This window comes from Novosphingobium sp., from assembly GCF_037133355.1.
GTDB lineage: Bacteria > Pseudomonadota > Alphaproteobacteria > Sphingomonadales > Sphingomonadaceae > Novosphingobium.
Genome location: NZ_JBAXOI010000001.1, coordinates 163653 through 221323, shown reverse-complemented (window position 1 = coordinate 221323; position 57671 = coordinate 163653). Strand labels below are relative to the sequence as shown.

Here is a 57671-nt window from a genome sequence, read left to right as displayed (position 1 = left end):
GCTGAGCCTCGATCCTTCGCGGATCGAGGCCATGGCAGCTGCGGTCGAACAGGTTGCAGCACTCGATGACCCCGTTGGCCAGATTATCGACGAAACTGCCCGGCCCAATGGTATGGTGATGCGGCGCGTCCGTGTGCCCATCGGTCTGATCGGCATCATTTACGAAAGCCGGCCGAACGTGACCGCCGATGCCGCAGCGCTTTGCGTGCGGTCCGGCAATGCCGCGTTGCTTCGTGGCGGCAGCGAGGCGGTGCGGTCCAACCGGGCCATCCACGCCGCCCTGGCTGAAGGTCTCGCTGCTGGCGGCGTTCCGGCAGCAGCAGTCCAGTTGGTGCCGACCCAGGATCGCGCTGCGGTGGGCGCGATGCTTGCCGCCAGCGGACTGATCGACATGATTGTGCCGCGCGGCGGCAAGAACCTTGTCGCGCGCGTGCAGGCCGATGCGCGGGTGCCGGTGCTCGCCCATCTCGACGGGATCAACCACACTTATGTGGACCGGGCGGCGGACCCCCAGATGGCAAAGGCAATAGCTTTCAATGCCAAGCTGAGGCGAACCGGGGTTTGCGGCTCGATGGAGACCTTGCTGATCGACGCCCTGTTTCCCGATCCGCACGGACTGCTCGAGCCGCTGCTTGCAGCCGGCTGCGAACTGCGCGGCGATGCACGAGCCTGCGCCATAGATCCGCGAATCACTCCGGCCGACGCAAAGGACTGGGACACCGAGTATCTCGACTCCATTCTGTCAGTAGCTGTGGTCGATGGCCTTGATGCCGCGCTCGCACATATCGCGCGCCATGCTTCCGGGCATACCGATGCCATCGTGACTGCCGATCAGGCTGCAGCAGCCCGCTTCCTTGCCGAAGTGGACAGCGCGATCGTAATGCACAACGCGTCCAGCCAGTTTGCCGATGGCGGCGAGTTCGGCCTTGGTGCGGAGATCGGCATCGCCACCGGGCGCCTGCATGCGCGCGGGCCGGTGGCTCTGGAGGGGCTTACCACCTACAAGTGGCTGGTGCTGGGCTCCGGGCAGATCCGCCTCTGAGACAGCAGCTTACCGGACTGCTTGGTGGCAGTTTCAATCCGGCGCATGGGGCGCATCGCCGGATCAGCCTGTTTGCGATTGATGCTTTGGACCTCGACGAGGTCTGGTGGTTGGTCTCGCCCGGCAATGTCCTGAAGCCGGCTGCGGGCATGGCCCCGCTGGCCGCACGGTTCGCCTCGGCGCGGGAAGTTGCATGCGGCGCGCGGATCAAAGTGACAGCAATCGAGGCAGATTTGGGCACACGCTATACCCGCGATACATTGCGTGCGCTGAAGCGCCGTTATCCGCGCCGCCGTTTCGTGTGGCTCATGGGTATGGACAATCTGGCTCAGTTTCATCGCTGGCGAGGCTGGCGGGAAATCGCACGCGAGTTGCCGATTGCTGTTCTCGTCCGACCGGGGTATGAAGCAAATGCTTTGGCGAGTCCGGCCATGGCATGGCTGCGCCGCTGGCGCCGGCGGCACGGTCAGGATTTGAATGGCGCGAAACGGAGCGCCCCGGCGCTGGCCATCTTGCGTTTCGATCCCGATACCCGCTCGGCCACGGCCATCCGCGCCGCCGATCCGGAATGGTTTCGCCGTTTTGACCGAGCCGCGCAGCGCGACATGCTGACTCATCGGCCGATCGCAGTTTCCGGGATAGGCCCGCTTTGAGTCGTTGCCCGCCCTTTACACCCCCGCCCTTTACACCCCCGCTATGTCAATCGATCGCGGAACCTGCCCGGTTGCCCCCGCGGGCAAACGGCGGATCGAGGCCTTTCAACCCAGTGTCATTGAACAGTCAGCCACGGAGACCATCACCACTACCATGACAAGCTTACAACCCCTGCCGGTCGATGCCGGCATCACCCCCAACCCCGCCACCGCTTCTGCCTCCGGGCCGCTCGCGGCTGCTCCCGGCTCGCTGCTCGAACTGGTGCTGCGCTCGCTCGACGACGACCAGGCTCAGGAAGTCATCACGATCCCGCTCGAGGGCAAGAGTTCGGTTGCCGATCACATGGTGATCGCGTCGGGCCGCTCGACACGCCAGGTCGCGGCCATGGCGCAAAAGCTGGCCGAGCGGATCAAGCATGGCGGCTTCGGCCATGTCCGGATCGAAGGATTGCCGGCAGCGGACTGGGTGCTGATCGACGCAGGCGATATCGTCGTCCACCTGTTCCGCCCGGAAGTGCGCAGCTTTTACAACCTCGAGCGCATGTGGGCATTCGGCGACCAAGGCGCGGCCTGAGCGCGCGCTTTTCGGTCCACAGGCCTGGGTTGACAGGGATTCATTGCTTGTCCGTTCTGGGCTAGGGCGGTTCCATGCTGCTGCACGTGATCGCCCGTGGAAAGATTGGCCGCTCTCCCGAAGCCGAGATGGTCGAGCGCTATGCCCGGCGCATCACCTGGGGATTGAAGGTGACCGAGCTGCCCGATCGTGGCGGCACGATACCTCCGGCTTCGGCCACGCCTGTGCGAACAGTGGCGTTGGACGAGCGCGGCGAGCAACTGACCTCGAGCGCGTTTGCCGCCCTACTTGGGCGATGGCGCGATGACGGGGTGCGAGAGGCCCGTTTCCTGATCGGTGCGGCAGACGGCCATGATGCAGCGTTGCGCGGGGGAGCCGACCTGCTCCTCGCTTTCGGTGCGGCGACATGGCCCCACATGCTGGCCCGCGCCATGCTCGCTGAACAGCTCTGGCGCGCGACCAGCATTCTCTCCGGCCACCCCTATCACCGTGAGGGCTAAGCGCGCGTCATGACGTCACGCAAAGTCTTTGTGGCCATGACCTTGATGCTGGCGCTCGTGGCGGGCTGGCAAGGTATTGCGCAAGACGCGCCCTTCGAGAATGCGGACCAGGCCGGCGACGCGCTTCGCGAGGCGACGCGCGCGCTCGCCGAAGCTCGCAAGCGCGGCGACCAGCTTGAGGCCGAGGCGCAGCGCGCGACGGCAGCCGCGGACAGAACCGCCAGTGAGGCTGCCGCCGTAGCCGCCCGAATCCAGCAATCCGAGGCCGAGATCGCTCTGGCGCAGGCCAACGTTGCGGCGATCGACCGACAGCGCGCGGCCCTGCGTCTGCGCATCGCCGCGCGGCAGGAGCCGGTGGTGCGGCTTACTGCGGCCATGCAGCTCATGGCCCGTCGCCCGCTGGTGTTCAGCCTGATGCGTGCGGACAGCTTGCGCGAGACGGTCTACCTGCGCGCGGTGCTCGAGACCATGCTGCCCGAAGTCCAGCGCCGCACCGCCGGTCTTCGCTCGGAAATCGTGCGCGGACGTCAGCTGCAGGACCGGGCGCGCCGCGCAGCAGCCACACTCAAAGCCAGCGAGGAGGCGCTCACCGTCCGGCGCCAGCAATTGGCCGCAGTGGAGAGCCGCCAGCGGATCGCCTCGCGCAGCGCGCAAGGCGTTGCCAGTCGGGAGGCCGACCGCGCGCTGACATTGGCCGAGGATACTCGTGACATCGCCGCGCTAATGGAGCGGCTGCGCACGGACGGCGCGCTGCGCAGCGAACTCGCCGCCCTGCCCGGACCCGTGCCGCGGCCAGAGCGGCCAGGCTCGATGCTGGTGGTCGATGAAGCTGCACCAACCCGCGAGACGGGCGGTGGTCTCGCATGGATCCTGCCGGTGAGCGGCCGGATCATTACCGGTTTCGGTGACGCCGGTGCAGGCGCGCGCTCGGTTGGCGTCACGTTGGCGCCCGCTGCCGGCGCACAAGTTGTGGCGCCGGCTGCCGGCCGGATCGCTTTTGCAGGGGATTATCGCGGCTATGGTCGCATCGTGATCATAGATCATGCCGGTGGCTGGACTTCGCTTATCACGAATCTCGGGCGGCTCGATGTCACGGTGGCGGCGCGGGTTGTTCAGGGCTCGCCGCTCGGGCTTGCCGGGCCGGGCCGGCCGACGGTGACGATCGAGCTTCGCAAGGATGGCGCACCAGTCAATCCGCTTGCCCTGATCGGGCGCTGATTGCCCTTTCGGCATGCCGCAGGCCCATCTGGCGTTAATCGTTCCGCCCCTATAGAAGCACCACTCAAGGCTTGCACTCACTGCCGAAAGACAATCATGGCGTTCCAGTTTGCCCCCCTCCTTCGTGCTGCCGCACTTGTCAGCGCGGTCGCACTCATTCCGGCGGCCACTGCCGGACTTGCCGCGGTCGATGCCCGCTCCGGCCCGGAGTTCAGCAAGCTCATGGCCGTCTACGAACGGATCAAGACGAGCTACGTCGAGCCGGTTGACGACGACAAATTGATCAAGGGCGCCATCAACGGCATGCTTGCCGCGCTTGATCCGCATAGTTCCTATCTTGATGCCCGCGATTTCGAGAATCTGCGCACCCAGACCGACGGCTCGTATGGTGGCCTCGGCCTCTCGGTCACGATGGACGACGGCGCAGTCAAGGTGATCGCGCCGACCAAGGGCAGCCCGGCCGACACCGCAGGGGTCAAGGCGGGCGACTACATCACCCATATCAATGGCAAGCTGATCTATGGCGGCGCCCTCGACGAGGCGGTTGACCAGATGCGCGGGACTCCGGGAACCTCAATCGAGCTGACCCTCTTCCGCTCAGGCCGCGACGAGCCGATCAACGTCAAGATCACCCGCCAGATCATCGAGCTACGGCCTGTCGACTGGAAGCTCGAGGGCAACATCGGCGTGATTTCGGTCTCGAGTTTCAGCGCGAATGTCGGCAGCGAGGTGCTCGATGCGTTCAGGCAGATCAAGACCAAGGCTGGCGGGCGCGTCGCAGGTCTCGTCCTCGATCTGCGCGGCAATCCTGGTGGCCTGCTTGACCAAGCGGTCGCGCTCTCTGACCTGTTTCTTGACCACGGCGTAATCGTCTCGCAGCGCGGCCGCTATGCGCGTGACAACGAGACGTATAATGCCGAATCGATGACGCCGGGCGACATCGCCAAGGGAATTCCGCTGGTCGTGCTGATCAACGAAGGCTCGGCCTCCGCGTCAGAAATCGTGGCCGGTGCGCTGCAGGACCAGCACCGCGCGGTGCTCATGGGCCAGCGCAGCTTCGGCAAGGGCAGCGTGCAAACGCTGATGCCGCTGACGCGCGATACCGCGCTCAAGCTCACGACTGCGCGCTATTATACGCCCTCGGGCCGGTCGGTGCAGGAAGGCGGCATCGATCCCGATATTGCCGTGCCGCAGATTTCCGATCCCGACCTCAGGAAGCGGGCCCAGCGCTTCTACCGCGAAAGCGATCTGCGCGGGCATCTGATCAACGAGATCAAGGACGACAAGGATCTTGAACGCGACAAGACGCCCGATCCGCGCTTCAAGATGACGCCTGAGGACCTCAAGGCGAAGGGCATCGACGACTTCCAGCTTTACTATGCGCTGCAGACGCTCGGGCGGACCGCGCCCCAGGCGCTGGCTGCGCGCAGGCACTGATCCGATGGCGAGGCTTGCGGCAAGCCCCGAGCGGGGGGCCTATCTGTTGGCGCTTGCGGTGCCGGGCGCGCTGATTGTGGCGGTCTACGTCGCGCAGTATGGCTTCGGCCTCGCGCCGTGCGACATGTGCTGGTGGCAACGCTATCCCCACTTTGCCGCGATCGGGTTTGCTCTAGGTGCTTTGGCAACGCGGGGAACTCAGCAGGGCGAAGTACTGGTGCGGATGGCCGCGCTCGCCATTGCGATCAGCGGGCTGATCGGTGCATTCCATGCGGGCGTCGAATACGGCTGGTGGCAGGGGCCGACTGCCTGCTCCTCGACCAGCCTTGGCGATGATCCGCTGGCCTCGATCATGAGCGCCCCACTGATCCGCTGCGACACCCCGGCGTGGACCCTGTTCGGAATCAGCCTCGCCGGCTTCAATTTTCTGATTTCGGTGGCCAGTGCCCTGCTTGTAGTGGTGTTGCTGGGCCGCCGCACCAAGGAATCCGGACTATGAGCGAAACGCGTGAAGCCATGCTGCGGGTCAACCAGGCGGGGGAGTTCGGTGCGATCCGGATTTATGCCGGGCAGCTCGCGGTAATGGGTGACCGCGCGCCCGGCTCGGGCGAAATCGCGGCCATGGCGCAGCAGGAAGCCGCGCACCGCGAGCGTTTCGACGCGTTGCTGGTCAAGCGCGGGGTCCGGCCCACGGCTTTGCAACCCTTGTGGTCGGCCGCAGGATTTGCGCTCGGTGCGGCGACCGCGCTGATCGGCCCTGAGGCAGCCATGGCCTGCACCGCCGCGATCGAGACCGAGATCGACCGGCATTATACCGAGCAGCTCGAGCAGTTGGGCGATGAGGATCCCGAGCTATCAGGGATGATCCGCGAGTTTCGCGAGGATGAGCGCGAGCACCGCGATACTGCGCTGGCCAGCGGGGCGGAGCGTGCGCCCGCCTATCCTCTGCTGTTCAATGCGATCCGCATGGGTTGCCGGGTGGCTATTGCCGTATCGAAGCGGATCTGACTGTTTCCGCTTGATCCACCGCCCGCTTGATCCACCGCAAGGCGCGGACTTCAGCTATCGTTCACAGGCGAGAGGCCTTATACCCCCGGCATGAACCAAGCTGGAGCCCCTGCGATGAAGCGCCGTACTGCTGCCGTTGCCTTTGTTCTGGCCGCACTGTTCGCCGGGCCACTGCCCGCGGCGGCGCAGGAGGCCTCAAGCGAGAAGGTGAACCAGCTCATCGTTTATGGCGATGATCCCTGCCCCGCTTCGAACGATGGTTCGATCACTGTCTGTGCGCGCAAGGACGAATCCGAACGATTCCGCATTCCAGCCCCGCTGCGCGACAATCCCAACGCCTCGGTCAACCAGGGCTGGACGCAGCGCGTGAAGGCCTATGAAACGGTGGGCGCGTTCGGCGTCAATTCCTGCTCGCCGGTCGGCGCGGGCGGCGCAAGCGGCTGCATGAGCCAGCTGATCAACAGCGCCTATGCCGAAAAGAAGCAGGCCAGCGACGTGCAGTTCGGCAAGCTTATCGAAGCCGAACGCGCCAAGCGGACGCAGACGATCGATGCCGATACCGCTGCCGAGCAGGCCCGGGTGGAAGTGCTCGAAAAGGAATATGAGGCCAAGCTCAAGCGTGAGCGTGACGGTGAGACCCAGCCGGGCGTGTCTGCGGCACCGGCCCCTGCCGCTCCGCTAGCCGCTCCGCCCCCGCCCTGATCCCACCTGTAGGACTCAACCCAGGGCGATATCGGGCGCGTCTTCCTGCTTCATGCCCACGGTGTGGTAACCGGCATCGACGTGGTGCACTTCGCCCGTGACGCCCGAGGCAAGGTCCGAGAGCAGATAGAGCCCTGCCCCGCCGACATCTTCGATGGTCACATTGCGGCGGAGCGGTGCATTCAGCTCGTTCCACTTGAGGATATAACGGAAATCGCCGATTCCACTCGCTGCCAGTGTCTTGATCGGCCCGGCCGACAGTGCGTTGACGCGGATGCCCTGTGGCCCGCAATCGTTGGCGAGATAGCGTACGCTGGCCTCAAGCGCGGCCTTGGCCACGCCCATCACGTTGTAATGCGGGACGACCTTCTCAGCGCCGTAGTAGGTCAGAGTCAGGATCGAGCCTCCACCACTCTTCGCGCCGTCCTCTCCCTCAACCACCGGCATCATCGCCGCAGCGCGGCGCGTGACCGCGACCATGCTGTAGACCGAGATGTTCATGGTCATGAGGAAGTTTTCGAGCGAGGTGTCCATGAACTTGCCCCGCAGTTCGGTCTTGTCCGAAAAGCCGATGGCGTGGACCAGGAAGTCGATGGTCGGCCAGCGCGCGGCCAGCGCGTCGAACGCGGTGTCGAGCGCAGCCATGTCCGACACGTCGCATTCGATCAGGAAATCGCTGCCAAGGCTTGCGGCCAGCGGCCGCACACGCTTCTCCAGCGCCTCGCCCTGATAGGAAAAGGCGAGCTCGGCGCCCTGTTCATGCAGCTTGCGGGCAATCCCCCATGCGAGCGACTTGTCATTGGCGAGGCCCATGATCAGGCCGCGCTTTCCTTCCATTAGTCCCGTCATGCGACCTCTTGCTTCACTGGTCCCGTTGTGTCTGCGCGGCCGCGTGCGCTCTTTCCGCGCGCGCCCGATTGTCGGCCTGGCCCAGCATGTCCTGCTCTTCGGGCGTTTCGGCCAGAGCAGCGTTGAGTTCGGCGCCAACAACCATCCCTAGGCCAATCAGCCAAAAAAAGAAAAGCGCGATCATCACGCCGGCAAGGCTGCCATATGTCAGATCGTACAGGAACAGGTGGCGCAAGGCCTTGGGCAGCATGGTGGTGACGATCAGCCACCATAGCGTCACCACCAGCGCGCCGGGCCATTTGGGATAGATCCGCGCTCGGTAGGTGCCCGGGGTGAGCGAGATGAACAGCAGCCACAAGGCGCCGAACAGGATCAGCGCCGGGATTATGCGCGATAGCGCAAGTGCGCCGATCAGGCCGGTTGCCTGCGGCAGCCAGGTCGTTACCGCCTCCATCACCGTGCCGATCACAACTTGCGCGGCAATCGACAGCAAGATCAGTATGACCGAACCAATGATGAGGCCTGTCGACATGAGCCGGTAACGCCAGAACGCATGGACCAGCCGCGTACCATAGGCGCGGCGCAGGATATCACGGATCGTCTCGACCAGGCTGCCCACCGTCCACAGACCCACGACACCGCCAATCCACAAGAGGCCGCCGGTACGGGCCTCGATCACGCCGTGCGCGACGGGTGAGAGCACGTTGGAGACAACCGGCGGCAGGGCCATCAGCACGGTATTTACCGCAGCGGTGCGGTCGTCCGCCTCCCCGACCAGCGAAAACAGCGCCGCGCCGGTGATGAAGAACGGGAACAGCGCGATCAGCACCATGTAGGCAAAGTTGCCCGCATGGATCGTGCCGTCATGGATGACCCCGGTCCATACACGCCGCAACACCACCAGCGCCCGTTTGCCCAAGGCGCGGCGGGCGCCCACGCCGGCAAGCCCGGGGCGGTGCTGCAGTGCCGCCCGCCGACGGGCCTCGGGCGAAAGATCGGCAACAGGAAGGCACGGTTCCACTTCACCCGGCGGCAGTCCAGCCTCGCCGGCGCTGCGGTCCATGGGGTCAGACAGCGAACTTGCCGCGCAGGTCGCGCAGATCGCGCCAACCTTCGAGGCGGGCCTTGAGGTCGGCGTCCTCGGCGGGAATGTCGATAAGCAACGTGACCAACTGGTCGGCGCGTTCGCCGTTCTTGCGCATGAAACCCCGGCCCTTCAGCCGTAGCGTCTTGCCGCTGGTGCTGCCGGGCGCGACTGTCATCATCACCGGCCCTTCGACCGTGGGGATGCGAACCTTGGCGCCGCCGATCGCCTCATCGAGCGTGACCGGCACCTCGAGCCGGATATTGTCGCCATCGCGTGTGAAATGGGGGCTCGGCTGGATCTCGATGGTAACGATGGCATCGCCGAATCCGCCAGGCCCAGGTTCGCCCTTGCCGCCAAGGCGGACCTGCTGGCCGTCTACCAGACCGGCAGGAAGTTTGAGATCAATCGTCTTGCCGTCGGCCAAGGTCACGCGCTGGGGCTCGCGGCGGGCGGCCTCGTCGAAGGGAACCTTGAGTGTATAGGTGACATTGGCGCCGCGCGGAGCCGGACGGCGGCGCGCGCCAGGCCCGCCGGCGCCACTTGGGCCTCCCATGCCGCCCCGCCCGCCGAACAGGCCCTCGAAAATGTCACCGAGATCAATGCCTTCGCCGCCGCCCTGGTCGAAACCTTCAAACCCGTCGTGGCGATAACCGCGCTGCGCTCCGGCGAAGCCACCGCCTGGCCCACCACCACCAAAGCCGAATGGACCGGCTGGATTGCCTTCGGAATCGATCTCGCCGCGGTCGAAGCGGGCCCGCTTGTCCTTGTCCGACAGGAGGTCGTAGGCGCGCGTCACCTCGGCAAACCGTTCGGCCGCGTTGGGCTTTCCCGCATTGCGGTCTGGATGCAGCTCCTTGGCCAGCGTCCGATAGGCGGACTTGATGTCCTTCTCGCTTGCCGTGCGTGCCACGCCGAGGATGGTATAGGGATCTGCCATAATACCTTAGCTAGGGTTGCTCCCCCTTACCCGCAAGGCTCGCTTTGCACTGGGGGTGTCATGGTCTAGTGCGTGCCGCATAGGCGCTCGCCTGTGATTGACCCCGATCAAGCCGCATGGCGGCTCAATGATAGGACCTCATCCGTGTCCACCAAACCTGACCACGAAGCCATCTCCGGGAGCGATCCTTTCGCGATCTTCGAGGCCTGGTTCGCCGAGGCCCGGGCCAGCGAACCCAATGATCCCAACGCAATGGCGCTTGCCACCGCGACTCCCGGCGCAGCACCTTCAGTCCGCATGGTGCTGCTCAAGGGTCACGGTCCCGACGGCTTTGTGTTTTTCACCAACTTCGAAAGCCGCAAGGGCGGCGAACTTGCAGCAAACCCGCAGGTCGCGCTCCTCTTTCACTGGAAGAGCTTGCGCCGACAGGTGCGGATCGAGGGTACGATCAAGGAAGTGACATCCGCAGAAGCAGACGCCTACTTCGCCAGCCGTCACCCTGAGTCGCGCCTTGGCTCTGCCGCATCGGACCAATCGCGCCCGATGCCCTCGCGGGAAGTCTATTTGGAGCGGGTCGAAGCGCTCAGGGCGCAATTTCCCGATGGTGCGATCCCGCGCCCGCCGCATTGGTCCGGATACCGCGTGACGCCGCACGCCATCGAGTTCTGGCAGGACCGCGAGTACCGGCTTCATGAACGTCGCCGTTTCACTCGGCAATCGGGCGCAGACTGGACCAGCGCACTGCTCTATCCCTGAGCGCGCGACAGGAAACCGGCCGATGGACATGACCCGAACCCCCGACCACGGCGATCTCAATCGCCGCGCGGCTTATGCCAGCATCACCGTCGCGGCGCTGCTTCTGGCGATGAAGGCCTATGCGGCCGTCACCACCGGTTCGACCGCGATGCTCGGCAGCCTTGCCGATACCGGGCTCGATCTCGTGGCCAGTCTTGCCACCCTGCTCGGTGTGTGGATTGGCGCGCAGCCCGCCGATGCCAACCACCGCTTCGGCCACGGCAAGGCAGAAGCGCTGGCGGCAATGTTTCAGGTCGTGCTGATCTCGCTCTCGGCGCTGGGCCTTGCCTGGCGTGCGGTGGACGAGTTCCTCCACGGCGGGCGACCGGCAGAAGCAGAGGCGGGCATGCTCGTTTCGCTCGTCGCCATCGGCGCGACCGTTCTGCTTCTTGGCTATCAGCGGCGCATCATCCGCGCCACCGGCAGTCTCGCCATTTCCACCGACAACCTGCACTATTCCTCCGACCTGGTGCTCAATCTTGCGGTGATCGCGGCGCTCGCTCTCGATCACTGGCTGGGCATTGCGGGGGCGGACGCGGCCTTTGCCTTCGGCATTGCACTGTGGCTGGGTTGGGGGGCGTGGGGCGCTTCGCAGGCGGCGATCGAGCAGCTCATGGACCATGAATGGCCCCTCGAAAAGCGCGAGCGTTTTCTTCAGGTCGTGGCTGAACACCCCGAGCTCAAGGGCTTGCACGACCTGCGCACCCGTACCAGCGGCAACCGTGATTTCGTGCAGTTCCACGTCTGGGTCGATGGCCGCATGACCGTTACCGAAGCGCACCGCGTGATGGACGAGATCGAGGCCAAGCTGCTTGAAGCTTTCCCGGGTGTCGAAATCCTCATTCATCCCGATCCGGACGGCCACGTTGACGAGGCTGACTTCGGCGCGCACGATTTGCTTTCGCCTGGGGCCGACGGAACAAGCCCAGCCCTCCTGGTGCAGGGCGCGCCGCCCGTGCGCTGAGGGCGTCAGTCTTCAGGTCCGAACAGTGCTACAAGATCACCCAGCCGAGCGGTCAACGGGTCGAGCCGGTCTTCCTGCGTCTTGCCGAGCCGCACAACAACCAGCTTCCTGGACGGCGAAACCAGCACATATTGCCCGAGATGGCCCAGGCACGCGAACAGATCGCGCGGTCCCTTTTCAGGAAAGAGCGATGATCTGCCACTAGTAGGGGAGCGGTTGAGCCAGATCTGCGCGCCATATTGCGCTTCGCGCGGGGAGGGGGTGACCATGAAGTCGATCCACTGTCGCGGTACGAGCTGTGCCCCCGCCACTGCGCCGCGGTTGCGAAGGAACTCGCCGAAGTGGGCCCAGTCGCGCGCGGTGCCATGGATCAGGCTGCCGCCGATCAAGGTGCCTGACGTATCGAATTCGGGCAGCATCGAGCGCATGCCAACGGGTTCGAAGAGGCGGGTACGCAGATAGTCCGCGACCGCGCGGCGGCGGCTTTCGGGATCGGGCGCCGGGGCGAGTACGCGCGCTGCGAGGTCGGCCAGGATCACGCTGGTCGCGGTCGAATAGACCCACTTGCGGCCCGGCTCGTATTGCAGGGGCTGGTCCTCGGCATAGCGCGCCATGGCATCGCGCCCATCAAGGAACAGCATGCGTACCTCGTCCGATTCGTAAGGTGGCGATATCGCCTCGGCGTGGCGCAGGCCCGAACGCATCTGGAGGAGTTGGCGCAGCGTGATCTCGCCGCGCGGATCGCCCGGGCGTTGCCATGCGGGGATCGGTGCGGGCTCGTCGAGCCGCAGCCGTCCGTCCGAGATCAGCATGCCGATCATCACACCGGTGATCGACTTGGCCATCGACCAGCTCACGAACCGGGTGTTCTCGTGATAGCCGGGCCCATATCGCTGTGCGATCACGCGCCCGCCTTGCATCACGATCACCGCACGCGTTTCCTGAGCTGCGAGATCGCTGAACAGCGCATCGACCCGGCGCGCAAGCTCCATGCGCGGCACGCCCGGATTGGCAGCGACCGCCGCCAGCGCCTCGGCAGAAACCGGAGGGGGTGCGGGCGGTGCGACTTGGCTGCAGCCGATGAGGGCTGGCACAAGCGCAAGCGGGGCGATAAGGGCAAGGAGGTTGCGGGCCATCAGGCGGCCAGCTTTTCTCCAGATCGACCCGGCATGGCAATGGCCAAACCTCCTCCTCCCCAGAAACCGGTTTCCGCACCGATCCAGCCACGCCGGCGGCGCTGGCGCTGGGTGCTCGTCTTTCTCTTGTTGCTGGCGAGTGGCGGGGTGTTCGTCTGGCCGCAGCTTCATGGCTACGCCGTGACCGGCGCGTCTTACGGGGCGCGGGTCGCATGTTCGTGCCGCTTCGTGGGCGGCCGCGCGCTTGGCGATTGTCGCAAGGACTTCGAGCCGGGGATGGACCTCATCACGCTCTCGGAAGACACGGCTGCGCGTAGCGTTACCGCGCGCTTCCCCCTCCTTGCGCGCCAGACCGCGACTTACCGCGAAGGCTGGGGCTGCGTTTTGCAGCCGTGGAGCGAATGACCCGGGCGGGTTCCCCGCTCAGCCTGCCGCCCAGGGCTCGGTCCGCTCGATCCAGCCTCCGCCCACCACTCGCTCTCCGGCATAAAGCACCGCAGCTTGCCCGGGGGCAACACCATACTCGGGCTGCAGGAAGCGGATGAAGCATTCCGCGCCGCCGCCCAGCGGCCCATCCACAGTTACCGGCACAGGCTTTGCCAGCGAACGGACCTTGGCGGTCAGCACCGCACCTTCTGGAAATGGGCCGATCCGATTGGTCTCCGCCAGCCGTGCAGCGCTGACCGCCAGCATGGCCTTGGGTCCTACCATCACGCGCCGGGCGGGGGCGTCCAGCGCGATGACATAGAGCGGCTCGACCTGTCCGCCGATCTCGAGCCCGCGCCGCTGTCCGACCGTATAATGAATCACCCCTCGGTGCATGCCGAGCACTCCGCCGGTTGCGGCGTGGACGATCTCGCCGGGTGCAGCACCCTGAGGCCGGACTTTCCGGACGATCGCGGCATAGTCGCCATCGGGCACGAAGCAGATGTCCTGGCTGTCCGGCTTGGCCGCAACGGCCAGTCCCAGCGCGGCGGCCATTGCGCGCACGTCGCGCTTGGGCAGGCCGCCCAACGGGTAGCGCAGAAAAGCCAGCTGCTCATCGGTCGTGCCATAAAGAAAATACGACTGGTCGCGCGCCGGATCGACCGCGCGATGAAGTTCGGGGCCATGGGCCCCGACCAGGCGCCGCACGTAGTGCCCCGTCGCGAGGCAATCGGCGCCAAGATCACGCGCCATGGCGAGAAGATCGGTGAATTTGGGCCCCATGTTGCACCGGATGCAAGGAATCGGGGTACGCCCCGCGAGATAGTCGTCGGCAAAGCGATCAACCACCTCTTCTCGGAAGCGCGATTCGTGATCGAAAACATAGTGGGCAATTCCCAGGCGGTCGGCCACGGCGCGGGCATCGCGGATATCGTCGCCCGCGCAGCACGCGCCCTTGCGCCCGGTGGCGGCGCCATAATCGTAAAGCTGCAAGGTCACGCCAATCACCTCGGCGCCGCTCGCTGCGGCCAGTCCGGCCACCACCGAACTGTCGACCCCGCCCGACATGGCCACAACGATTCGCCGCCGCCCCGCACCGGGGGCAAGCGAAAAAAGTTCGGCGGCGGCGGCCTCGCCAAGTGGCAGGCCTTGGTGCGGACTGGTGGCGGCGGCGCAAACGCCGACCTTGCCTGAAACCTCGTACATCCGGGCCCCATAGGGGTTTTTGTGTCTCGGCGGCAGGGCAAAAAGTTGTGGCGCCCTGACCGGCCTGCCCTGCCAAAACCTAACTCTTGGTGAAGGCAGGCTTTACCGTCCTTTATAGAGGGGCGGGTTAGAGGCGTCCTCATGGAAATGAGGTTCACCGATTCACGGCCCCAGATGCCGCCCGATTCGAGCCACGGGCTGCGCCCGCTTGGCTGGAGCGAGCTTTGCGCCCGGCTGGTGGCGGCGCACGACACGCGCGGGGCGCTCGCGGGATCGTCTACTGGCCTGGCAAACTCGGTGAGCCCGGGATCTGATGGCGGCACGGCTCGGTCACGCGCCGGATCGGGGTTCAGCTTCCATGACTCGGCCGCAGCGTTGCTGCGAAGCGTCGAAGTGCAGACTGAAGAGCTTGTTAACCCCTCCTCTTCAGCGATTGGAAATGACGCGGAAGGCACAGAGGGTGCAGTCCCAAACGCCGCCCGGAAGCGTCGGCCAGACGAGAATTGCCATGATTGAAAACCAGAAAATCAAGCCGTCGCAGGTCATTGGCCCCCTCGGTGAGCCTCTCACTATCGACAGCCTGCCACCGCCTTCGACCACGCGCTGGGTCGTACGCCGCAAGGCTGAAGTGGTGGCTGCTGTTAACGGTGGCCTGCTCACGATCGACGAGGTCTGCGAACGTTACAGCCTCACGCTCGAGGAGTTCGCTTCGTGGCAACGCGCGGTCGATCGCTCGGGCATGCAGGGCCTGCGCGTTACCCGTATCCAGCACTACCGCGACCTCTACGAACGCCAACTCAAGTTCTGAAACGCCGGCTCTCGTCCGGAGTTCTGCCGCTTAACTCCATCTTGTGCTGGCCGTCCCGCCTGGCGGGGCGGCCTTTTTCTGTGCCGTGCCCGAAAAGGCGATCGCTTGGGCGCGAATTCGGTTGCATCGACGTCACGCTCGATTCAATTCTCCATGCGCTTTATCGAGCCGCAATTGTCACTCGTCGGAAGGGTCGCTAAGACTCGCCGGGCGTGCGGCACAGCGTGGCTCCCCGACCTTGCGGGAAGTGACATAGTCATATAACACACCTACGCGCAGAATAGGAATTGCCTATTCTGTTCGGAACGACGGCCCGACCGGGACTAAGGCACGTGAACGACATGAATTACGAATCGACGATCAGACCCGGGCTGCAGCCAGCCATTGATCCGGCGTTGGGCGACGGCGTATTTGGCTCGCAAGGCGGTGGCCGCGGTCGCATGGTGATCGTTGCCGTGCTTATCGCACTCGCGCTTGGCCTTGGCTGGTATCTGATGCACCGCGCGCCGGCGGTGACAGATGCCGCCACTGCCCGCAGCGCGCAGGCCCAGTCGGTCAGTGTGATCACCCCCGGCCTTACCAGCGTAACCGGCTCGATAACCGCCAGCGGGACCATTGCCGCGCGGCGCGAGATGCCCGTGGGCATCGCCGGTGAGGGCGGGCGGGTCGTGAGCGTGCTGGTCGATGCAGGTGATTGGGTGCGCGCCGGTCAGGTCCTTGCCGTGGTCGATCGCTCGGTGCAGGCTCAGCAGATCGCAGGCCAGGCCGCAAACATCGAGGTCCAACGCGCCAACGCACGGATCGCGCAGGCCAATCTCGATCGCGCGATGAAGTTGGTCGAGCGCGGCTTCATTTCCAAGGCTGATGTTGAACGGCTGACTGCCACGCGTGATTCCGCAGCCGCGCAAGTGCGCGTCGCTTCGGCCGAACTCGAGCAGCTTCGCGCCAGCAGCGCCCGGCTCAGCATCGTCGCCCCTGCGGCCGGTCTCGTGCTGACGCGCGGTGTCGAGCCTGGCCAGATTGTCAGCCCGGGCAGCGGTGTCCTGTTCCGCATCGCCAAGGATGGCCAGTTCGAAATGCAAGCCCGCCTTGCCGAGAACGATCTCGCGCGCCTTGCCGTTGGCCAGTCGGCCGAGGTTACGCCGGTCGGAACGATCAAGCCATTCATTGGCCAGATCTGGCAGCTTTCGCCCACGATCGATGCCCAGACGCGTGAAGGCGTCGCCCGCATTGCACTGGCCTACGATACTGCACTGCGCCCGGGCGGCTTTGCCAGCGCCCAGATCCGCAGCGGTTCTGTGACCGCTCCGATGCTGCCTGAATCCGCGATCCTGTCGGACCAGAAGGGTCCGTTCGTCTACGTCGTCGGCCATGGCAACAAGGTCGAGCGCCGTACGGTGAAGACCGGTGACGTCACCGCGCAGGGCATCGTGGTCGTCGAGGGCCTTGCGGGCACCGAACGCATCGTGATGCGGGCCGGCGGGTTCCTCAATCCCGGAGATGTTGTCCGGCCGGTCGCCGCGAGCGCGGCGCCTGCCGCCCCGCGTCCCGGCGCTTGAGCCGGAAGGTGCGTCCATGAACTTCCGCAATATCTCCGCTTGGTCGATCCGCAACCCGGTCGTACCCATCGTGCTGTTTATCGGCCTGACACTGGCCGGCATCGTCGCCTTCATGAGCATGAAGGTGCAGGATCAGCCAGATATCGAATTCCCGATGGTGATCGTGACGATCGCCCAGCCGGGTGCCGCGCCGACCGAGATCGAGAACCAGATCACCCAGCGCATCGAGTCCGCGGTCCGAACCATTGCCGGCGTCGATACGCTGAGCTCGACCGCAACTGAAGGCTCGAGCCAGACGATGGTCCAGTTTGCCATCGGGACCGACATCAATGCCGCGGTGAACGAGGTCAAAAACGCGGTCGACCAGGTACGCGGCGATCTGCCCGAGGGTATTCTCGAGCCGCAGGTGGTCAAGGCGCAGACTTCATCCGACGCCATCGCCTATTTCGCGGTCTCGGCCGATGACATGACCATCGAGCAGCTCTCGTGGTTTATCGACGATACCGTGCGCAAGCGCCTGCTTTCGGTGCCCGGCATGGCCGAGGTCGAGCGCAACGGCGGCGTCAATCGCGAGATCGCGGTCACCCTCGATCCGATGCGCATGAAGTCGCAGGGTGTCACGGCTACCCAGATCAACGCGGCGCTTCGCCAGGTAAACCTCAATGCCGCCGGCGGCCGCGCCGAAGTGGCCGGCTCCCGCCAGGCCGTGCGCGTGCTGGGCAATGCCGCCAGCGCTTTCGAACTCTCGCGCACCGAAGTTGGCATCTCGGGTGGACGCACCGTTCGCCTTTCGGATGTGGCCGATGTGCGCGACAGCTTCAGCGAGATCACCTCGATCGCCAAGCATGAAGGCAAGCCGGTCGTCACCTTCAGCATCGCCCGCGCGCGCGGTGAATCCGATGTCAGCGTGTTCGACGAGACTGTGAAAGAACTCGCCAAGCTCGAGAAGGAGCAAGGCGGCCGGGTGCACTTCATCCAGCTGTTCTCGAGCGTCGGCTACACAAAGGACCAGTACAAGTCCTCGATGTCGGCGATGGTCGAAGGCGCGGTGCTCGCGGTCATCGTGGTGTTCTTCTTCCTGCGTGACTGGCGGGCCACAATCGTATCGGCGATCGCGATCCCGCTTTCCTCTGTTCCGACCTTCTGGCTGATGAGCCTGATCGGCTTTACGCTAAACACCATGTCGCTGCTGGCGCTGGGCCTTGTTGCCGGCGTTCTGGTCGACGATGCGATCGTCGAGATCGAGAACATCGTGCGACATATGCGCATGGGTAAGTCGGCCTATCAGGCCTCGATCGATGCGGCTGACGAAATCGGCCTCGCGGTCGTTGCCACCACTTTTTCGATCGTTGCGGTGTTCCTGCCCGTGGCGCTGATGCCGGGTGTTTCGGGCCAGTTTTTCAAGAATTTCGGCCTGACTGTGGTCATCGCGGTTTTGTTCTCGCTGCTTGTTGCACGCATGATCACGCCGATGATTGCCGCCTATTTCCTGCGTGCGCACGGCGAGGCAGACCATGGCAACGGGCCCTGGATGCAGCGCTATATGAAGGTGCTGAAGTGGTCGCTCGAAACCCGCCGGGTCGAGGCATACCGGGCGCTCCATCCGCGGCGCTGGTTCCGCGCCCGCCTGCGCGACCATCGGCTTTGGATGATGGGCGTCGCGGCCGGCGCGCTGGCATTCACCGTCGTGCTCTTTGTCATGATTCCCTCTCAGTTCTTCCCGGATACCGATGGCGATTTCAGCCGCATCACCATCGAGATGGTGCCCGGTACAACCATCGAGCAGACCGAGCGCAAAGTCGACGAGGTCCTCGCGCTGGTGAAGGACGAGCCTGAGATCGATGTCGCGCTGGAGCGGATCAACGAGGGCAGTGGCCGCGTTTTCCTCGAACTCAAGAGGGACCGTGAGCGGTCGAGCCTCGAGTTCGAGCGCGCGCTGACTCCTCGCCTCCAGAAAGTGGCGGATGCCCGGGTCAGCTTCATGAAGATGAACGGCGGCGGACCGGGTGGCGGATCGGGTCGTCCGATTAGTGTGATGCTTTCGGGTTCCGATCCGGAACTCCTGCAGAAGACCGCGCAAACACTTATCGATCAGATGAGCCAACTCAAGGAAGTGGTTGGGCCGCGGATCAGCGCCGACTTGCGCCGTCCGGAAATCGTGATCACGCCGCACCTCGATCTGGCCGCCTCGCTCGGTGTGACGACGCAGGAGCTGAGCCAGGTCATCCGCATCGCCACCCAGGGCGAGATCGATCAGAACAGTGCCAAGTTTTCGTTGTCCGATCGGCAGGTTCCGATCCGCGTGAAGCTGCCGGTTGCCTCGCGCCGCGATCTGGCCACGTTGCAGAACCTGCCGGTGCCAACAGCTTCGGGCGGCTCGGTACCGCTTTCGCGTGTCGCCACGATCGGCTTCGGCTCGGGTCCCACTAGTATCCAGCGCTACAACCAGAACCGGCGCGTCTTCGTTGGCGCCGATCTGCCGCAAGGCGTGGTCAAGGGCACGGCCGACGCGGCGATCAAGGCGCTCCCGATCATGAGGAATCTGCCGCAAGGTGTGTCCAATGCCGCGGCGGGCGAAGATCGCTGGCAGGAAGAGATGCTCTACAACTTCATGGTTGCGCTGGCCGCAGGCGTCCTCCTCGTCTTCTCGGTGCTGGTGCTGCTCTATCGCCGGTTCATTTCGCCGCTGGTCAACATGGGCTCCTTGTTCCTCGCGCCGCTGGGCGGTCTGCTCCTGCTGCTCGCCACCGGGCAGGCACTATCGCTGCCGGTCTTCATCGGCGTGCTGATGCTCTTCGGCATCGTCGCCAAGAACTCGATCCTGCTGATCGATTTCGCGATCGAGGAAATGGCCAAAGGCACGCCCAAGCTCGAGGCGATCATCGAGGCCGGGCACAAACGTGCCCAGCCGATCGTCATGACCACTGTGGCGATGATCGCGGGCATGATCCCCACGGCCGTCTCGATTGGTGGCGACGCCGGCTGGCGCGCGCCGATGGGCATCGTGGTGATCGGCGGCCTTGCGCTGTCGACCCTTCTCACGCTGCTGCTCGTCCCCGCAGGCTTCAGCCTCGCCGACGGACTCGAAAAGCGCGTCGGTCCCTGGATCGGCCGCCGTGTCCTGTCTTACGATCCACGCGAGGCTGAGCGTGAGCAGCGCGCACATGCGGCGGGCGAGGCTTTCCCGGCAGAGTGAGCGCGTCTTCAACCGCATCGCCAGCCGACCGGTCCGCGCCGTTGCGCGGAGCGGCCGGGCGGATGGACGATCCGGCCCTCAGGATGCGCCTCACGGCTACGGCCCTTCTGCTGCTCATGGCGATGCTGTTCCTCGCCGCCCGGCAGCTTGAGGCACGCAGTCCCGACTGGGGTTTCCTGCGCGCCTTTGCCGAAGCCGCGATGGTCGGCGGTCTTGCCGACTGGTTTGCAGTGACCGCGCTGTTCCGCCGCCCCCTCGGGCTGCCGATCCCGCACACCGCGATCATTCCCGATAACAAGGACCGCATCGCCGATTCAATGGCCGCTTTCCTCCGGGCCAACTTCCTCACCCCGCCCGTCGTCGCGCGGCGCCTGCGCGGGTTCAACGCGGCGAGTGCCGCAGGACAGTATCTGGCCAATCCCCGGCCTGGCGAGAGCCGGCTAGGCGCAGGTGCGGCGAGCCTGATTGCCGATGTCCTCGAATCCCTCGATCAGGAAAAGCTCGGCGGCATGGCAAAAGCCGGACTGCGCAGCCGGATCGAGCGGCTCGACCTAGCCCCGCTTCTGGGCAACCTGCTAGCCGCAATGATCGCAGAGGGGCGGCATATGCCGCTGATCGAAAGCCTGATCCGCCGCGCTGCGGAAGCCTTGGAGACCAATGAGGACCTTGTACGCCGGATCATCCACGAGCGGGCGAACACCCTGCTGCGCTGGACCGGACTCGACGAGCGGCTGGCGAACGGCATTCTGGACGGCCTCTACAAGTTGCTCGCCGAGACCGTGGTGATCGAGGATCACCCTTTGCGCCGCAAGATCGAGGAAAGCCTTGAGGCCCTCGCCGAGGCGCTGGTCCATGATCCCGCCATGCACGCGCGGGTAGCGGCGATGAAGCGCGACGTTCTCGCGAATCCTGCCTTCGCGGCCTGGCTCGACGCATTGTGGGAACGCGGCCGTGCCCAGCTGTTGCGCGCCGTGCGCTCTGGTGGAAGTGGCGAGGGTGGCGACCGAATTGGCGTTTCGCTGGCCGAACTTGGCCGAGCGCTTCAGCACGATGTGCGTCTGCAGGTGCTGGTCAACCGGTTCGCCCGCCGTACGCTGGTCGGCATCGCCTCGCGGTATGGCGGCGAAATCGTCCGGCTGGTGTCAGAAACCGTTCGCCGCTGGGATGCGCGCACGGTCACCGACCGGATTGAAGGCGCGGTGGGGCGCGATCTCCAGTTCATCCGCATCAACGGCACCCTGGTCGGCGGTCTTGTCGGCGTCGCTATCCACGCGGTAGACGTGCTGCTGTGACCCAACCTCTGCTCTCGACCGATCGCCTCGACCTGTGGCTGCCTGCGCCGCGCGATCATGCCGGCCTTATGGCAATGCTGGCCGATGACGAGGTACGGCGCCATCTTGGCAGTCGGCCGACCGGCGAAGTCGAGGAGTTCAATCGGCTTTGCCGCAATGCCGGTTCGTGGTCGCTCTATGGCTACGGTATGTTCACCTGCCGCTCGCGAGGGCAGGATGCTGTGCTGGGGATCTGCGGCGTGTTCCATTCGTGGCGCGGCTTTGGCCAAGGGCTCGACAATACGCCCGAGATCGGCTGGATCTTCGCTCGCAGTACATGGGGGCAGGGTATCGCGACCGAGGCCGCGCGCGCCTCACTCGCGTGGTTCAATGCGGTGCATCCCGGTCGGCGCATCGGCTGCATGATCAACGATACCAACCTGCCTTCGCTCGCGGTCGCGGCCAAGCTCGGTTTCGTGCGCTATGGCACGCATGCCGACGATGAGACGACGCTGATCCTGCTCGAGCACCTGCCCTAGCCGCGCCGCTCAGCCGACGAAGGCGCGCTCGATGACATATTCGCCGGGGTGCGAATTGGCGCCCTCGGTGAAGCCGAAGCCTTCCAGCATGCCGGCCACTTCCTTGATCATCGTCATCGAACCGCAGAGCATGACACGGTCGTGGGTGTGGTCGAAGTTCTTCGGATCGCCCAACGCGCCCTGAAACAGCGTCCCGTCGAGCATGAGGCCCTCGATCCGCTTGCTGGTGTGAAAGGGCTCGCGCGTCACTGTCGGGATATAGGTCAGCCGTTCCGCGGCCATCTCGCCCACCAGCGGATCATCGGCCAGCCGGGCCTCGAGCGCGTCGCGATAGGCAAGGTCTGAAACACCGCGGACCGAATGGACCACCGCGATCTGCTCGAAGCGGTCGTAGATATCGGGATCGCGGATCAGCGACATCCAAGGCGCAAGGCCCGTGCCCGTACCCAGGAGAAACAGGCGGCGCCCCGGCAGCAGCGCATCGGCAACGAGTGTACCGGTCGGCTTGCGACCGAGGTAGATGTGATCGCCCGGCTGAATCTTCTGGAGGCGAGAGGTGAGCGGCCCATCCGGAACCTTGATCGAGAGGAACTCCAGCACCTCGTCATAGGCGGGGGACGCCATCGAATAGGCGCGCAGCAGCGGCCGGCCATTGTCGCCCATCAAACCGATCATCACGAACTCGCCCGAACGGAAGCGAAAGCTCGGCGGCCGGGTGATCGTGAAGGAGAACAGGAACTCGTTCCAATGACGCACCGAGACGACCGTCTCGACGGTCAGGCTGGCGGTGGGTTCAAGGGGAAACCGGTCGGGCATGCAGTGGCCCTCCATTGCAAGCAGCGGCGCCGCAGGGGTGGATGACAATCCGTTTTTACACCAAGACTGTCAATTTCAATTCACACTATCCCCGAAAGGGCTGGTGCGAGGCGGAAGGAGATCACCGTCCGGCAGGATCGGACACGAAGGCCGGCGGGACGGTCTCGGTGGCAAAGCGCCACGCTGAAAGATAGGCCAGCTTCACGATCTTGGTCATCTTCGGGTAGTTGATCCTGTCGGCCGTATCACTGGTGTGGTGGTAGTCCGGGTGAAAACCGGTGTTGAACCACATGGCCGGTACGTCCTTGAGTACAAAGGGGAACTGGTCACTGCGGAAGAAAACGTTGAGCGCGTTCTCGCGGTCGAAACGATCGTCAAGGTCGAGCCCGACACTGCGGTTTGCGGCGCGCACCGCGCGGTCGAAGTCCGGGCTGTAGGTTGCACCGATCAGGTTGAGCCTGTTGGTCGTATCCTTGGGGATCTCGAGCAGGCCGGTAGTCTGGTCGCTCGGTTCCTCGTTGCGCCCGATCATGTCGAAATTAATCATCGCGCGCGTGGTTGCCAGAGGGCGCAGCGGGTGCATGGCTAGGTAATAGCTGCCGAGCAGCCCGCGCTCTTCCGCGGCAAAGACGGCGAACAGGATCGAGCGCTTGGGCTTGACCGGGTTCGCCATGAAGGCGCGGGCAAGCGCTACGACGCCCACAGTGCCTGAACCATTGTCGTCAGCGCCGTGCCAGATCTCGGGACCGTTGCTTCCATCATGGTCGTGGTGGGCACTGATGATCACCGTCTCGGCGGCAAGCGTGGGATCCGAGCCCGGCAGCAGACCGACGACATTGGCGGAAAGCCCCCGCAGGCGCTGGGTGTTTTCAAGGTGCAGCGCGACGGTCGTCTCGGGCAGCGCGCGCGATTGCGGCGCCAGATTCTGGTCGATCGCTGCCTGCAGTGCCTGCGGGTTCATGCCCGCCTTGGCCAGCAGCGCGGCGGCGACAGCATCGGAGACAGTGAGCACCGGAATGTGCAGTTCGTCGTCGGGCAGCGCTTGCCCGGGTAGCGGCGGTACTCGCTTGGCGCTGCCGCCGATGCGGTTGACGCGCTCAAGGTTCGAGGGGTGCTTGCGGTTTGGCTCAGCCATGACCAGCAGCGCCACGGCGCCGCGTGCCTGCGCATTGAGCGCCTTGACGCGGTTTGTGGCGTGGCGCGTATTGCCGGTGCCGTTGAAGCGCGAGGTGGGGTCGTTCTCCTGCGGTTCGTGCTCGAACACCAGGACGACCTTGCCGCGCACGTCGAGGTCCTTGTAATCATCATAGCCCACGCCCGGCGCGCTGATGCCAAAGCCGGCGAAAACGAGCGGCGCGGAAAGGTCCACATCGTCGCGGTAGCCGCCGATCAGCTCGGGCGCTTTCCAGCTCTGCTCGGTGTTGCCGAGCCGCAGGGTGAGCGCATTGGCGGCCGGGTTGGAGCGGTATTCGATCAACGGCACACTCTGCAGGAAGCTTGGCGCGCCTTTGGCGTCGGTGGCGGCGGGTTGGAGACCGGCCTTGGCGAATTCGGCGGCGATCCACTGGACCGCGGCATCGTCGCCCGGCTGGAGCGACATGCGGCCAAGCAGTGCATCGGAGGCGATAAAGGTCAGGTCAGCACGCAGGTCCGCCTCGCGGATGCGGTCAAAGCCGGGCATCTGCGCGGCGGGTACGGGCACCGGCTTCGCGCTTTCGGCATGCGCCGCACCTGACCACGCCAATATCCCGAGTGCAGCGCCCCATGCCGCTTTGCGCATTTTCATTCCCCCCACCCGACAGAAAAAACCGCGTAGTGCCGTGCGGACCGGCTTGTCTACTGGCCCTTGGGGGATTCGCGTCGAATCCAGGTCAGGTTGACACAGTTGACACAGTTCTGAGCGAAAACCTCGAGGCCCGGTTTCGCGGCGAAAGACTGGCAGGCGCGTGGGGTTGGCCTGGCCTGTCGCCGATTCACTCCGGATGTCCGCTTGCAGGACAAGTTCGACGTCACTGCCCCGCGTCGATCAGCCCCTGCACCTGCCGGTAGAAGGCCTCGCGTGCCGCACCTTCCGGCCCCTCGTCGGCGCGGGGCCAGTCGGCATTGCTGGCGATCACCAGCCGGCGCTTGGGATCGATGAAGATGCCCTGCCCGAAAATGCCCTGCGCCGCGACCGAGCCGTCGTCATAGGTCCACCACTGATAGCCATAGCCTGTGCCTGGCGCGCCGATATCCTTCTGCTTGCGCGTGGCGGCGGCGAACCAATCCGGCGGCACGATCTGCTGACCGCCCGCGTTCCCGTTCGCCAGCACGAAGAGGCCCATGCGCGCGAAATCGCGCGTCGCGGCCTGAAGGCAGCAACCGGCGATCTCATGGCCGGTCTTGCCGAGCAGCCAGGTCGCCCTGGCCTCCATGCCCGCTGGCTTCCAGATCTTCTCTTCCAGATATTGCGCCATCGGCTTCTTCGTTGCGGAGGAGACGAGCACACCGATCAGATTGGTCTCGCCCGTGTTGTAATGCCAAACCGTGCCCGGCGGATACGCGCGAGGCAGCTTCCTCATGTAGCTCACCGTGGCGTCCATACCCTTTTCGGGTTCGGCATTGTTGAACGACGCGACGTCGGACTTCGGGTCCTCGTAATCCTCGTTCCAGCGTACGCCCGAGCTCATGGTGAGCAGCTGCGCCACACTCACATCATCGTAGGCCGAGCCGCGCAAGTCCGGGATGTATTGGCTGACCTTGTCATCCAGACTGCGGATGTAGCCGTCCTTGATCGCCGCGCCGACAAGCGTCGAGGTGAACGACTTCGCCACCGAGAAACTGGTCCAGCGCCCTGTGGGCCCGAAGCCGAGACCATAGCGTTCGAACCGCACTTTCCCGTCCTGCAAGATCACCAGCCCTGCCGCGCGCTGGCTTTTCATATAGGCCTCGACGCCCGGTATGGTGAGCGGCCGCCCCGCCGGCCGCGGCAGGGGCTTGTCAGATGGCGCAATCTCCCGCGCTTCGGCCAGAACGGGCAAACGGTCCATGGCCCGAAACGCCGCATCGCGCTGCGGGACGGTCCACATCAGGACATCGCGATTGGTCGGAAGGGCCGCCAGCAGCCCGCGCGTTTCAGCATCGAGACTGGCAAACCAGCCAAGGCCCGCGAGCGCCGTCACTGCCACTGCCAACAATCCCACCGTTCGCTTGCGCATTCCGCTGCTCCTTGTGCCTTGGCGGGGAAGGTAGCGACGCAGGCCGTGCTGTCCAGCCGCTCAGGGTGACACAGGGTTACACCGTGTAACCCTCAAGAATGGAACCAAATATCGGATATTCAAACATAATACGCGCAAGGGTGACAGCGGACACCCTCGCCTTGCGCAAATTCCACAAGCACCCACCATGCGAAAGCACCCGGAGTTGCAGCCCATCCGGCTTATGACAGATCAAGGGCGTGTAGGAAAATCATCGCCTCCGGCGGGCAACTTCGGATGCTTCTGCGCGGGTTCGGGGTAGCACGGAGCCTCTATGTAAACCCAAAGCCCCAAGGAGCGCGAGGGCGATGGCCCTCGCATCTTATCTCCTTCTGATTCCCACAACTCAGCACGCAGGCACAGAAAAAGGGCCGGAAGGTTTCCCCTCCGGCCCCGATTCCTGTCGGCTTGGTAGGCGTCGGACTTAGAAGTCCATGCCGCCCATGCCGCCCATGCCGCCGCCGGGCATGCCGCCCATGGCGGGCTTGTCGTCGGGCTTTTCGCTGATCGCGGCTTCGGTCGTGATCAGGAGGCCGGCAACCGAGGCTGCGTCCTGGAGGGCGGTGCGCACGACCTTGGTGGGGTCGATGACGCCGGCGGCCTTCAGGTTCTCGTAGGTGTCGGTCGCGGCGTTGAAGCCCTGGGTCTCGTCACCTTCGCGCAGGAGGTTGCCCGAAACGACCGCGCCATCGTGGCCGGCGTTCGAGGCGATCTGGCGAACCGGGGCCATGATGGCCTTGCGGACGATGTCGATGCCCTTGGTCTGGTCGTCGTTCGCGCCCTTGAGGCCGGCAAGGGCCTTGGTTGCGTAGAGGAGGGCCGTGCCGCCGCCGGGGACGATGCCTTCTTCAACCGCCGCGCGGGTCGCGTGGAGGGCGTCGTCGACGCGGTCCTTGCGCTCCTTGACTTCGACTTCCGACGCGCCACCGACCTTGATCACGGCCACACCGCCGGCGAGCTTGGCGAGGCGCTCCTGGAGCTTCTCGCGGTCATAGTCGCTGGTGGTGACTTCGATCTGCGCGCGGATCTGTTCGACGCGTGCCTTGATGTCTTCGGCAGCGCCGGCGCCATCGACGATCGTGGTGTTGTCCTTGTCGATCGTGACCTTCTTGGCCTGGCCGAGCATCGGGAGCGTGACGCTCTCGAGTTTGATGCCGAGGTCTTCGGAGATCATTTCACCGGCGGTCAGCGTGGCGATATCGCCCAGCATGGCCTTGCGGCGATCGCCGAAGCCCGGAGCCTTGACGGCCGCGACCTTGAGGCCGCCGCGCAGCTTGTTGACGACGAGGGTGGCGAGCGCTTCGCCTTCGATGTCCTCGGCGATGATGAGGAGCGGACGACCCGTCTGCACCACGGCCTCGAGCACCGGAAGCATCGCCTGAAGCGACGAGAGCTTCTTCTCGTGGATGAGGATGTAGGGGCTGTCGAGCTCGACTGTCATCTTGTCGGGATTGGTGATGAAGTAAGGCGAGAGGTAGCCGCGGTCGAACTGCATGCCTTCGACGACATCGAGTTCGAATTCGAGGCCCTTGGCCTCTTCCACGGTGATCACGCCTTCCTTGCCGACCTTGTCCATGGCTTCGGCGATCTTGTTGCCGACTTCGGCGTCGCCATTGGCCGAGATGATGCCGACCTGCGCGATTTCCGCCGTCCCGGCGACCGGGGTCGAGCGGGCAGCGAGATCGGCGACAACCTTGGTCACGGCCAGATCGATGCCGCGCTTGAGGTCCATCGGGTTCATGCCGGCGGCCACGCAGGTCATGCCTTCGCGCACGATGGCCTGCGCCAGCACGGTGGCGGTGGTTGTGCCGTCACCGGCCTGGTCGTTGGTCTTCGAGGCGACTTCGCGCAGCATCTGCGCGCCCATGTTCTCGAACTTGTCCTTGAGCTCGATTTCCTTGGCGACGGTGACGCCGTCCTTGGTGATGCGGGGAGCGCCGAAGCTCTTGTCGATCACGACGTTGCGGCCCTTGGGGCCCAGCGTGACCTTGACGGCGTCAGCGAGGATGTCGACACCGCGCAGAATGCGTTCGCGCGCGTCGCGGCCGAACTTTACGTCCTTGGCAGCCATGATGATTTCCTTGTGTTTGAAAGAGTTGGTTCAGAAGGCCGGGTGATCAGCCGATCACGCCGAGGATGTCCGATTCCTTCATGATCAGCAGGTCTTCGCCGCCGACCTTGACTTCGGTGCCCGACCACTTGCCGAACAGGACGCGGTCACCGACCTTGACGTCGAGCGGGGTGATCGTGCCGTTTTCGGCGCGGGCGCCCGAACCGATGGCGACGATTTCGCCTTCAGCGGGCTTTTCCTTGGCGCTGTCGGGGATGATGATGCCGCCGGCGGTCTTTTCCTCGGCTTCGACGCGGCGCACGAGCACGCGGTCGTGCAGCGGACGGAAAGTCATGGGTTTCTCCCTAATCCTATGAACAGAATATCGCTTGGCACTCTCAGGTGGAGAGTGCCAGCAGGGCGCATATGGGTGGGCAGCGGGGGCAGGTCAACCACCCGCGCCAAGAAAAATCAGGGGGGGAGAAGTCCCAGGCGGGCCCGCCCGTGCCAGCGCCAGAGGAGGAGGGCGGCGACCACGATGAGCCCGACGGCCAGGCCGATCCATACGCCGAGCCCCTGCAGCGGGGTGGCAATGCCGAGATAAAGCGCGGTCCCGATGCCGGGTATCCAGTAGCCGAACAGCGCGATGCCCATGGGAACGCGGGTGTCCTGCAGCCCGCGCAGCAACGCCGCGCCGACTGCCTGCGCGCCGTCGAAGATCTGGAACGCGGCGGCTACGACCATGTACTGTGTGGCAAGCGACACGAGGCGCGCGTTGGCGGGGTCTGCCGGGTCGACATAGGCGGCGAGGATGAGGTTGGGGAAGAACAGCATCAGCGCTGCCATTGCGGCCATGAAGCCGACGCACAGGACCACGGCGACTTGCCCCGAGCGGGTGATCGCGGCGTTGTCGCGCGCGCCGTAGGCGAGGCCGACGCGGATGGTGGCGGCTTGGGACACACCGAAGGGGACCTGGAAGGTGAAGGCGGCAAACTGCAGCGCGACGGTGTGCGCGGCCAGCTCGACCTCGCCGATCCGGCCCATGAGGAAGGCCGCGCCATTGAACATGCCGGCTTCGGCAATGATCGTCGCGGTGATGGGCAGGCCGATGCGCAGCACGTCTACGAAGCGCGTCCAATCGGGCCGCCACCAGCGCCCGGCGAAGCGGTAGCGTCTGAGGCGACGGTCGGTGCGGATGACGAGGCAGTAGGCCCCAAGCATGAACACGCTGGTGACCACGCTCGACAGCGCCGAGCCGGTGAGGCCGAGGGCCGGGGCGCCGAATTTGCCGAAGACGAAGGTGTAATTGCCCAGCGCGTTGACGCCGACCGCAAGGCCATTGATCGCCGTGCCGATATAGGGCCGGCCCAGCGTCGAGACGACGGTACGCAGCAGCGAGGCGAGCACGGCGGGAATGGACGCCCACATCAGCACATTGAGGAACGGCACCGCCAGTGCGATGACCTGCTCGCTCTGCCCCGTCGCGCGCATCATCGGGCCGCCCAGCAGACAGACGCCCATCGCGCCCACGCCCGCGATCACGCCCGCCCAGCCGGTCATCCGCACGGTGCGGCGCACCTCGCGCACGGCATGGCGGCGCGCGCCGATTTCGGCGGCGATCAGCGGAGAGGCCGCGCCGACAAGCCCCGAAAGGCTCCAGATGAGCAGGCCGAAGATCGAGACCGCCAACGCGGACGCAGCGAGCGCAGCCGGGCCGAGCCGCGCGACGAAAATGACGTCGACCGCGAATACCGCCATCTGCAGCAGGCTCGCGCCCACCAGCGGCGCGGCGAGGCGCAGCATGGCGCGCCATTCGTCGATCCAGCGGGTGGGAGGGCTTTCGAACATGGTCGGGCCATAGGCGTGGTGACGCGCAAAGAACAAGTGTTGTCGGTTGGCAGGTGCCCCCTTACGCTCAGGCCCTGATCGGGTAGAGGGGCAGCAATGACAGCATCGGCAGTTCAGGAGCGCGCTGGTGATGGCGTGGTTGTGGTGCTGGTGGCGCTGCTGGGCCTTGCGGTGCTCCTGAACTTCGTTGATCGCGGCGCCATCGGCGTTGCCGCGCCGCTGATGAAGACCGACCTCCACCTCTCCGGCACGCAGTTCGGTATTGCGGTGTCGGCGTTCTTCTGGACTTATGGCCCGGCACAGCCTTTCGTCGGCTGGTTGGCGGACCGGATATCGGTCTACCGCCTCTTCGCCGCGGGCGTCGCGGTATGGGCGCTCAGCACCTTGCTGACCGGCCTTGCCGGTGGCCTCGCCGGCCTCATTGTGCTGCGCATGATGCTGGGCCTGGGCGAGAGCTGCGGGTTTTCGGGAAGCTCCAAGATGATCGCCCGCCATGTTCCGCCCGAGCGGCGCGGCCTTGCCAATGCCGTCCTGGCGGCGGGCATCGCACTGGGCCCGGCGGTCGGCACGCTGGCCGGCGGTGCGATTCTCGGTGGTTGGGGTTGGCGGGCGGTCTTCATCGTGTTCGGTGCATGCACGCTGCTGTGGCTCGTACCGTGGTTCGCGGCGGTGCGCGCGCTGCCCCGCAGCAGCGCTCCGGAGCAGGCCGGTTCGCCGGTGCCCTATCGCTTGCTGCTTTCGCAGAAGGCGCTCTGGCTGATGGGGCTTTGCAACGCGACGGCGAACTTCTGCGCTTTCTTTGTCATCGTTTGGCTGCCGCTCTATCTCACCACCAGCCGTGGCTTTTCGATCTCGACAATGGCCGCCTTCGCCACCGCGACCTACGTGGTTCAGGCCCTCTCGTCGCTGGGCTGCGGCCAGCTTTCGGATTACGTCATCCGGCGCGGGCACGAAGAGGGCACGGTGCGTCGCCGGTTCGCGATCCTCGGGCAGATCGGCATGGCCATCGGCGTGCTGGGCATCGCCTTTGCGGCTTCCCCTGTCGCGGTGCTGGGCTGGCTCTTGCTGACAGGTACCGCGATGGGCATTGGCCCCACCATGGTCTTTGCGCTGGGGCAGATATATGCCGGGCCGCGGCTGGCCGGAAGCTGGATCGGCTGGCAGACCGGCATAGCCAGCATTTCAGGCATTGTCGGGCCGATCGTGACCGGTGCCATCGTCGATGCGACCGGCTCCTATGTCGGCGCGTTCGTGTTCGTGGCCGGGGTGAGTGCGGCAGGCGCGCTGCTGTTCCAGTTCGCGCTGCCTCCGGTGCGTCAGATCGACTGGGCCTGAGGAACCAAACAAAAAGGGCAGGCCTTGCGGCCTGCCCCTTCCGTACCGCGGGCGCTTCAAGACACCCGCGAAACTGCAAGATCTTACTTGATCTCGACGGTGCCGCCGGCGGCTTCGACCTTGGCCTTGATGTCTTCGGCTTCGGCCTTGGTGACACCTTCCTTGATCGCCTTCGGGGCGGCTTCGACGAGCGCCTTGGCTTCGGTCAGGCCGAGCGCGGTGATGGCGCGCACTTCCTTGATGACCTGGATCTTCTTGCCGCCGTCGCCGGTCAGGATGACGTCGAATTCGGTCTTCTCTTCGACCGCGGCAGCAGCTTCGCCGCCACCGGCGGGCGCAGCAACGGCCACAGCAGCAGCGGCGCTCACGCCCCATGCTTCTTCGAGGGCCTTGGCGAGGTCAGCGGCTTCGAGAACGGTCAGCTTCGAAAGTTCGGCAACGAGATTGGCGATATCGGCCATGATGATAACTCCTCAATGTGGTTTGCCCGGATGGGCGAATGATCAGAAAAACAGTCCGAAGATTGCCGCCGCTTATGCGGCGTCCTTCTCGGCGTAGGCGGCAAAGACGCGGGCCAGCTTGGCCGCCGGAGCGGTCGTGAGCTGGGCGATCTTGGTCGCCGGGGCCTGGACAAGGCCGATGAGCTTGGCGCGCATCTCGTCGAGCGAGGGCATCGTGGCGAGTGCCTTGATCCCGTCGGCGTTGAGAACGACCGTGCCCATTGCACCACCGACAATTTCAAGCTTGTCGTTGGTCTTGGCGAAATCGACCACGACCTTGGCGGCCGCGACCGGATCCGCCGAGGCGGCAATGCCGGTGGGGCCGGTGAAGAGGTCGATCACGCCCTCATACGCGGTGCCCTTGGCGGCAATCTTGGCCAGAGAGTTCTTCGCAACCTTGAACGAAGCGCCCGCCTCGCGGACCTTGATGCGCAGGGCGGTGGACTGAGCCACCGTCATGCCGAGGTTGCGGGTGATGACCACCGCGCCGGCCTCGTTGAACACCTCGGTCAGGAAGGCGACCGATTCGGCTTTCTGCGAACGATCCATGCCATACTCCTTCACATGTGGCCGAAGGGGGCATGCCCCCGACGACCGGCTACGTTTGTCCATGGCGCAGGTGCACCACGGGCGAGTCCGTACAATGGGGAAGGAGAACGCGCCGATCAGCGCGTCGGGCCATGGTGTTCCACATGAGTGCGGACCATCAGGCCAAGGGCGCCGGAGCGCCCGAAATCTCTTTTCCCCGTCTAGGCTGGAAATTAAGCAGGAAGCCTGCTCCAGCTGTCTCGGACGGATGACCTTTGGGGCCGAAGCCCGTCTGGTCGGCCGGCGCATTGGCGCAAGTGCGGTAAAGAGTCAAGCAAAGCGGGGCGCGAGGCGGTACCGAAGGGTGGCGCTGGTTGACAAGCCACCCCTCTGCGCCTAACTCGCCGCTCTTGCCCACTGCTTCGAGCAAGGCCAGCCCATACGCGGGGGATGGCTCAGGAAGGAAGCGGTTTCGGGTTTCGTCTGACGCGATGATGCCAATTGCCACCGGGAATCCAGCTGGAATCCCTGGGTGGCGTTCGGCGTTTTGCGCCTTCAGGCACCACACGCCGCGTGTGGTTTTCGCCGGGTTTCCTGCCCGGCATGAGTTACAGACAAGAGGCTGACCTTTCATGGCTACCAAGGCAACTCCCTCGGGCAAGCCGGCACGCGCCGGTCTGAAGAAGCGCATCCGCAAGATTTTCGGCGACATCCACGAAGTGGTGCAGATGCCGAACCTGATCGAGGTGCAGCGCGAATCATATGAGCAGTTCCTCCGCTCCGATCCCGCCACCGGCTATGTCTCGGGCCTCGAAAAGACGCTGCGCTCGGTCTTCCCGATCCAGGATTTCGCCGGCACCGCCAGCCTCGATATCAAGGAGCGCGACGGCTATGTGCTCGAGGCGCCGAAGTACGACGTCAACGAGTGCCGACAGCGCGGGATCACCTACGCTGCGCCGATGAAGGTCACGCTCAAGCTCGCGACCTTCGAGGTCGACAGCGAGACCGAGACCAAAAGCCTCATCGATATCAAGGAGCAGGACGTCTACATGGGCGACATCCCGCTCATGACCGACAACGGCACCTTCATCATCAACGGGACCGAGCGCGTCATCGTCAGCCAGATGCACCGTTCGCCGGGCGTCCTGTTCGACCATGACCGCGGCAAGACGCACTCCTCGGGCAAGTACTTGTTTGCCGCGCGCGTCATTCCCTATCGCGGCTCGTGGCTCGATTTCGAGTTCGACGCCAAGGACATCGTCAACGTCCGCATCGACCGCAAGCGCAAGCTGCCGGTCACGGCGCTGCTTTATGCGCTCGGCCTTAATGGCGAGCAGATCCTCGACTTCTTCTACGACAAGGTCGTGTGGGCGCGTGCCGAGGGCGGCTGGAAGGTGCCCTTCGTGCTCGACCAGTGGCGCGGTGCGAAGCCTGCGTTCGACATCGTCGATGCTGCTTCGGGTGAAGTCGTGTTCCCCGCCGGTACCAAGATCAGCCCGCGTGCTGCCAACAAGGCGGCCAAGGACGGCCTGCAGAACCTGCTGATCCCGACCGACGAGATCTTCGGCCGCTATGCAGCCAAGGATCTCATCGACGAGAGCACGGGCCGCATCTGGATCGAGGCGGGCGACGAAGTCAGCCCCGAGAACCTCGAAGTGCTCGACAAGGCCGGGGTGGACGTGCTCGAGCTGCTCGACATCGACCACATGAACACGGGTCCCTGGATCCGCAACACGATGAAAGCCGACAAGGCCGAGGACCGCGACCAGGCGCTTTCGGACATCTACCGCGTCATGCGTCCCGGCGAGCCGCCGACGCGCGAAACCGCCGAGGCTCTGTTCGACGGCCTGTTCTTCGATCCGGACCGCTACGACCTTTCGGCAGTGGGACGCGTGAAGCTCAACATGCGCCTCAGCCTCGATTGCCCTGATACCATCACCACGCTGCGCACCGAGGATATCCTCGCCGTGGTCAAGGAACTGGTGAACCTCAAGGACGGCAAGGGCGAAGTCGACGACATCGACAACCTCGGCAACCGCCGCGTGCGTTCGGTGGGCGAGCTGCTTGAGAACCAGTACCGCGTCGGCCTGCTGCGCATGGAACGCGCGGTGAAGGAGCGCATGAGCTCGGTCGACGTCTCGACCGTGATGCCGAACGACCTGATCAACGCGAAGCCCGCCGTGGCCGCGGTGCGCGAGTTCTTCGGTTCCTCGCAGCTCTCGCAGTTCATGGACCAGACCAACCCGCTCTCCGAAGTGACGCACAAGCGCCGCGTTTCGGCGCTCGGGCCGGGTGGTCTGACTCGCGAGCGCGCCGGTTTCGAAGTGCGCGACGTGCACCCGACGCACTATGGCCGCATCTGCCCGATTGAAACGCCGGAAGGCCCGAACATCGGTCTGATCAACTCGCTGAGCACGTTCGCGCGCGTCAACAAGTACGGCTTCATTGAAACGCCGTACCGCAAGGTGATCGACCAGAAGGTGACCGGCGACGTCGTCTACCTTTCGGCAATGGAAGAGCAGAAGCACACCGTGGCGCAGGCCTCGGCCGAACTGACCGGCGACGGTTCGTTCGCGGAAGAGCTCGTTTCGGCCCGCCAGAACGGCGAATTCGTGATGAGCCCGCGTGAAAACGTGACGCTGATGGACGTCAGCCCCAAGCAGCTGGTTTCGGTCGCCGCCTCGCTCATTCCGTTCCTGGAAAACGACGACGCCAACCGCGCGCTGATGGGCTCGAACATGCAGCGCCAGGCGGTGCCGCTGGTCAAGGCTGACGCGCCTTTCGTGGGCACCGGCATGGAAGAGACCGTCGCGCGCGATTCGGGCGCGGCGATCGGCGCGCTGCGTTCGGGCGTGGTCGATCAGGTCGACGCGACCCGCATCGTGATCCGCGCTTCGGGTGATATCGAGCCGGGCCGTTCGGGCGTGGACATCTACACGCTGCAGAAGTTCCAGCGTTCGAACCAGAACACCTGCATCAACCAGCGTCCGCTGGTGAAGGTGGGCGATCTGGTCGAGAAGGGCGACATTCTCGCCGACGGTCCCTCGACCGATCTCGGCGAGCTGGCGCTCGGTCGCAACACCCTCGTCGCGTTCATGCCGTGGAACGGCTACAACTACGAGGACTCGATCCTGATCTCCGAACGCATCGTGAAGGACGACGTGTTCACCTCGATCCACATCGAGGAATTCGAGGTCATGGCCCGCGACACCAAGCTCGGGCCCGAGGATATCACGCGCGACATCCCGAACGTCGGCGAGGAAGCGCTGCGCAACCTCGACGAGGCAGGCATTGTCTACATCGGCGCTGAAGTGCACCCTGGTGACATTCTCGTCGGCAAGATCACGCCGAAGGGCGAAAGCCCGATGACGCCGGAAGAAAAGCTGCTGCGCGCGATCTTCGGCGAAAAGGCCAGCGACGTGCGCGACACCTCGCTGCGTCTGCCGCCGGGCGTTTCGGGCACGATCGTCGAAGTGCGCGTGTTCAACCGCCACGGTATCGAGATCGACGACCGTACCCGGGCGATCCAGAACGAGGAAATCGAACGCCTCGCCAAGGACCGTGAAGACGAGCGCGGCATTCTGAACCGTGCGACCTTCAACCGCCTGCGCGACATGCTGCTCGGCCAGACCGCCAGCGCCGCGCCGAAGGGCATCAAGAAGGGCACCGAAATCGACGAGCAGGTGCTCGCCGATGTCGAGCGCCACGAATGGTGGAAGTTTGCGGTCGCCGACGATGCGCGCCAGGCGCAGCTCGAGGCGGTGAAGGCGCAGTACGACGAGACCGTCAAGGCGATCCAGGAGAAGTTCGAGGATCGCAAGGAGAAGCTGGAGCGCGGCGACGAGCTGGCTCCGGGCGTGCTCAAGATGGTCAAGGTCTTCGTGGCGGTGAAGCGCAAGCTGCAGCCGGGCGACAAGATGGCCGGCCGTCACGGCAACAAGGGCGTCATCAGCCGCATCCTGCCGATCGAGGACATGCCGTTCCTCGCCGACGGGACGCACGTTGATATCGTGCTCAACCCGCTGGGCGTGCCGAGCCGCATGAACGTCGGGCAGATCTTCGAGACGCACCTCGGCTGGGCCGCACGCGGCCTCGGCCAGCAGATCAAGCACGAGCTGGAGGAATGGCGCCACGCCAATCCGAACCCGGAAGCGGGTGCCCCGCCGACCGCGCTGATCGAGAAGCTGAACGATATCTATGGCGAGAACTATCACGCCGATATCAACAGCCGCTCGACCGACGAGATCCTTGAACTGGCGGGCAACCTGACCGCTGGCGTGCCGATGGGCACTCCGGTGTTCGACGGTGCGCGCGAGGCGGACGTCTCGGCGATGCTGACCAAGGCCGGGCTCGATACCTCGGGCCAGTCCACGCTCTACGACGGGCGCACGGGTGAGGCGTTCGACCGCAAGGTGACCGTGGGCATCATCTACATGCTGAAGCTGCACCACCTCGTGGACGACAAGATCCACGCGCGTTCGATCGGGCCCTACAGCCTCGTCACCCAGCAGCCACTGGGCGGCAAGGCGCAGTTCGGCGGCCAGCGCTTCGGCGAAATGGAGGTCTGGGCGCTGCAGGCTTACGGTGCGGCCTATACCTTGCAGGAAATGCTCACGGTGAAGTCCGACGACGTGGTCGGCCGCACCAAGGTCTACGAAGCGATCGTCAAGGGTGACGATACCTTCGAGGCCGGTATCCCTGAGAGCTTCAACGTGCTCGTCAAGGAAATGCGCTCGCTCGGTCTCAACGTCGAACTTTCGTCGCTCGATGTCGACGAAGACGGCGTGGCGATCGCGGCGGAGTAACGCCTCGCTTCTCCCCTCCCGCTTGCGGGAGGGGTCGGGGGCGGGCCTTCGCGGCGCCGCCCAGCTAACCCACCCCTAACCCTGACCGCCACGCGGAAGGGGGATAAAGGAAGAAGATCATGAACGACCTGACCAAGTTCACCAACCAGATCGCCAAGCCCGAGACCTTCGACCAGATCCAGATCGGTCTGGCGAGCCCCGAGCGCATCCGCAGCTGGTCCTTCGGCGAGATCAAGAAGCCGGAGACGATCAACTACCGCACGTTCAAGCCAGAGCGTGACGGCCTGTTCTGCGCGCGCATCTTCGGCCCGGTGAAGGACTACGAGTGCCTGTGCGGCAAGTACAAGCGCATGAAGTACAAGGGCGTCGTCTGCGAAAAGTGCGGCGTCGAAGTCACCGTCACCAAGGTGCGCCGCGAGCGCATGGGCCACATCGAACTGGCGGCGCCCGTCGCGCACATCTGGTTCCTGAAGTCGCTGCCTTCGCGCATCGGCCTGCTGCTCGACATGCAGCTCAAGCAGCTTGAGCGCATCCTCTACTTCGAGAGCTATGTCGTGATCGAGCCGGGCATCACCCCGCTCGAGCGCTACCAGCTGCTGACCGAGGACGAACTGCTCGACGCGCAGGACGAGTACGGCGAGGACGCATTCTCGGCCGGGATCGGCGCCGAGGCGGTCAAGCAGATGCTGATGGACCTCGACCTCGAGCAGGAACGCAAGGACCTGATGGAGGAGCTCGCCACCACCAAGAGCGAGCTGAAGCCCAAGAAGATCATCAAGCGCCTCAAGGTCGTCGAATCGTTCATCGATTCGGGCAACCGCCCCGAGTGGATGATCCTTGACGTGATCCCGGTCATTCCGCCCGAACTGCGCCCGCTGGTGCCGCTCGATGGTGGCCGTTTCGCGACCTCGGATCTCAACGATCTCTATCGCCGCGTCATCAACCGCAACAACCGCCTCAAGCGCCTGATCGAACTGCGCGCGCCGGACATCATCGTCCGCAACGAAAAGCGCATGCTGCAGGAGGCCGTTGACGCGCTGTTCGACAACGGCCGCCGCGGCCGCATCATCACGGGCGCCAACAAGCGTCCGCTGAAGTCGCTCTCCGACATGCTCAAGGGCAAGCAGGGCCGCTTCCGCCAGAACCTGCTCGGCAAGCGCGTCGATTATTCGGGTCGTTCGGTGATCGTGACCGGTCCGGAACTCAAACTGCACCAGTGCGGCCTGCCCAAGAAGATGGCGCTCGAGCTGTTCAAGCCGTTCATCTATGCCCGCCTCGATGCCAAGGGTCTCTCGATGACCCTCAAGCAGGCCAAGAAGTGGGTCGAGAAGGAACGCAAGGAAGTCTGGGACATCCTGGATGAAGTGATCCGCGAGCACCCGGTCATGCTCAACCGCGCGCCGACGCTTCACCGCCTCGGCATCCAGGCATTCGAGCCCGTGCTGATCGAGGGCAAGGCGATCCAGCTGCACCCGCTTGTCTGTTCGGCCTTCAACGCCGACTTCGACGGTGACCAGATGGCCGTCCACGTGCCGCTTTCGCTGGAAGCCCAGCTCGAAGCACGCGTGCTGATGATGTCGACCAACAACATCCTTTCGCCCGCCAACGGCAAGCCGATCATCGTGCCTTCGCAGGACATGGTGCTGGGTCTCTATTACCTGTCGATGGACCGTCAGGGCGAACCGGGCGAAGGCATGATGATGGCCGACATGGCCGAAGTGCATCAGGCGCTGTTCGCTGGTGCCGTGACGATGCACTCGAAGATCGTCGCGCGCGTTCCCCAGACCGACGAGCAGGGCAAGACCTACCTCAAGCGCTACGAGACGACGCCGGGCCGCATGCTCATCGGCGAGTGCCTGCCCAAGAGCAGCACGGTTCCCTTCGAGCTGGTCAACCGCCTGCTCACCAAGAAGGAAATCGCCGACGTCATCGATCAGGTCTATCGCCACACTGGCCAGAAGGACACGGTGCTCTTCGCCGACGCGATCATGAGCCTCGGCTTCCGCAACGCGTTCAAGGCGGGCATCTCGTTCGGCAAGGACGACATGATCATCCCCGACAGCAAGGACGCGCTGGTTGGCGAGACCAAGGAACTGGTGGCCGACTACGAGCAGCAGTACCAGGACGGCCTGATCACCCAGCAGGAAAAGTACAACAAGGTGATCGACGCGTGGAGCCGCTGCGGCGATCAGGTGGCGGCGGCCATGATGGAAGAGATCAAGGCGACGCCGCTCGATGATCAGGGCCGCGAGGCTCAGGTCAACTCGATCTACATGATGAGCCACTCGGGCGCGCGCGGTTCTCCGACGCAGATGAAGCAGCTTGCCGGTATGCGCGGCCTCATGGCCAAGCCGTCGGGCGAGATCATCGAGACCCCGATCATCTCGAACTTCAAGGAAGGCCTGACCGTCCTTGAGTACTTCAACTCGACCCACGGCGCCCGCAAGGGTCTCGCGGATACCGCATTGAAGACCGCGAACTCGGGTTACCTCACGCGTCGTCTCGTCGATGTCTCGCAGGACTGCGTCGTCACCATCGACGATTGCGGCACCGAGCGGGCGCTCGAAATGCGCGCGATCGTGCAGGGCGGTTCGACGATCGCCTCGCTCGGCGAGCGCATCCTCGGCCGCACGCTGGCCGAGGACATGATCGAGGCCAAGACCGGCGCAGTGCTCATGCCCAAGGGCACCCTGCTCGACGAAGCCGCGATCGCGAAGATCGAGGCGGCGGGCTCGCAGTCGGCGCGCATCCGCTCGCCGCTGGTCTGCGCGGCGCAAGTCGGCGTCTGCGGCACATGCTATGGCCGCGACCTTGCGCGCGGCACCCCGGTCAACATCGGCGAAGCGGTCGGCGTGATCGCGGCGCAGTCGATCGGCGAGCCGGGCACGCAGCTCACCATGCGTACGTTCCACATCGGCGGCGCGGCGCAGGTCAACGAGCAGTCGAACCTTGAGTCGCTGTGCGACGGTACCGTGATCTACCGCGACATCCCGACGATCACGGACTCGCGTGGCCGCCGCCTCAGCCTTGCCCGCAACGGCGAGATCGTGGTGATGGACACCGAGGGCCGCGAGCGCGCGATGCACCGCGTGCCTTACGGTACGCACCTGATCCACGAGAACGGCGCCACCATCAAGCAGGGCGAACGCCTGGCTGAATGGGATCCGTTCACCCTTCCGGTGATCACCGACAAGCCGGGTGTGGTGCGTTATCAGGACCTCGTCGACGGCCGTACCCTGACCGAACTGGTCGACGACGCCACCGGCATTGCCCAGCGCGTCGTGACCGAGAACCGGGCCGGTGGGCGCGCCAAGAAGGAAGACCTGCGTCCGCGCCTGACCCTGCTCGACGAGAACTCGGGCGAGACCGCGCGCTATCTCATGGCGCCGGGCACCACGCTGTCGGTCGAGGACGGGCAGACGGTGCAGGCCGGTGACGTGCTCGCGCGTGCCAGCCGCGAAGCCGCCAAGACCCGCGACATCACCGGCGGTCTGCCGCGGGTGGCCGAACTGTTCGAGGCGCGCATCCCGAAGGACAACGCGATCATCGCGAAGATCTCGGGCCGCATCGAATTCGTTCGCGATTACAAGGCCAAGCGCAAGATCGCGATCATCCCCGAGGAAGGCGATCCGGTCGAGTACCTGATCCCCAAGTCGAAGGTGATCGACGTGCAGGAAGGCGACTGGGTCAAGAAGGGCGACAACCTCATCAGCGGTTCGCCCAACCCGCACGACATCCTTGAGGTCATGGGTGTTGAAGCCCTGGCCGAGTACCTCGTCGCGGAAATCCAGGAAGTCTACCGCTTGCAGGGCGTGAAGATCAACGACAAGCACATCGAGGTGATCGTTCGCCAGATGCTGCAGAAGGTCGAGATCACCGATGGCGGCGATACAACGCTGCTGCCGGGCGAGCAGATCGACCTTGAGGAGATGAACGAATACAACGCGCGTCTCGCGCCGGGCATGCGCCCGGCCGAAGGCAAGCCGGTGCTGCTCGGCATCACCAAGGCTTCGCTCCAGACGCGTTCGTTCATCTCCGCCGCGTCGTTCCAGGAAACCACCCGCGTGCTCACGCAGGCGGCTGTCGAGGGCAAGCGCGATTCGCTGATCGGTCTCAAGGAGAACGTCATCGTCGGTCGCCTGATCCCGGCGGGCACGGGCGCGGGCATGAACCGTCTGCGCGTTGCGGCCACCAGCCGCGACGCGGCGCTGCGCGCGTCCTATCGCAAGCTCCAGGAAGTGCTCATCGCCCCCGCCTCGGCGGCCGAAGAGCATGCTGCCGAGCTGGCGCAGGGCCCGGAAGCCGCGATCGGCGATGATCCGCTGGCGGCGGTCGAGGGCGAGACCCATGGTCTCGACGCCGATGCCGGTGATTACCTGATCGAGGGCGACGAGGCCTGAGCGCCTCGCGGGGCAACCCGCGTCCGTCCATGAACCTGAAACCCCGTCGGCGTGAGCCGGCGGGGTTTTTGGTTTGTCCTCGGGGGGCTACGTAAATTTCTCAGGGCTGCCGGACGGCACATGGCAAGGGCTTGCCCGCTATGCCCCCGTTGCGGCCACCCGTCCGTTGCGGCTGCGTCATGGAGTTCCTTGCATGCTCAGCCACAAGGCGCGCCGCAGCGCGCTGCTTCTGATCGGTCTCGTGCTCGCGATCATCGCGCTGGCCTCGGCGGTCGTATACTCGATCCGTGCGGGCGGCCCGATCACGCAGCAGACCGCCCTGCAATCCGAACTCCTCGCCGATGTGCTCCCGCCCCCGGCCTTCGTGGTCGAGCCCTACCTCAATGCGTCGCTGGTCGCGCATGACCCCACGCGCGCCGGCCCCTATCTGAGCGAGCTCAAGGACGAGCGCGCCGAGTTCGAGGCGCGCAAGGCCTATTGGAAGGCCGCCCCGGTACCCGAACAATTGCGCCAGCCGCTCAGGGATACGATCGCGGCGGCGGACAAGTTCTGGCAGGTCATGGACAGCAATTTCCTCCCGGCGGTGGCGAGCGGCAACCAGCCCGCCATGAGCGAGGCCTTCACCATGCAGCTGGCGCCGATCTACCGTGTGCAGCGCGAGCAGGTGCGCAGCATCGTGGCGCTCAGCCGCACCTACAGCGCCGAGACCGAGCGCGAAAACGCCAGCCTCACAACGTTGGCGCTGTCCGGACTCGGCGTTCTCGCGCTTGCCTTGCTCGGCCTCATACTGGCGAGCGCCCGCGCTGCGCAGCGCCTTGTGGTCATGCCGCTGGTCGAGACCGCAGCGGCGATGCAGCGCATGGCCAACGGAGATACGAACTCGCAGATCGAGGGGACCGACCGCCAGGACGAGATCGGTCAGGTCGCCCGTGCCATGCAGGTGTTCCGCGAAGCCGGACAGTCGCGCCAGCAAGCCTCGGCCGAGCAGGCGGTTGTCGTCCGGGCGCTTTCGGCTGGCCTTGCCCGGCTGGCGGCCAAGGACCTCGAGCATCAGCTCGAAGCGAAGTTCCCGCCGGACTATGAGACCCTGCGCGAGAACTACAACGCCGCTGTCACTTCGCTGGCGGATGCCTTGCGGACAGTGCGGGTTGGCACGGCCAGCGTTCAGGGCAGCATAGCCGAAATCGGCAGCGCAGCGCAGGATCTGGCGCTGCGCAACGAAGCACAAGCATCGCGGATCGCGGAGACCGCGCGCGCTATGGATGCGGTGACCGGCATCGTGCAGGATACCGCGACAGGGGCCCAGGCCGTGAGCCAGACCATCACCCATGCCGATCGCGAGGCCGGCGAGGGCGGAGAAGTCGTGCGCCGGGCGATCGAGGCCATGGCCGCGATCGAGCAGTCCGCACAGGAGATCGGCCAGATCATCGCGGTGATCGACGGCATCGCCTTCCAGACCAACCTGCTCGCGCTCAACGCGGGAGTGGAGGCGGCACGCGCCGGCGAGGCGGGCAAGGGCTTTGCGGTCGTTGCCACCGAAGTGCGCGCGCTGGCTCAGCGCAGCGCCGATGCCGCGCAGAGCATCAAGGCGCTCATCACCACCAGCGGCGAGCAGGTCGGCACGGGCGTGGATCTGGTGCGCGAAAGCGGCACCCGGCTCGAGGCCATCGTGCGGCGGATCAGCGAGATCGGCGCGCTCACGGGCAGTATCGCCGGATCGGCGACGCGCCAGGCCTCGAGCCTCGGCCAGATCAACGCCGCGATGCGCGAGATGGACCGCATGACCCAGCAGAACGCGGCAATGGTCGAGGAGTCATCGGCCGCAACCCGCAGCCTTGCCGCCGAGGCGCTCCGCCTCAACGAGCTGGTCGCGACGTTCCGCACCCGCGATATCGCGCTCCGCCCCGCTGCGGTGGCTGTGCCCGCCAGCCTCCGCCGCAAGTCCGCGCTGGAGACGACTGACATCGCCCAGCCGATGCCGCTTGCCTTGGCCAGTTAGTGCTTCACCGCGCCTTTGCGCTGCGCCAGCGTTTCGGGCGAAGGGATCAGCGGGCTGAGCGCCGCGATCACTGCCTCGGCATCTATATAAAGTTCGGGGCTTACGCCGGGCTCGTCCGGATTGACGAACGAGACCTCGCCGTACAGCGGCCGGCTGACGTGCAAGTTCATCAGCATGCCCTTCTTCGCGCGCGCCTTGGCCAGAAGCGCGGCGTGCAGTACGATCCCGTCGAGTCCGGCGAGGCCATTGCCCGGTGAGAGAATGACCCAATGCTGCGAGCGCTTGATCGGCTCACCCAGCAGGAGGCGGGACTTGTCGGTCCGATAGACCGCCTTGGAAGTGCCCTCGAAATCCTTGATCGATTCGTAGGAAAAAATGTTGCTGAACAGCGTCTTGTTGTCGCTGTCAGTCGCGAGGCGGCGGATGCGCTCCTTGTCGCGCCGCTCGGTCCAGAGCACCTCGGGCGTCTTCGCGAGGGCGCCGAACAGCTCTTCTGGCGCCGCGCCCTTGCGCAGGCGCCGGTTTACTTCGAGGACAGTGCCAAAGCCGGGACTGAGCCACTGCGAGCGCGCGGCGAATGTGCGCCGCGCCTCCGTCAGCTTGCCTGTCGCGGCGAGGTTGGTAATGCCGAGCAGGTCGAGCACTTCGACCACGGCGGCGGCGTTGTCCTCTGCCTTGCCTGCAGCGACGCGGCTGTCCATGTTGGTACGGGCATCGTTTTCGCGCGCGGCGGCGCGGGCGCTGTCGCCGACGAGCGCGTGATCCAGCGCGGCGAGGGCATAGGGCAGCGAGCCCTTGAATTCGGGCTTCTGGGCCTCGAGCACTTCGATCACGAGTTCGCGATAGCGCGCTGCGTCGGCAAAGCGGCCCACCTCCTCGAGCCTGGACGCATAGACGACCAGTGCGGCCGGGAAGATCCGGACCAGCGACTTGAGCTGCGCCTCGCGCGCAGGCGAAAGATCGTGCAGGAACTGGTCGTAAGTTTCGGCGGTGAGAAGCTGGACGATCCCGTACTGCGGGCCGCCCAGCGAGCGCAGCGAGGCTTCCTCGGCCTTGGCGGGATCGTCCAGCCGCAGCTGGATCACGGATTCGACCTGGTCGAACGAGAAGCCCATCGAGCGGTCGAAGTAGAGATTGCCGGTCAGGCCCGCACCCTTCGCTTCGGCCCGCGCCTTTTCGACCTCGATCAGCGCGGCGGTGTAGCTCTTGCCTTCGATGTGGTGCAGCGCGCGCGCCAGGATCAGCGGAATGCGGCGGATCTTGTTGGTTTCTTCTTTCGGATCGTCGAGCAGGTGGGTGCAGGCCTCCACACCCTTCTCCGCGAAGAGCCGCTTGGCTGGATCTGGCGCTTCGGGGCTCGGCGCGAAGATGCCCAGCAGCGTGACCGCGCCGACCAGCCGGGCAAAGTCCTCGCCCCCCGTGGTGTTGTTGGGCTCCCCGTCGCAGCGCAGATAGTAGGACCCGAGGCGCTTCATTTCTTCGCGCTCGGCGACACGGGCGGCTTCGGCGGCGGCCTGCTGCTCCTTGGTGGCATCGGCCGCCTGCGCCAGCGGTGCGCCCAGCGCGAGCGCGGCCAGCGCTGCGGTCGCCATGATCTGCCTGATCTTCACCTGCTTCCCCCGGTTCTACCCAGCGTTACGGTACGGGCGCGTGTGCAGGTGGACAAGCGGGGGAAGCATCCGTTGTGGGCCTCGCCCCGCAAACAGGGCGGCGAGGCCATTCGCTTGCGGGCTCAGCGGGCGCGGCGGTGCTCGCCCTTGACCCAGCGCACCGTGCCCGAGCTGGCGCGCATCACCACGCTTTCGGTGGTCATCACGCCGCTCTTGTTGACCTTCACCCCAGCCAGCAGTGAGCCGTCGGTGACTCCCGTGGCGGCGAAGATGCAGTCGCCCTTGGCCAGTTCCTTGAGGTCGTAGACCTTGTTCAGGTCGGTGATGCCCCACTTGCGCGCGCGGGCCTTCTCGTCCTCGTTGCGGAACAGCAGGCGGCCCTTGAACTGCCCGCCAACGCAGCGCAGCGCAGCGGCCGCGAGCACGCCTTCGGGGGCGCCCCCGGTGCCCATGTAAAGATCGATGCCGGTATCCTCATTGGTCACCGCGATCACGCCGGCGACATCGCCGTCGGGGATCAGGCTGATGCCGCAGCCCAGCGCGCGCAGCTCGGCGATAAGATCGGCATGGCGCGGGCGGTCGAGCACGCAGACGATGATGTCCTCCGGGTTAACGCCCTTGGCTTTGGCCACCGCCTTGACGTTCTCGGACGGAGTGCGGTCCAGGTCGATGATGCCGTCGGGGTAGCCGGGGCCGACCGCGAGCTTGTCCATGTAGACGTCGGGCGCGTTCAGCAGGCCGCCTTCTTCGGCCACGGCGAGCACCGCGAGCGCGTTGGGCCCCGCCTTCGCAGTGATCGTGGTGCCTTCCAGCGGATCGAGCGCGATGTCGATCTTCGGTCCCTTGCCGGGCGCCGCGCCGACCTTCTCGCCGATGTAGAGCATGGGCGCCTCGTCGCGCTCACCCTCCCCGATCACGACGGTGCCGTCCATGTAGAGTTCGTTGAAGGCGGCGCGCATGGCTTCCACGGCGGCAGCATCGGCGGCCTTCTCGTCGCCGCGGCCGATGAGGCGGGAGGCGCCGATCGCGGCGGCTTCGGTGACGCGGACCATCTCGAGCACGAGAACGCGGTCAAGAACCTGGGAGGCGGCGGGGGCTGGGCGCGTATCGGTCACGTTGACTCCTGAGGCTGCTTGGCGGTAGCTCCAACCGCCCTAGACGGGAGGATATGCGGTTGTCGAGGCGCGGAATTGGTGAATGGTTCGCGCTTCGCGCATTCCTATGCACTTGCCTGTGCGCTGGCGTTGTTTCCGGCACCATGCCGGCGGCTCTGGCACAGTCTGCGCCGCCCGCCGCGCCCGCCGCGCAGGCTCCCGCACGTTCCGACTCGGCCAGTCCAGCGCCGGCGAATCCCGACACCGCGACGCCCGATCCCGCGCTGGCCGAGGCCAACGCCGCCATTGCCCAGCGTCTGCTTCAGGCCGGGCAACGCACGCGCTGCGGCGGAGCCGGGGCGGACGGAGGCATTGTCGTGTGCGGCGGCCGCGAGGCGAACGAGAAAGAGCGCCTGCCCTTGCGGGATGAACTCGAATCGGCGCGTGCCACCCGCGATGGCCTGGCGCGCGCGCCCAATGTGAGCGGTCTTCCCGATTGCAGCAGAGGCTGTATCGGGTTCGGCTCGGCGCCGGCGCCGATGTACTTTTTCGACATCACCAAGCTGCCTGAGGCGCCGCCCGATTCGGATGCCGACAGGATTGCACGCGGGGAAATTCGGGCGCCCTAGAGAGCGTTCGGTGCCGCTGCGACAGGCCATCGTCGACAGCGTGCATCTGCGGGTGCCGCAGAGCCATACCCCTCTTTTAACGTCCTAATCTTCCTGAATCAGACGCAGCAGGCTGCCGTCCGGATCGATCAGTGCGCCGACCAGCCCGCCCCATGCCTCGCGCTTCGGGCGGTGGAGGCGCGGCCAGCCTGTGGTCCCTTCCGCTAAGCCCGCTGCGACAAGCGCCGCGTAGAACCCCTCGACGTCGTCCAATCTCAGGCAGCTGCCGAACGAACTCGTTGCAGGATCGAGGTCGGGATAAGGAAAGAACTCGAGGATCAGGCCGCCCCGCGCGAGGATCATCCAGCCTGCATCGCGCCATGATTCGGTGAAACCGAACTGCCCATAGAAGCGGGCCGTCGCCTCGAAATCCCGTGAAGGCAAATTGGGCGTCGCACGGTCGGCCATGGCGCCTCAGTCTTCGAGGATGTGCATGACGAGCGGCGGCGCGCCGAGGCTGGCAGAGCCTTCGAGCAGGCGCAGCGCCTCAGCGATCGCGCTTTCCGGCCCTTCGTGCGTGACCATCGCCACGAGCACTTCCTCGGTAGAGCCGATCGCGGCGCGGCCCTTCTGGATCAGGCTTTCGATCGAGACCCCGGCATCACGCATCGCGGCGGTGATCTCCGCCAGCACGCCGGGCCGGTCCGCTACGGTGAAGCGAAGATAGGCTTTCCCGGTGCGGTGGCCGCTGTCGGCCGGGGCTGCGGCCTCGAGCTCGGCGGCGGGGATCGAGAACGGCGCACCGATATCGCCGCGCGCGATATCGATGAGGTCGGCCACGACCGCGCTCGCGGTTGGCCCGTCGCCCGCGCCCGCGCCCTGGAACAGCAGTCGGCCGACGAAATTGCCTTCCGCGACGACGGCATTGGTCGCACCGTCGACATGGGCGAGCGGGTGATCGCGGTGGACGAGCATCGGGTGGACGCGCTGGAACAGGCGGCGCTGGCCGGCGGCATCGAGCTCGGTCTCTGCCATGCCGATCAGGCGGATGTAATAGCCCAGCGCATCGGCCTGCGCGATATCGGCAGCGATCACGCGGCGGATGCCGGTGGCGGCGACAGGTTTGAAATCGACAGCGGTGCCGAAGGCGATGCTGGAAAGGATCGCCAGCTTGTGCGCGGCGTCGATGCCGTCGATGTCGAAAGTCGGATCGCTTTCGGCATAGCCCTTGGCCTGCGCCTCGGCGAGCACATCGGCGAAATCGCGGCCGGTGTCCTCCATGGTCGAGAGGATGTAATTGCAGGTGCCGTTGAGAATTCCGTAGACGCGGTCGATGTAGTTTGCGGCCGCGCCCTCCTTGAGCGCCTTGATCACCGGGATGCCGCCCGCCACGGCTGCCTCGAACTTGAAGGCGACCTTGGCCGCTTCGGCCTTGGTGGCAAGCTCGAGCCCGTGGTGCGCGATCATCGCCTTGTTCGCGGTGACAAGCGCCTTGCCCGCCTCGAACGTGGTGCGCGCCAGCGCCAGCGCCGGGCCGTCGGCCCCGCCGACCAGCTCGACGACCACGTCCACATCGGGCCGCTCGCCCAGGATCACCATGTCGTCTTCCCAGGCATAGCCTGATAGGTCGACGCCGCGGTCCTTGCTGCGATTGCGCGCGCTGATCGCGCTGATCGTGATCGGCCGGCCGGCACGGCGCGCGATCAGCCCGGCATTGGCTTCCAGCAGGCGGATCACGCCGCCGCCCACAGTGCCAAGCCCGGCGAGCGCGATGCGCAAAGGTTCGCTCATGATCATCCCCATCAAATCTTATCGGGCGCCTTAGGGGAGCCGATGGCCCCTCGCAACCGGGGGTGGAAGTGCCGCTTACGGCGCGAGACGCTTGCGCGTGCAAGGGCCCAGATCGGCCAGTACGCGGGCATAGTCCTCGGCGGCGATTCGCCGGTCGACGAGCGAACCGGAAATGTTTGCGCGTTCGGGCAGGCGCTGCGGCAAGCCGCAGGCCAGGCGGTACCACGCGAGTGAGGAGGGCAGCGGCGGGTGGGCGGCCGAATCGACGATCTCGGTGAAGCTGACCCCCCAGGTCACCGGCTGGTCCGGCCGCCGCAGCACCGAAATCGAGACCGGCGCGCCGGTGGTGGTGGCAAGGAACAGCTGGGTCTCGCCTTCTCCGGCCAGATTGCCCGAAACATGCAGCGCCTCGCGCAGCGCGGTGATCGGTGGCGGCGCATCGGGGAGTGCGGTTTCGGTAAGAATCGCGCGCAGCGTCGCCTCGCGCGCCGGGGTGAGGGGCAGCATGGCATCGGGGGCGACAAGCTGGAGCTCGTCTGCGCTTTCATCCACCGTGCGTGCCAGCACAAGCACTTCGGTCTTGTTCAGCCGGGGCGGCTTGCCGCGCGCATCCAGCGGCACATCGGCGAGGAAGCGGATCGATTCGCCAAGCTCCGGCCCGATCAGCAGCGCGGTGATGCGCGCTTCAATGTACAGCCGTGCTCGGCCCGGCGGTAGTCCGGGCGCCGCCTCGGGCTTGAGCCAGAGCGCTTTTCGAACCTGCGCACGCACGACCACGTTTGCAGGCAGTGCAAGGTCGACCAGATCGGCATAGGCATAGGCCGTGTCGGCCTCCAGCCCGGGTGCCATGGCGACCGACAAAGCCGTTTCTTGTCCGTAACTTGGCCCGGAAAGGCCAATGCCGAGCAGCGGCGCGGCAAGAAGGCTCAGCCAAAGTCCGACGGGCCGGAGGTGGATGAATCGGGGCATTCTAACAGTCCTTACACTGGCACGCGCTGCGGCGGCCCGGCGGGCCACCTGCGCGAGTTTCAGGCAGCGCAACCGTGAATTGAAGGTTAACCGATAAAGCATTTGCGCGCCTTTGGCTTCGGCGTTAAAGCTCGGGCCTATCGGGTATTTCAATAATGAAAATCCGAAAAAGCCGCCGCCGGGTTCCTTGCACCCGATGTCGGCGGTCCGGTTTGCCGGCAGGGTGGAATGAAATCGCTGGATTGGCCAATCGCGCTGGATGGGTGATTCCATGCGCGATTCCGTGGTTGTCGGCATCGCTTGCGATGCCCGCCTGCCGCGGAAGATCAGGAGTTTTGGAGCTGAATGGCATACGCTGACCAACAGATGAGCGGTAACAAGATCACCGCGCTCATCGTCGTTGCGATCCTTCATGTTGCCCTGGGCTACGCTCTGGTTACAGGGCTGGCTTACGAGGCGTACAAGAAGGTCAAAGAGGTGACTTCGGCGGTCAACATCGAGGAAGAGAAGCCGCCGGAACTGCCCCCGCCCCCACCACCGCCGAAGGATGCGCCGCCGCCACCGATTGTGGCGCCGCCCCCGGCTATCACGCTGCCTGCCCCGGCGCCTGTGCTCGACACGGTGCAGCATGCCGAGCCGCCTGAGCCGCCGCGGCCGCCTGTGCAGCTGCCGCCGCCTCCGTCGCCGCCGCCCCCCCGCTTTACTCCCAAGGCGGCGACGCCAAAGGGTAACCCGGGGAACTGGGCAACGTCGAACGACTATCCTTCGCGCGCCCTGCGCGAGGAGCGGGAAGGCAGCAGCGGTTTCCGCGTTAGTGTGGGTGCCGACGGCAAGGTGACGTCTTGTGAGATCACCCGTTCGAGCGGCAGTCCCGATCTCGACCAGGCGACTTGCGACAACGTCCGTCGCCGTGCGCGGTTCACACCGGCTACCGATGGCGAAGGCAACCCCACCACGGGCAGCTACGCCAGCACGATCCGCTGGGTCATTCCTAAGGACTGACCCGGCGCATCGGGCCGGGATCGCCCCCGCCTGAGTTTATCTTTTTGATCCTTGCTACGAAATTTTGAAGAGGAAGACCCGAATGCTCATCGAAACCCTCGCCGCGGCCGCTTCTGCTGCGCCTCAGAACAAGTTTGGCATCGCGGAAGTGCTGTTCCCGGGTGGCAAGCCCGCCTGGATCCCGCTCACCACCTTCACGATCCTTGTGATCATGTCGGTCGGCTCGTTCTTCATCCTCTTCACCAAGTGGGCGGAGCAGGCCAAGATCATCAAGCAGTATGCCACGCTCGCCGGGTTCTGGCGCGCGCCCTCGATGCGCGACGGTGCGACCAAGCTGGAGAAGAACTCCGCATGGCGCCAGATCGTCGATGATGGTCTCTCGGCTGAAGAAGCCTCGACCAAGATGGACGAATCGGAAGGCCATGACTGGATGCATGGTTCGCTCGCCCGTTCGGAGAATTCGATCAACTCGAAGCTCGCCGGCGGCCTGCCCTTCCTCGCGACCGTCGGTGCAACGGCGCCGTTCATCGGTCTGTTCGGTACCGTGGTCGGCATCTACGGCGCGCTCATCAACATCGGCATCGCCGGTTCGGCCTCGATCGACAAGGTCGCGGGTCCGGTCGGTGAAGCGCTGATCATGACCGCGCTCGGTCTGCTCGTCGCGGTTCCCGCGGTGCTCGCCTACAACTACCTGCAGGCGCGCAACAAGCGCATCGCTGAACTGCTGACCGGCTTCAGCACCGACGTGCTGGCCAACCTCGCCTCGAAGGGCGCGGTCAAGCCTGCCCTGCCGGCTGCTCCGGCTGCCAAGCCGGCCCCGGCTGCGGCACCGATCAAGAAGTAAGGCCTTGGAAGCGGGGAACGGCAGGTTCGCCTTGCCGCTCCCCTCTTCGGGAAGAACGCGGGTTCCAGCCGGGGCCGCGCCTCGGCCCCCAGGGCCCCGGAGTTACCCGGTTCACCGTGCATAGATCGGATAGGAACTAACCAATGGCAATGTCTGTAGGCGGCGCTGGCGCTCAAGAACGCCCGATGTCGGACATCAACACCACGCCGCTCGTGGACGTGATGCTCGTGCTGCTGATCATCTTCCTCATCGCGGTCCCGGTCGCGATCCAGACTGTCGAGAAGCTCAAGGTCCCCGTCCTGCCGTCAGAAGAGACGCAGGACAAGGTGGAGAACCTGCTCGTCTCGGTGGTGTCGACTGACGCTGCTGGCCGCAGCCCGAAGCAACCCGGCTACGAGGGCTCTTCGCGCACCGGCCAGTGCCGCGTCTTCATCAACAATCTGACGCCGGTCGATAGCGCCGAGCTATACAAGCAGGCCTTCGAGCGGCTTGACGCGATCGTGAAGCGTGCGGGCGGTGCGGCCAACATGGATCCTGAAAAGATCCCCGAGGTGCATATCCGCGGCGACGTCAATGTGCCCTGGAAGTGCATTGCCGGAACGATCTACAACGTGCAGATTGCGGGTTATCCCAAGGTCGGCTTCATCTCCACCCCGGTCGATCCGAACGGCTGATCCCAGCCCGTTCAGGCATCCCTTCCGGGCACACGAGACCAAACAGGAGTACCCCCTATGGCAATGAGCGGCGGCAAAGACGATGGCTCGCCGATGATGGAGATGAACACGACGCCGCTGATCGACGTCATGCTCGTCCTCCTCATCATGTTCATCATCACCATCCCCGTGGCCACGCACTCGGTCAACATCGACTTGCCTTCGGCGAATCCGCCGCCGAGCAACGTCATCATCAAGCCCGAGAAGAACAAGCTCATCCTGACGACCCAGAACGTGATCTACTGGAACGATCAGGTCATCACCGAGGGCAATCTGAGGTCGCTTCTCGATGCGACCAAGCAGATCGATCCGGAACCCGAGCTGCAGTTCCAGCCTGAGGAATACGCGTCCTACGAGAAGGCGAACCGCATGCTGAGGATCATCACAGCGTCGAAGGTGAGCAAGTTCGGCTTTGTCGGCAACGAGGCATTCGCGACGTTCACCAAGCAGTAACTGCTGGCTGACCAAGCGAAACGGATGAGGGGCGGAGCGATCCGCCCCTTTTTCGTTTTGGCTGATGCGGCCTTGGCTGGGGCTTTGGTGAGGGATCCAGATTTCGCGCAGAGGCGCAAAGAGAGGGCATAGCCTGCGGCGCAGCCGCCGTTCTGAACTCCCATACTCAGACCCAAGATCGAGGCGTAAACCCGGTGCCGTCTCCTGCGATCGACGAAAACGCCGCGCGAACACATCTTCGACGGTTTCCCTCCGCGCCTCCGCATGAACAATCCCTCTCTAAACTTCTCGACGCCTCCGCGCGAACCCAACGTCAAACCTACTCCGGCCGCATCGCCGCCGACGCGAGGCTCTCGGCCTCAAGGAGCAGCTCCTCGTCCGCCATGCCGGCCGGCACGGACTCGCGCCCGATCATCACCATCAGCGGCACGGCCAGCGGCGTCACGCGCTCCAGTTCGACATGGACCAGCTCTGCGGCCGCGCGGTCGAGCAAGGCGCCGAGCCGGCCAAGGTCGGTCATGCGCGCGCGGGCATCGGCCCAGGCCGCCTCGATCAGCAGGTGGTCGGGTTCGTGCTTGCGCAGCACGTCGTAGATGAGGTCTGTCGAGAAGGTTACCTGCCGCCCGCTCTTGCGGGCGCCGGGCTGCTGTCGTTCGACAAGGCCCGATATGACTGCAACTTCGCGGAAGGCGCGGCGCAAGAGGTGTGAGTTCTGCACCCATTCGACGAATTCGTGCGTGAGAATATCGGGCGAAAGCAGCGCCGCCGGGTCGCTTACCGGACGCAACCCCCAGACGCCGAGCGCATAGTCGTTGGCGACGAAGCCCATAGGGGAAAGGCCAGCCTCCTCCATGCGCCGGGTGATCAGCATGCCGAACGACTGGTTCGCGTTCCATCCTTCGAACGTGTAGTAGACGGTATAAGCCCGCCCGCCGTGGGGGAAGCTCTCCACCAGCAATTCGCCCGGCGCTGGCAGGCGGCTGCGCCAATCCTGCACTTCCAGCCATTCGCGAACATCGTCGGGGAAGCGCGCCCAGCCCGCACGGTCCGCCAGCATGGCCTGCACCCGCGCGGAAAGGTGCGTGGTGAGCGGCATGCGCGCGCCGTTGTAGCTCGGGATCTGGCCGGCGGACTTGGCGCCGCGCACGATCAGTTCCAGATCGCGCACGCCTTCCACCTCAAGATCGAGCCCGGCAAAGCGGAAGGTATCGCCGGGACTGAGGGTTGCGCCGAAACTCTCCTCGACCTTGCCAAGCGACCGCCCGTTGCGGAAACGCACTTCGAGCATTTCCGAATCGACGATGATCCCCGCATTCATCCGGTGCCGCGCCGCCTGCTGCGGATGGGTCAGCCGCCAGGTGCCGTCCTTCGCGCGCACGATGCGCTGGAACCTGTCATAGGCGCGCAGGGCATAGCCGCCGGTGGCCACGAAGCCGAGCACGCGCTGCCACACCGCCTCGTCCACCCAGGCATAGGCCAGCGACGCGCGCACTTCGGCGAGCAGCGCCGCTTCGGCAAACGGCCCGGCGCAGGCCACGGCCATGACATGCTGGGCCAGCACATCGAGCGCGCCGGGGCGAAAATCTTCACCATCGCGCTGACCCTGATCGACGGCATCGCGCGCGGCCATCGCCTCCAGAAACTCGAAGCGGTTGCCCGGCACCAGCAGCGCACGGCTGGGCTGGTCGAGCCGGTGGTTGGCGCGCCCGATGCGCTGGAGCAGGCGCGAGGAACCCTTGGGCGCGCCCATCTGCACCACCAGATCGATATCGCCCCAATCGACACCGAGATCGAGGCTGGCGGTGCAGACCAGCGCGCGCAGCTCGCCGCGTGCCATCGCGCCTTCCACCTTGCGCCGCGCCTCCTTCGAGAGCGAGCCGTGGTGGATGCCGATGGGCAGCTTGTCCTCGTTCGCGTCCCACAACAGCTGGAAGATGTATTCTGCAAGGAAGCGCGTGTTGGTGAAGACGAGCGTCGTGCGATTGCGGCGGATCGCTTCGTAAAGCTGCGGCAGGGCCCAGGCGGCGGCATGGCCGCCCCAAGGCACGCGCTGGCCGTCATCGGGAAGGAGGATCTCGACTTCGGCCGGCGCCCCCGGTTCGCCTTCGACCAAGCCTGTACTGTCGATGTCTCCCCAGGGCGCAAGCCAGGCGCGGAAGCTTTCGGGATCGGCGAGCGTGGCCGAGAGTGCAGCGCGCCGCAGGCCCGGCGCGAGCGCCTGCAGCCGGGTGAGCGCCAAGGCCAGCAGATCGCCCCGCTTCGACGTCGCGAAGGCGTGCACTTCGTCCACAACCACCCGCTGCAGAGTGCCGAACAGTTCCGCGCTCTCGGGATAGCTGAGGAGCAGCGAGAGCGATTCAGGCGTGGTCAGCAGGACATGTGGCGGCCGGGCGCGCTGGCGGGCCTTGCGATCGGAGGGGGTATCACCGCTGCGCGTCTCAACCGTGATGGCGAGGCCCATCTCGTTGATCGGGGCGAGCAGGTTGCGCTGCACATCATGCGCCAGCGCTTTCAGCGGGGAGACGTAGAGCGTATGCAGGCCTTCCGGCGCCGGGCCTTCCCCGAGGCGTGTGGGCGTGAACGCGGCGAGGGTCGGCAGGAACCCCGCCAGCGTCTTGCCCGCGCCGGTATCGGCCACGAGCAGTGCATGTCGACCCGCATCGTCAGCGGCAAGCATCTCCGCCTGGTGCCGCCGCACACGCCAACCGCGCCCAGTGAACCAGGCTTCGATCTCGGGGGGGATGCGGGAGGCGATCACCCGGCCGACTTTAGCGCCTTATCCCGGAGGCCGCCAATTGCGCGTCGAGGGCATCAAGCAGCATGGCAAGACCTGCCTCGCTCTCACTCTCCGCCCGCGCCACGAGCATCGCCTCGGTGTTGGAGGCCCGAAGCAGCCACCAGCCGCCCGGTGTGGTGACACGCACGCCATCGATCGCCAAGACCGCAGCGCCCGCTGCCGCCAACCGGGCGCGCACTTCTTCAATCACCGCGAACTTGCGCGCCTCTTCGACCGGGAAGCGCAGTTCGGGGGTGTTGATCATGACCGGCATGGCCGCGTGGAGCTCCGTTACCGAACGGTCAAGCCGAACCGTCGCCGCTATCAGGCGGACTGCGGCATAGAGCGCATCGTCGAACCCATAGTAATCGTCCGCAAGGAACACGTGCCCGGTCATTTCGCCGCCCAGCAGCGCGCCAGTCTCCTTCATTTTGGATTTGATGTGGCTGTGCCCGGTCTTCCACATCAGCGGCGTCCCACCCAACGCGCGTACCCCCTCGAACAGCGCCCCGCTTGCCTTGATGTCTGCGATAACTGTCGCTCCCACATGCCTTTTCAGGACATCCTCGGCGAACAGCGCGAGGAGCTGATCGCCGGCAAGCGCGCGGCCGTCGCCGTCCACCACCCCCAGCCGATCGCCGTCCCCGTCGAAGGCCAATCCGAAGTCGAGGCGTCCTCGCGCGACGGCGCGGCGCAGATCGGCAAGATTGGACTCAACGGAAGGATCGGGATGATGGTTGGGAAACGTTCCATCAACAAGCGTGTAGAGCAGGACGTGGCGGCCGGGCAGCCGGGCAGCGAGGCGTTCGATCACCGGGCCGGCGGCGCCATTGCCGGCGTCCCAACCCACCGCGAGGGTCTCCAGCCGATCGGGGTCGATACCCTCCAGCGCGGCGAGCAGCCGATCGACGTAAACATCCATGAGATCGACGGGCTTGGCCGTCCCGTTGCCCTGCTCCCAATCCCCCCGGGCAGCGAGGCGGCCGAGATCGAGTATGTCTGGGCCGAAGAACGGACCCCCGTGAAGTACCATCTTGAAGCCATTCTGATCGGGGGGATTGTGGCTGCCAGTTATCTGAATGCCGCCCTGCACTTGCTCAAGTGAAGCAGCGGCGAAATAGAGCATCGGCGTGGGGCTGAGCCCGATGCGCAGCACATCGATCCCGCTGGCGCGGAGCCCCTCAACCAACGATTCTTCAAGCATGGGTGAGCTGAGCCGTCCGTCATAGCCGACCGCAACGCAGAAGCCCCCCGAACGCACGACGCGGGTACCGAAGCTGCGGCCCAGTGCATAGGCGTCACCGGGACCGAGCGTCTTGCCTACGGTTCCGCGGATATCGTATTCGCGCAGCACGCTGGGGTGGAACTGGTGGCTCATGCCCGCTGCCCTGGCTGGAACTCTCGCCGAGACGCTGCGGGAAAAACGCCCACAGATCGGCGCAAACGGGCTCCAAGGCCCCCTCCCGCTTCGAATCCGAGGGTCATTGTGCGGCCTGGCCGCAAGCGCCGCATTCTGGCGATCTCCCTTCCGTGCGAGAAATACTACTCCCCCGATCAGCCCCGCTGATCAGGCCCGCGCACGGAAATGCGCGCCAGCAGCAGATCGCGCGCGGCATTGGCCTCGTGCACCGCATCGGCGGTGCCGCCACGATCGGGGTGGACCTTCATCAGCAGTCGCCGGTGCGCGTCGATAATCTCTTCGTAGCCAGCCCCGGAGGAGAGGCCGAGCAGAGCCAGCGCGCGTTTCTCTGCTGCTTCGCGTGCGTTCGGCCCCCAAAGCTCCCACGGCCAGCGCCCGGACAGCATCTTCACGGCCACGCAGGCTAACGCGGCCAGCAGCAGAAACTTCACAGCACGGATTCCATGGCGATCTGTCCCCGCTCCGAAATGTGCAGCGCCAGACCCGCAAGCAAGGTGCGCAGTTCCTGCCGTGCGACGAGGTGGCTTGTGCCGAGTTCGCCGAGATGCCCCTTGTCGAGCAAGGTGAGGCCGCTCGGGAAAAGCTCGCGATAGATCACGCGCTCGGAAAGGCCGCTGGCGATGCGGAAGCCCACGCGCTTGGAAAGCTCGGTCAGCGCCTGGTCAATGCGCTTCTGGTTGCGAGCTTCGGTATAGCCGGTGCGGTTGCGCACAACGACCCAGTCCATTTCCTTGCGCCGTTCGGTGATGGTGGCCTTCGCCCGCTTCTTGCGCGCTTCCCAGATCAGCTCGGCGTAGAATGACAGGCGGCGCACCTTGAAGGTTTCGGCGTCGACCTGACCGATGAGGTCGAAATCGACGAAGCTGTCGTTAAGCGGGGTGACGAGCGTATCGGCCTGCGTCGCGACATGACGCGCCAGCGGATCGTCGCGCCCCGGGGTGTCGAACACCAGGAAATCATGGCTCTC

At 65.3% G+C, this 57671-nt stretch carries 48 protein-coding genes (2 of these 48 cut by a window edge); 26 read left to right on the top strand and 22 right to left on the bottom strand.

Annotated features, from left to right (window positions below; translation table 11 throughout):
- The 9 genes from WCL10_RS01115 to WCL10_RS01075 form a co-directional block, all read left to right on the top strand.
- Nucleotides 1-1042, top strand: the 3' portion of a protein-coding gene (locus tag WCL10_RS01115) for a glutamate-5-semialdehyde dehydrogenase (protein ID WP_336893765.1). The gene continues 275 nt to the left of window position 1, outside the view; the window shows 1042 of its 1317 coding nt (coding positions 276-1317); its start codon lies beyond the left edge, outside the window; it ends in the stop codon at nucleotides 1040-1042.
- A complete protein-coding gene (locus WCL10_RS01110) occupies nucleotides 1006-1695 on the top strand; it encodes a nicotinate-nucleotide adenylyltransferase (protein ID WP_336893764.1) in 690 nt (229 codons plus the stop codon). The genes WCL10_RS01115 and WCL10_RS01110 overlap by 37 nt, the downstream gene beginning before the upstream one ends.
- 154 nt (nucleotides 1696-1849) lie before the next feature.
- Entirely contained in the window at nucleotides 1850-2269 is a 420-nt protein-coding gene (gene rsfS, locus WCL10_RS01105) for a ribosome silencing factor (RefSeq protein ID WP_336893763.1), read from the top strand.
- 74 nt (nucleotides 2270-2343) lie between these two features.
- Nucleotides 2344-2769, top strand: coding sequence for a 23S rRNA (pseudouridine(1915)-N(3))-methyltransferase RlmH (locus tag WCL10_RS01100; protein WP_336893762.1), 426 nt, complete (start codon nucleotides 2344-2346; stop codon nucleotides 2767-2769).
- Between the two features lie 36 nt (nucleotides 2770-2805).
- Nucleotides 2806-3987 carry a peptidoglycan DD-metalloendopeptidase family protein gene (locus WCL10_RS01095; protein ID WP_336893761.1) on the top strand — a complete coding sequence of 394 codons (1182 nt, stop codon included), beginning with the start codon at nucleotides 2806-2808 and terminating at the stop codon, nucleotides 3985-3987.
- Nucleotides 3988-4083: 96 nt separating this feature from the next.
- On the top strand, nucleotides 4084-5424 hold the full coding sequence (locus WCL10_RS01090; protein ID WP_336893760.1) for a S41 family peptidase: 1341 nt from the start codon (nucleotides 4084-4086) through the stop codon (nucleotides 5422-5424).
- A gap of 4 nt (nucleotides 5425-5428) precedes the next feature.
- On the top strand, nucleotides 5429-5923 hold the full coding sequence (locus tag WCL10_RS01085) for a disulfide bond formation protein B (RefSeq protein WP_336893759.1): 495 nt from the start codon (nucleotides 5429-5431) through the stop codon (nucleotides 5921-5923).
- Nucleotides 5920-6432, top strand: coding sequence for a demethoxyubiquinone hydroxylase family protein (locus tag WCL10_RS01080; protein WP_336893758.1), 513 nt, complete (start codon nucleotides 5920-5922; stop codon nucleotides 6430-6432). The genes WCL10_RS01085 and WCL10_RS01080 overlap by 4 nt, the downstream gene beginning before the upstream one ends.
- 114 nt (nucleotides 6433-6546) lie before the next feature.
- A complete protein-coding gene (locus WCL10_RS01075) occupies nucleotides 6547-7134 on the top strand; it encodes a hypothetical protein (protein ID WP_336893757.1) in 588 nt (195 codons plus the stop codon).
- A gap of 15 nt (nucleotides 7135-7149) precedes the next feature.
- On the opposite strand, the gene fabI is transcribed toward WCL10_RS01075, so the two are convergent.
- The 3 genes from fabI to WCL10_RS01060 are packed head-to-tail and all read right to left on the bottom strand — an operon-like array spanning nucleotide 7150 to nucleotide 10007.
- On the bottom strand, nucleotides 7150-7983 hold the full coding sequence (gene fabI / locus WCL10_RS01070) for an enoyl-ACP reductase FabI (protein ID WP_336893756.1): 834 nt from the start codon (nucleotides 7981-7983) through the stop codon (nucleotides 7150-7152).
- 13 nt (nucleotides 7984-7996) lie between these two features.
- Nucleotides 7997-9046: a YihY/virulence factor BrkB family protein gene (locus WCL10_RS01065; RefSeq protein WP_336893755.1), complete on the bottom strand. Its 1050-nt coding sequence runs from the start codon at nucleotides 9044-9046 to the stop codon at nucleotides 7997-7999.
- A gap of 4 nt (nucleotides 9047-9050) precedes the next feature.
- Entirely contained in the window at nucleotides 9051-10007 is a 957-nt protein-coding gene (locus tag WCL10_RS01060; protein ID WP_336893754.1) for a DnaJ C-terminal domain-containing protein, read from the bottom strand.
- A gap of 144 nt (nucleotides 10008-10151) precedes the next feature.
- On the opposite strand from WCL10_RS01060, the gene pdxH reads away from it, so the two are divergent.
- Together pdxH and WCL10_RS01050 are read left to right on the top strand one after the other, a co-directional pair.
- Nucleotides 10152-10763, top strand: coding sequence for a pyridoxamine 5'-phosphate oxidase (pdxH, locus tag WCL10_RS01055; protein ID WP_336893753.1), 612 nt, complete (start codon nucleotides 10152-10154; stop codon nucleotides 10761-10763).
- 22 nt (nucleotides 10764-10785) lie between these two features.
- Nucleotides 10786-11766, top strand: coding sequence for a cation diffusion facilitator family transporter (locus tag WCL10_RS01050; protein WP_336893752.1), 981 nt, complete (start codon nucleotides 10786-10788; stop codon nucleotides 11764-11766).
- A 5-nt stretch (nucleotides 11767-11771) separates the two neighbouring features.
- Here WCL10_RS01050 and WCL10_RS01045 read toward each other — a convergent pair whose 3' ends face one another.
- Nucleotides 11772-12902 carry a serine hydrolase gene (locus WCL10_RS01045; RefSeq protein WP_336893751.1) on the bottom strand — a complete coding sequence of 377 codons (1131 nt, stop codon included), beginning with the start codon at nucleotides 12900-12902 and terminating at the stop codon, nucleotides 11772-11774.
- 39 nt (nucleotides 12903-12941) lie between these two features.
- On the opposite strand from WCL10_RS01045, the gene WCL10_RS01040 reads away from it, so the two are divergent.
- Nucleotides 12942-13307, top strand: coding sequence for a hypothetical protein (locus WCL10_RS01040; protein WP_336893980.1), 366 nt, complete (start codon nucleotides 12942-12944; stop codon nucleotides 13305-13307).
- An 18-nt stretch (nucleotides 13308-13325) separates the two neighbouring features.
- Here the strand turns inward: WCL10_RS01040 and mnmA are convergent, their stop codons facing one another.
- Nucleotides 13326-14534, bottom strand: coding sequence for a tRNA 2-thiouridine(34) synthase MnmA (mnmA, locus tag WCL10_RS01035; RefSeq protein ID WP_336893750.1), 1209 nt, complete (start codon nucleotides 14532-14534; stop codon nucleotides 13326-13328).
- Nucleotides 14535-15042: 508 nt separating this feature from the next.
- Here mnmA and WCL10_RS01030 point away from each other — a divergent pair.
- The 5 genes from WCL10_RS01030 (at nucleotide 15043) to WCL10_RS01010 (ending at nucleotide 21907) form a co-directional block, all read left to right on the top strand.
- On the top strand, nucleotides 15043-15342 hold the full coding sequence (locus WCL10_RS01030) for a DUF1153 domain-containing protein (protein WP_067909350.1): 300 nt from the start codon (nucleotides 15043-15045) through the stop codon (nucleotides 15340-15342).
- Nucleotides 15343-15674: 332 nt separating this feature from the next.
- A complete protein-coding gene (locus tag WCL10_RS01025; RefSeq protein WP_336893749.1) occupies nucleotides 15675-16901 on the top strand; it encodes an efflux RND transporter periplasmic adaptor subunit in 1227 nt (408 codons plus the stop codon).
- A 16-nt stretch (nucleotides 16902-16917) separates the two neighbouring features.
- The gene (locus WCL10_RS01020) at nucleotides 16918-20097 is read left to right on the top strand and encodes an efflux RND transporter permease subunit (protein WP_336893748.1); all 3180 of its coding nucleotides are present in this window, start codon (nucleotides 16918-16920) and stop codon (nucleotides 20095-20097) included.
- An 83-nt stretch (nucleotides 20098-20180) separates the two neighbouring features.
- The gene (locus tag WCL10_RS01015) at nucleotides 20181-21389 is read left to right on the top strand and encodes a DUF445 domain-containing protein (protein WP_336893979.1); all 1209 of its coding nucleotides are present in this window, start codon (nucleotides 20181-20183) and stop codon (nucleotides 21387-21389) included.
- A complete protein-coding gene (locus WCL10_RS01010; protein WP_336893747.1) occupies nucleotides 21386-21907 on the top strand; it encodes a GNAT family N-acetyltransferase in 522 nt (173 codons plus the stop codon). The genes WCL10_RS01015 and WCL10_RS01010 overlap by 4 nt, the downstream gene beginning before the upstream one ends.
- A gap of 9 nt (nucleotides 21908-21916) precedes the next feature.
- Here the strand turns inward: WCL10_RS01010 and WCL10_RS01005 are convergent, their stop codons facing one another.
- The 6 genes from WCL10_RS01005 to WCL10_RS00980 form a co-directional block, all read right to left on the bottom strand.
- Nucleotides 21917-22723, bottom strand: a complete 807-nt coding sequence (locus WCL10_RS01005) for a ferredoxin--NADP reductase (protein ID WP_336893746.1) — start codon at nucleotides 22721-22723, stop codon at nucleotides 21917-21919.
- Nucleotides 22724-22844: 121 nt separating this feature from the next.
- The gene (locus WCL10_RS01000; RefSeq protein WP_336893745.1) at nucleotides 22845-24509 is read right to left on the bottom strand and encodes a M28 family peptidase; all 1665 of its coding nucleotides are present in this window, start codon (nucleotides 24507-24509) and stop codon (nucleotides 22845-22847) included.
- Between the two features lie 223 nt (nucleotides 24510-24732).
- Nucleotides 24733-25920, bottom strand: coding sequence for a serine hydrolase (locus WCL10_RS00995; RefSeq protein WP_336893744.1), 1188 nt, complete (start codon nucleotides 25918-25920; stop codon nucleotides 24733-24735).
- A gap of 463 nt (nucleotides 25921-26383) precedes the next feature.
- A complete protein-coding gene (gene groL / locus WCL10_RS00990) occupies nucleotides 26384-28030 on the bottom strand; it encodes a chaperonin GroEL (RefSeq protein ID WP_336893743.1) in 1647 nt (548 codons plus the stop codon).
- Nucleotides 28031-28076: 46 nt separating this feature from the next.
- Entirely contained in the window at nucleotides 28077-28364 is a 288-nt protein-coding gene (gene groES, locus WCL10_RS00985; protein ID WP_292942532.1) for a co-chaperone GroES, read from the bottom strand.
- 116 nt (nucleotides 28365-28480) lie between these two features.
- A complete protein-coding gene (locus WCL10_RS00980) occupies nucleotides 28481-29857 on the bottom strand; it encodes an MATE family efflux transporter (RefSeq protein ID WP_336893742.1) in 1377 nt (458 codons plus the stop codon).
- Between the two features lie 96 nt (nucleotides 29858-29953).
- Here WCL10_RS00980 and WCL10_RS00975 point away from each other — a divergent pair, with 96 nt between their 5' ends.
- Nucleotides 29954-31192 carry an MFS transporter gene (locus WCL10_RS00975; protein ID WP_336893741.1) on the top strand — a complete coding sequence of 413 codons (1239 nt, stop codon included), beginning with the start codon at nucleotides 29954-29956 and terminating at the stop codon, nucleotides 31190-31192.
- Nucleotides 31193-31275: 83 nt separating this feature from the next.
- On the opposite strand, the gene rplL is transcribed toward WCL10_RS00975, so the two are convergent.
- Nucleotides 31276-31653: a 50S ribosomal protein L7/L12 gene (gene rplL, locus WCL10_RS00970; RefSeq protein ID WP_336893740.1), complete on the bottom strand. Its 378-nt coding sequence runs from the start codon at nucleotides 31651-31653 to the stop codon at nucleotides 31276-31278.
- Between the two features lie 72 nt (nucleotides 31654-31725).
- Nucleotides 31726-32241, bottom strand: coding sequence for a 50S ribosomal protein L10 (gene rplJ, locus WCL10_RS00965; protein WP_336893739.1), 516 nt, complete (start codon nucleotides 32239-32241; stop codon nucleotides 31726-31728).
- Between the two features lie 611 nt (nucleotides 32242-32852).
- On the opposite strand from rplJ, the gene rpoB reads away from it, so the two are divergent.
- The 3 genes from rpoB to WCL10_RS00950 all read left to right on the top strand — a co-directional run bounded on the left by rpoB (nucleotide 32853) and on the right by WCL10_RS00950 (nucleotide 43424).
- A complete protein-coding gene (gene rpoB, locus WCL10_RS00960) occupies nucleotides 32853-37025 on the top strand; it encodes a DNA-directed RNA polymerase subunit beta (RefSeq protein ID WP_336893738.1) in 4173 nt (1390 codons plus the stop codon).
- 119 nt (nucleotides 37026-37144) lie between these two features.
- Complete coding sequence (gene rpoC, locus WCL10_RS00955; protein WP_336893737.1) at nucleotides 37145-41425, top strand: DNA-directed RNA polymerase subunit beta'; 4281 nt, start codon at nucleotides 37145-37147, stop codon at nucleotides 41423-41425.
- 193 nt (nucleotides 41426-41618) lie between these two features.
- The gene (locus WCL10_RS00950) at nucleotides 41619-43424 is read left to right on the top strand and encodes a HAMP domain-containing methyl-accepting chemotaxis protein (RefSeq protein ID WP_336893736.1); all 1806 of its coding nucleotides are present in this window, start codon (nucleotides 41619-41621) and stop codon (nucleotides 43422-43424) included.
- On the opposite strand, the gene WCL10_RS00945 is transcribed toward WCL10_RS00950, so the two are convergent.
- Both WCL10_RS00945 and glpX read right to left on the bottom strand, forming a co-directional pair.
- Nucleotides 43421-45034, bottom strand: a complete 1614-nt coding sequence (locus tag WCL10_RS00945; protein ID WP_336893735.1) for a hypothetical protein — start codon at nucleotides 45032-45034, stop codon at nucleotides 43421-43423. The two genes, WCL10_RS00950 and WCL10_RS00945, sit on opposite strands and share 4 nt — an antisense overlap.
- A gap of 122 nt (nucleotides 45035-45156) precedes the next feature.
- Nucleotides 45157-46149, bottom strand: a complete 993-nt coding sequence (gene glpX, locus WCL10_RS00940) for a class II fructose-bisphosphatase (protein ID WP_336893734.1) — start codon at nucleotides 46147-46149, stop codon at nucleotides 45157-45159.
- 143 nt (nucleotides 46150-46292) lie between these two features.
- Between glpX and WCL10_RS00935 the strand changes: the two genes are divergently transcribed.
- The gene (locus WCL10_RS00935) at nucleotides 46293-46757 is read left to right on the top strand and encodes a hypothetical protein (RefSeq protein ID WP_336893733.1); all 465 of its coding nucleotides are present in this window, start codon (nucleotides 46293-46295) and stop codon (nucleotides 46755-46757) included.
- 84 nt (nucleotides 46758-46841) lie between these two features.
- On the opposite strand, the gene WCL10_RS00930 is transcribed toward WCL10_RS00935, so the two are convergent.
- The 3 genes from WCL10_RS00930 to WCL10_RS00920 all read right to left on the bottom strand — a co-directional run bounded on the left by WCL10_RS00930 (nucleotide 46842) and on the right by WCL10_RS00920 (nucleotide 49496).
- Nucleotides 46842-47204, bottom strand: coding sequence for a bleomycin resistance protein (locus tag WCL10_RS00930; protein WP_336893732.1), 363 nt, complete (start codon nucleotides 47202-47204; stop codon nucleotides 46842-46844).
- Nucleotides 47205-47210: 6 nt separating this feature from the next.
- Entirely contained in the window at nucleotides 47211-48527 is a 1317-nt protein-coding gene (locus WCL10_RS00925) for a homoserine dehydrogenase (RefSeq protein ID WP_336893731.1), read from the bottom strand.
- 75 nt (nucleotides 48528-48602) lie between these two features.
- Complete coding sequence (locus WCL10_RS00920) at nucleotides 48603-49496, bottom strand: hypothetical protein (RefSeq protein WP_336893730.1); 894 nt, start codon at nucleotides 49494-49496, stop codon at nucleotides 48603-48605.
- 345 nt (nucleotides 49497-49841) lie between these two features.
- Between WCL10_RS00920 and WCL10_RS00915 the strand changes: the two genes are divergently transcribed.
- From WCL10_RS00915 to WCL10_RS00900, 4 genes are all read left to right on the top strand, one after another.
- Nucleotides 49842-50498 (top strand): energy transducer TonB, encoded by a 657-nt coding sequence (locus tag WCL10_RS00915; RefSeq protein WP_336893729.1) that lies wholly within the window; start codon nucleotides 49842-49844, stop codon nucleotides 50496-50498.
- Between the two features lie 82 nt (nucleotides 50499-50580).
- Nucleotides 50581-51342 carry a MotA/TolQ/ExbB proton channel family protein gene (locus WCL10_RS00910; RefSeq protein WP_336893728.1) on the top strand — a complete coding sequence of 254 codons (762 nt, stop codon included), beginning with the start codon at nucleotides 50581-50583 and terminating at the stop codon, nucleotides 51340-51342.
- A gap of 143 nt (nucleotides 51343-51485) precedes the next feature.
- On the top strand, nucleotides 51486-52016 hold the full coding sequence (locus tag WCL10_RS00905) for a biopolymer transporter ExbD (protein WP_336893727.1): 531 nt from the start codon (nucleotides 51486-51488) through the stop codon (nucleotides 52014-52016).
- Nucleotides 52017-52073: 57 nt separating this feature from the next.
- Entirely contained in the window at nucleotides 52074-52508 is a 435-nt protein-coding gene (locus WCL10_RS00900; protein WP_336893726.1) for a biopolymer transporter ExbD, read from the top strand.
- A gap of 319 nt (nucleotides 52509-52827) precedes the next feature.
- On the opposite strand, the gene WCL10_RS00895 is transcribed toward WCL10_RS00900, so the two are convergent.
- The 4 genes from WCL10_RS00895 to WCL10_RS00880 all read right to left on the bottom strand — a co-directional run.
- Nucleotides 52828-55266, bottom strand: coding sequence for a ligase-associated DNA damage response DEXH box helicase (locus WCL10_RS00895; RefSeq protein WP_336893725.1), 2439 nt, complete (start codon nucleotides 55264-55266; stop codon nucleotides 52828-52830).
- A 10-nt stretch (nucleotides 55267-55276) separates the two neighbouring features.
- Entirely contained in the window at nucleotides 55277-56662 is a 1386-nt protein-coding gene (locus tag WCL10_RS00890) for a phosphomannomutase/phosphoglucomutase (protein WP_336893724.1), read from the bottom strand.
- 176 nt (nucleotides 56663-56838) lie between these two features.
- Nucleotides 56839-57135, bottom strand: coding sequence for a molecular chaperone DnaJ (locus WCL10_RS00885; protein WP_336893723.1), 297 nt, complete (start codon nucleotides 57133-57135; stop codon nucleotides 56839-56841).
- A protein-coding gene (locus WCL10_RS00880) for a division plane positioning ATPase MipZ (protein WP_336893722.1) crosses the window boundary here: on the bottom strand, nucleotides 57132-57671 show its 3' portion. The gene runs 273 nt beyond the window's last position; the window shows 540 of its 813 coding nt (coding positions 274-813); its start codon lies beyond the right edge, outside the window; the stop codon is at nucleotides 57132-57134. The genes WCL10_RS00885 and WCL10_RS00880 overlap by 4 nt, the downstream gene beginning before the upstream one ends.

Bases quoted from the DNA above. Each gene is read 5' to 3' on its own strand.
- rsfS (WP_336893763.1), top strand. From the start codon at position 1,850: ATGACAAGCTTACAACCCCTGCCGGTCGATGCCGGCATCACCCCCAAC.
- WCL10_RS01100 (WP_336893762.1), top strand. From the start codon at position 2,344: ATGCTGCTGCACGTGATCGCCCGTGGAAAGATTGGCCGCTCTCCCGAA.
- WCL10_RS01095 (WP_336893761.1), top strand. From the start codon at position 2,806: ATGACCTTGATGCTGGCGCTCGTGGCGGGCTGGCAAGGTATTGCGCAA.
- WCL10_RS01090 (WP_336893760.1), top strand. From the start codon at position 4,084: ATGGCGTTCCAGTTTGCCCCCCTCCTTCGTGCTGCCGCACTTGTCAGC.
- WCL10_RS01085 (WP_336893759.1), top strand. From the start codon at position 5,429: ATGGCGAGGCTTGCGGCAAGCCCCGAGCGGGGGGCCTATCTGTTGGCG.
- WCL10_RS01080 (WP_336893758.1), top strand. From the start codon at position 5,920: ATGAGCGAAACGCGTGAAGCCATGCTGCGGGTCAACCAGGCGGGGGAG.
- WCL10_RS01075 (WP_336893757.1), top strand. From the start codon at position 6,547: ATGAAGCGCCGTACTGCTGCCGTTGCCTTTGTTCTGGCCGCACTGTTC.
- fabI (WP_336893756.1), bottom strand. From the start codon at position 7,983: ATGACGGGACTAATGGAAGGAAAGCGCGGCCTGATCATGGGCCTCGCC.
- WCL10_RS01065 (WP_336893755.1), bottom strand. From the start codon at position 9,046: ATGGACCGCAGCGCCGGCGAGGCTGGACTGCCGCCGGGTGAAGTGGAA.
- WCL10_RS01060 (WP_336893754.1), bottom strand. From the start codon at position 10,007: ATGGCAGATCCCTATACCATCCTCGGCGTGGCACGCACGGCAAGCGAG.
- WCL10_RS01050 (WP_336893752.1), top strand. From the start codon at position 10,786: ATGGACATGACCCGAACCCCCGACCACGGCGATCTCAATCGCCGCGCG.
- WCL10_RS01045 (WP_336893751.1), bottom strand. From the start codon at position 12,902: ATGGCCCGCAACCTCCTTGCCCTTATCGCCCCGCTTGCGCTTGTGCCA.
- WCL10_RS01040 (WP_336893980.1), top strand. From the start codon at position 12,942: ATGGCCAAACCTCCTCCTCCCCAGAAACCGGTTTCCGCACCGATCCAG.
- mnmA (WP_336893750.1), bottom strand. From the start codon at position 14,534: ATGTACGAGGTTTCAGGCAAGGTCGGCGTTTGCGCCGCCGCCACCAGT.
- WCL10_RS01030 (WP_067909350.1), top strand. From the start codon at position 15,043: ATGATTGAAAACCAGAAAATCAAGCCGTCGCAGGTCATTGGCCCCCTC.
- WCL10_RS01020 (WP_336893748.1), top strand. From the start codon at position 16,918: ATGAACTTCCGCAATATCTCCGCTTGGTCGATCCGCAACCCGGTCGTA.
- WCL10_RS01015 (WP_336893979.1), top strand. From the start codon at position 20,181: ATGCGCCTCACGGCTACGGCCCTTCTGCTGCTCATGGCGATGCTGTTC.
- WCL10_RS01005 (WP_336893746.1), bottom strand. From the start codon at position 22,723: ATGCCCGACCGGTTTCCCCTTGAACCCACCGCCAGCCTGACCGTCGAG.
- WCL10_RS01000 (WP_336893745.1), bottom strand. From the start codon at position 24,509: ATGAAAATGCGCAAAGCGGCATGGGGCGCTGCACTCGGGATATTGGCG.
- WCL10_RS00995 (WP_336893744.1), bottom strand. From the start codon at position 25,920: ATGCGCAAGCGAACGGTGGGATTGTTGGCAGTGGCAGTGACGGCGCTC.
- groL (WP_336893743.1), bottom strand. From the start codon at position 28,030: ATGGCTGCCAAGGACGTAAAGTTCGGCCGCGACGCGCGCGAACGCATT.
- groES (WP_292942532.1), bottom strand. From the start codon at position 28,364: ATGACTTTCCGTCCGCTGCACGACCGCGTGCTCGTGCGCCGCGTCGAA.
- WCL10_RS00980 (WP_336893742.1), bottom strand. From the start codon at position 29,857: ATGTTCGAAAGCCCTCCCACCCGCTGGATCGACGAATGGCGCGCCATG.
- WCL10_RS00975 (WP_336893741.1), top strand. From the start codon at position 29,954: ATGACAGCATCGGCAGTTCAGGAGCGCGCTGGTGATGGCGTGGTTGTG.
- rplL (WP_336893740.1), bottom strand. From the start codon at position 31,653: ATGGCCGATATCGCCAATCTCGTTGCCGAACTTTCGAAGCTGACCGTT.
- rplJ (WP_336893739.1), bottom strand. From the start codon at position 32,241: ATGGATCGTTCGCAGAAAGCCGAATCGGTCGCCTTCCTGACCGAGGTG.
- rpoB (WP_336893738.1), top strand. From the start codon at position 32,853: ATGGCTACCAAGGCAACTCCCTCGGGCAAGCCGGCACGCGCCGGTCTG.
- rpoC (WP_336893737.1), top strand. From the start codon at position 37,145: ATGAACGACCTGACCAAGTTCACCAACCAGATCGCCAAGCCCGAGACC.
- WCL10_RS00950 (WP_336893736.1), top strand. From the start codon at position 41,619: ATGCTCAGCCACAAGGCGCGCCGCAGCGCGCTGCTTCTGATCGGTCTC.
- WCL10_RS00935 (WP_336893733.1), top strand. From the start codon at position 46,293: ATGCCGGCGGCTCTGGCACAGTCTGCGCCGCCCGCCGCGCCCGCCGCG.
- WCL10_RS00930 (WP_336893732.1), bottom strand. From the start codon at position 47,204: ATGGCCGACCGTGCGACGCCCAATTTGCCTTCACGGGATTTCGAGGCG.
- WCL10_RS00925 (WP_336893731.1), bottom strand. From the start codon at position 48,527: ATGAGCGAACCTTTGCGCATCGCGCTCGCCGGGCTTGGCACTGTGGGC.
- WCL10_RS00920 (WP_336893730.1), bottom strand. From the start codon at position 49,496: ATGCCCCGATTCATCCACCTCCGGCCCGTCGGACTTTGGCTGAGCCTT.
- WCL10_RS00915 (WP_336893729.1), top strand. From the start codon at position 49,842: ATGGCATACGCTGACCAACAGATGAGCGGTAACAAGATCACCGCGCTC.
- WCL10_RS00910 (WP_336893728.1), top strand. From the start codon at position 50,581: ATGCTCATCGAAACCCTCGCCGCGGCCGCTTCTGCTGCGCCTCAGAAC.
- WCL10_RS00905 (WP_336893727.1), top strand. From the start codon at position 51,486: ATGGCAATGTCTGTAGGCGGCGCTGGCGCTCAAGAACGCCCGATGTCG.
- WCL10_RS00900 (WP_336893726.1), top strand. From the start codon at position 52,074: ATGGCAATGAGCGGCGGCAAAGACGATGGCTCGCCGATGATGGAGATG.
- WCL10_RS00890 (WP_336893724.1), bottom strand. From the start codon at position 56,662: ATGAGCCACCAGTTCCACCCCAGCGTGCTGCGCGAATACGATATCCGC.